The organism is Geobacillus uzenensis (assembly GCF_002217665.1).
In the GTDB taxonomy this organism is placed as follows: Bacteria; Bacillota; Bacilli; order Bacillales; family Anoxybacillaceae; genus Geobacillus; species Geobacillus subterraneus.
In genome coordinates, this window is sequence record NZ_NEWL01000002.1 from 344,490 (window position 1) to 400,714 (window position 56,225).

63 protein-coding genes and 1 other annotated feature (2 of these 64 cut by a window edge) are annotated in these 56,225 nt (G+C 54.1%); of the genes, 54 read left to right on the forward strand and 9 right to left on the reverse strand.

Going from position 1 to position 56,225, the window contains the following annotated elements; translation table 11 throughout:
- The 17 genes from B9L21_RS03175 to B9L21_RS03255 form a co-directional block, all read left to right on the forward strand.
- Positions 1–2,183: the 3' portion of an ATP-dependent RecD-like DNA helicase gene (locus B9L21_RS03175; protein WP_063165179.1), read on the forward strand. Its footprint begins 172 nt before the window's first position; 2,183 of the gene's 2,355 nt are visible here — the last part of the coding sequence; its start codon lies off the left edge, out of view; it ends in the stop codon at positions 2,181–2,183.
- Between the two features lie 25 nt (positions 2,184–2,208).
- On the forward strand, positions 2,209–2,682 hold the full coding sequence (locus tag B9L21_RS03180) for a PRC-barrel domain-containing protein (RefSeq protein WP_063165180.1): 474 nt from the start codon (positions 2,209–2,211) through the stop codon (positions 2,680–2,682).
- A gap of 15 nt (positions 2,683–2,697) precedes the next feature.
- Complete coding sequence (locus B9L21_RS03185) at positions 2,698–2,889, forward strand: hypothetical protein (RefSeq protein WP_008881018.1); 192 nt, start codon at positions 2,698–2,700, stop codon at positions 2,887–2,889.
- Positions 2,890–2,900: 11 nt separating this feature from the next.
- Positions 2,901–3,035: a YrzQ family protein gene (locus tag B9L21_RS03190; RefSeq protein WP_081208394.1), complete on the forward strand. Its 135-nt coding sequence runs from the start codon at positions 2,901–2,903 to the stop codon at positions 3,033–3,035.
- A gap of 121 nt (positions 3,036–3,156) precedes the next feature.
- Complete coding sequence (locus B9L21_RS03195; RefSeq protein ID WP_063165181.1) at positions 3,157–4,218, forward strand: AI-2E family transporter; 1,062 nt, start codon at positions 3,157–3,159, stop codon at positions 4,216–4,218.
- Positions 4,219–4,264: 46 nt separating this feature from the next.
- Positions 4,265–4,487 (forward strand) — a binding site (T-box leader).
- A gap of 47 nt (positions 4,488–4,534) precedes the next feature.
- Positions 4,535–7,171, forward strand: a complete 2,637-nt coding sequence (alaS, locus tag B9L21_RS03200; RefSeq protein ID WP_063165182.1) for an alanine--tRNA ligase — start codon at positions 4,535–4,537, stop codon at positions 7,169–7,171.
- A 68-nt stretch (positions 7,172–7,239) separates the two neighbouring features.
- Complete coding sequence (locus tag B9L21_RS03205) at positions 7,240–7,506, forward strand: IreB family regulatory phosphoprotein (protein WP_063165183.1); 267 nt, start codon at positions 7,240–7,242, stop codon at positions 7,504–7,506.
- Positions 7,507–7,509: 3 nt separating this feature from the next.
- The gene (gene ruvX / locus B9L21_RS03210; RefSeq protein WP_063165184.1) at positions 7,510–7,926 is read left to right on the forward strand and encodes a Holliday junction resolvase RuvX; all 417 of its coding nucleotides are present in this window, start codon (positions 7,510–7,512) and stop codon (positions 7,924–7,926) included.
- A gap of 16 nt (positions 7,927–7,942) precedes the next feature.
- Positions 7,943–8,239: a DUF1292 domain-containing protein gene (locus B9L21_RS03215; RefSeq protein WP_063165185.1), complete on the forward strand. Its 297-nt coding sequence runs from the start codon at positions 7,943–7,945 to the stop codon at positions 8,237–8,239.
- A 449-nt stretch (positions 8,240–8,688) separates the two neighbouring features.
- Positions 8,689–9,780, forward strand: a complete 1,092-nt coding sequence (gene mltG / locus B9L21_RS03220) for an endolytic transglycosylase MltG (protein WP_063165186.1) — start codon at positions 8,689–8,691, stop codon at positions 9,778–9,780.
- Positions 9,781–9,984: 204 nt separating this feature from the next.
- Positions 9,985–10,638, forward strand: a complete 654-nt coding sequence (locus B9L21_RS03225; protein WP_063165187.1) for an O-methyltransferase — start codon at positions 9,985–9,987, stop codon at positions 10,636–10,638.
- Positions 10,635–11,564, forward strand: a complete 930-nt coding sequence (locus B9L21_RS03230) for a peptidase U32 family protein (protein ID WP_063165188.1) — start codon at positions 10,635–10,637, stop codon at positions 11,562–11,564. Before B9L21_RS03225 ends, B9L21_RS03230 begins: the two co-directional genes overlap by 4 nt.
- A gap of 17 nt (positions 11,565–11,581) precedes the next feature.
- A complete protein-coding gene (locus tag B9L21_RS03235) occupies positions 11,582–12,850 on the forward strand; it encodes a peptidase U32 family protein (RefSeq protein ID WP_063165189.1) in 1,269 nt (422 codons plus the stop codon).
- Position 12,851: 1 nt separating this feature from the next.
- Positions 12,852–13,487: a uridine kinase gene (gene udk, locus B9L21_RS03240; protein WP_063165190.1), complete on the forward strand. Its 636-nt coding sequence runs from the start codon at positions 12,852–12,854 to the stop codon at positions 13,485–13,487.
- Between the two features lie 107 nt (positions 13,488–13,594).
- Entirely contained in the window at positions 13,595–14,071 is a 477-nt protein-coding gene (greA, locus tag B9L21_RS03245; RefSeq protein ID WP_044730751.1) for a transcription elongation factor GreA, read from the forward strand.
- Positions 14,072–14,189: 118 nt separating this feature from the next.
- Positions 14,190–15,956: a peptidoglycan D,D-transpeptidase FtsI family protein gene (locus B9L21_RS03250; protein ID WP_063165191.1), complete on the forward strand. Its 1,767-nt coding sequence runs from the start codon at positions 14,190–14,192 to the stop codon at positions 15,954–15,956.
- Between the two features lie 62 nt (positions 15,957–16,018).
- Positions 16,019–16,633 (forward strand): YrrS family protein, encoded by a 615-nt coding sequence (locus B9L21_RS03255; RefSeq protein WP_063165192.1) that lies wholly within the window; start codon positions 16,019–16,021, stop codon positions 16,631–16,633.
- Between the two features lie 101 nt (positions 16,634–16,734).
- Here B9L21_RS03255 and B9L21_RS03260 read toward each other — a convergent pair whose 3' ends face one another.
- Entirely contained in the window at positions 16,735–16,944 is a 210-nt protein-coding gene (locus B9L21_RS03260) for a YrzA family protein (RefSeq protein WP_063165193.1), read from the reverse strand.
- 192 nt (positions 16,945–17,136) lie between these two features.
- Here B9L21_RS03260 and B9L21_RS03265 point away from each other — a divergent pair, with 192 nt between their 5' ends.
- The 9 genes from B9L21_RS03265 to ytvI all read left to right on the forward strand — a co-directional run bounded on the left by B9L21_RS03265 (position 17,137) and on the right by ytvI (position 23,932).
- Positions 17,137–17,784 (forward strand): class I SAM-dependent methyltransferase, encoded by a 648-nt coding sequence (locus B9L21_RS03265; RefSeq protein ID WP_063165194.1) that lies wholly within the window; start codon positions 17,137–17,139, stop codon positions 17,782–17,784.
- Positions 17,785–17,798: 14 nt separating this feature from the next.
- Positions 17,799–18,503, forward strand: coding sequence for a 5'-methylthioadenosine/S-adenosylhomocysteine nucleosidase (gene mtnN / locus B9L21_RS03270; RefSeq protein WP_063165195.1), 705 nt, complete (start codon positions 17,799–17,801; stop codon positions 18,501–18,503).
- Between the two features lie 66 nt (positions 18,504–18,569).
- The gene (locus B9L21_RS03275; protein WP_063165196.1) at positions 18,570–19,499 is read left to right on the forward strand and encodes a PLP-dependent cysteine synthase family protein; all 930 of its coding nucleotides are present in this window, start codon (positions 18,570–18,572) and stop codon (positions 19,497–19,499) included.
- Positions 19,496–20,629 carry a bifunctional cystathionine gamma-lyase/homocysteine desulfhydrase gene (locus tag B9L21_RS03280; protein WP_063165197.1) on the forward strand — a complete coding sequence of 378 codons (1,134 nt, stop codon included), beginning with the start codon at positions 19,496–19,498 and terminating at the stop codon, positions 20,627–20,629. The genes B9L21_RS03275 and B9L21_RS03280 overlap by 4 nt, the downstream gene beginning before the upstream one ends.
- A 61-nt stretch (positions 20,630–20,690) precedes the next feature.
- Positions 20,691–20,939, forward strand: a complete 249-nt coding sequence (locus tag B9L21_RS03285; RefSeq protein WP_063165198.1) for a YrhC family protein — start codon at positions 20,691–20,693, stop codon at positions 20,937–20,939.
- Positions 20,940–21,306: 367 nt separating this feature from the next.
- Complete coding sequence (locus B9L21_RS03290) at positions 21,307–21,450, forward strand: YrzI family small protein (protein ID WP_082816520.1); 144 nt, start codon at positions 21,307–21,309, stop codon at positions 21,448–21,450.
- Between the two features lie 162 nt (positions 21,451–21,612).
- On the forward strand, positions 21,613–21,768 hold the full coding sequence (locus tag B9L21_RS17540) for a hypothetical protein (protein ID WP_156485818.1): 156 nt from the start codon (positions 21,613–21,615) through the stop codon (positions 21,766–21,768).
- Positions 21,769–21,982: 214 nt separating this feature from the next.
- Complete coding sequence (sigK, locus tag B9L21_RS03300) at positions 21,983–22,696, forward strand: RNA polymerase sporulation sigma factor SigK (protein WP_063165199.1); 714 nt, start codon at positions 21,983–21,985, stop codon at positions 22,694–22,696.
- A 210-nt stretch (positions 22,697–22,906) separates the two neighbouring features.
- On the forward strand, positions 22,907–23,932 hold the full coding sequence (gene ytvI / locus B9L21_RS03305; protein ID WP_063165201.1) for a sporulation integral membrane protein YtvI: 1,026 nt from the start codon (positions 22,907–22,909) through the stop codon (positions 23,930–23,932).
- A 190-nt stretch (positions 23,933–24,122) separates the two neighbouring features.
- Here ytvI and motB read toward each other — a convergent pair whose 3' ends face one another.
- From motB to pssA, 3 genes are all read right to left on the reverse strand, one after another.
- The gene (gene motB, locus B9L21_RS03310) at positions 24,123–24,887 is read right to left on the reverse strand and encodes a flagellar motor protein MotB (protein WP_063165202.1); all 765 of its coding nucleotides are present in this window, start codon (positions 24,885–24,887) and stop codon (positions 24,123–24,125) included.
- Positions 24,880–25,671, reverse strand: a complete 792-nt coding sequence (gene motA / locus B9L21_RS03315; RefSeq protein WP_063165203.1) for a flagellar motor stator protein MotA — start codon at positions 25,669–25,671, stop codon at positions 24,880–24,882. The genes motB and motA overlap by 8 nt, the downstream gene beginning before the upstream one ends.
- Positions 25,672–25,844: 173 nt before the next feature.
- The gene (gene pssA, locus B9L21_RS03320; RefSeq protein WP_063165204.1) at positions 25,845–26,384 is read right to left on the reverse strand and encodes a CDP-diacylglycerol--serine O-phosphatidyltransferase; all 540 of its coding nucleotides are present in this window, start codon (positions 26,382–26,384) and stop codon (positions 25,845–25,847) included.
- A 122-nt stretch (positions 26,385–26,506) separates the two neighbouring features.
- On the opposite strand from pssA, the gene B9L21_RS03325 reads away from it, so the two are divergent.
- Positions 26,507–27,286, forward strand: a complete 780-nt coding sequence (locus tag B9L21_RS03325) for a phosphatidylserine decarboxylase (protein ID WP_063165205.1) — start codon at positions 26,507–26,509, stop codon at positions 27,284–27,286.
- A gap of 44 nt (positions 27,287–27,330) precedes the next feature.
- Here the strand turns inward: B9L21_RS03325 and B9L21_RS03330 are convergent, their stop codons facing one another.
- Complete coding sequence (locus B9L21_RS03330) at positions 27,331–27,471, reverse strand: sporulation histidine kinase inhibitor Sda (RefSeq protein WP_063165206.1); 141 nt, start codon at positions 27,469–27,471, stop codon at positions 27,331–27,333.
- Between the two features lie 351 nt (positions 27,472–27,822).
- On the opposite strand from B9L21_RS03330, the gene B9L21_RS03335 reads away from it, so the two are divergent.
- Genes B9L21_RS03335 through B9L21_RS03370 form a run of 8 tightly spaced genes read left to right on the forward strand, consistent with a single transcriptional unit; the run spans position 27,823 to position 32,871 of the window.
- Positions 27,823–28,338 carry a YqeG family HAD IIIA-type phosphatase gene (locus tag B9L21_RS03335; RefSeq protein WP_063165207.1) on the forward strand — a complete coding sequence of 172 codons (516 nt, stop codon included), beginning with the start codon at positions 27,823–27,825 and terminating at the stop codon, positions 28,336–28,338.
- 2 nt (positions 28,339–28,340) lie between these two features.
- Complete coding sequence (gene yqeH, locus B9L21_RS03340) at positions 28,341–29,450, forward strand: ribosome biogenesis GTPase YqeH (protein WP_063165208.1); 1,110 nt, start codon at positions 28,341–28,343, stop codon at positions 29,448–29,450.
- 21 nt (positions 29,451–29,471) lie between these two features.
- Positions 29,472–30,302 (forward strand): shikimate dehydrogenase, encoded by an 831-nt coding sequence (gene aroE / locus B9L21_RS03345; RefSeq protein ID WP_063165209.1) that lies wholly within the window; start codon positions 29,472–29,474, stop codon positions 30,300–30,302.
- A gap of 3 nt (positions 30,303–30,305) precedes the next feature.
- The gene (gene yhbY / locus B9L21_RS03350; RefSeq protein ID WP_063165210.1) at positions 30,306–30,599 is read left to right on the forward strand and encodes a ribosome assembly RNA-binding protein YhbY; all 294 of its coding nucleotides are present in this window, start codon (positions 30,306–30,308) and stop codon (positions 30,597–30,599) included.
- 41 nt (positions 30,600–30,640) lie between these two features.
- Positions 30,641–31,291: a nicotinate-nucleotide adenylyltransferase gene (locus tag B9L21_RS03355; RefSeq protein WP_063165211.1), complete on the forward strand. Its 651-nt coding sequence runs from the start codon at positions 30,641–30,643 to the stop codon at positions 31,289–31,291.
- Positions 31,200–31,769, forward strand: a complete 570-nt coding sequence (gene yqeK, locus B9L21_RS03360; protein WP_063165212.1) for a bis(5'-nucleosyl)-tetraphosphatase (symmetrical) YqeK — start codon at positions 31,200–31,202, stop codon at positions 31,767–31,769. Before B9L21_RS03355 ends, yqeK begins: the two co-directional genes overlap by 92 nt.
- A 5-nt stretch (positions 31,770–31,774) precedes the next feature.
- Positions 31,775–32,131 (forward strand): ribosome silencing factor, encoded by a 357-nt coding sequence (gene rsfS, locus B9L21_RS03365; RefSeq protein WP_063167297.1) that lies wholly within the window; start codon positions 31,775–31,777, stop codon positions 32,129–32,131.
- Positions 32,128–32,871, forward strand: coding sequence for a class I SAM-dependent DNA methyltransferase (locus B9L21_RS03370; protein WP_063165213.1), 744 nt, complete (start codon positions 32,128–32,130; stop codon positions 32,869–32,871). The genes rsfS and B9L21_RS03370 overlap by 4 nt, the downstream gene beginning before the upstream one ends.
- A gap of 400 nt (positions 32,872–33,271) precedes the next feature.
- On the opposite strand, the gene comER is transcribed toward B9L21_RS03370, so the two are convergent.
- Positions 33,272–34,093: a late competence protein ComER gene (gene comER / locus B9L21_RS03375; protein WP_063165214.1), complete on the reverse strand. Its 822-nt coding sequence runs from the start codon at positions 34,091–34,093 to the stop codon at positions 33,272–33,274.
- Positions 34,094–34,173: 80 nt separating this feature from the next.
- On the opposite strand from comER, the gene B9L21_RS03380 reads away from it, so the two are divergent.
- The 3 genes from B9L21_RS03380 (at position 34,174) to B9L21_RS03390 (ending at position 37,638) form a co-directional block, all read left to right on the forward strand.
- Positions 34,174–34,785 carry a helix-hairpin-helix domain-containing protein gene (locus tag B9L21_RS03380; RefSeq protein WP_063165215.1) on the forward strand — a complete coding sequence of 204 codons (612 nt, stop codon included), beginning with the start codon at positions 34,174–34,176 and terminating at the stop codon, positions 34,783–34,785.
- 139 nt (positions 34,786–34,924) lie between these two features.
- Entirely contained in the window at positions 34,925–35,392 is a 468-nt protein-coding gene (locus B9L21_RS03385) for a ComE operon protein 2 (protein WP_063167298.1), read from the forward strand.
- Positions 35,389–37,638 carry a DNA internalization-related competence protein ComEC/Rec2 gene (locus B9L21_RS03390; RefSeq protein WP_063165216.1) on the forward strand — a complete coding sequence of 750 codons (2,250 nt, stop codon included), beginning with the start codon at positions 35,389–35,391 and terminating at the stop codon, positions 37,636–37,638. The genes B9L21_RS03385 and B9L21_RS03390 overlap by 4 nt, the downstream gene beginning before the upstream one ends.
- A gap of 92 nt (positions 37,639–37,730) precedes the next feature.
- Here B9L21_RS03390 and B9L21_RS03395 read toward each other — a convergent pair whose 3' ends face one another.
- Positions 37,731–37,865 carry a YqzM family protein gene (locus tag B9L21_RS03395; protein ID WP_011231993.1) on the reverse strand — a complete coding sequence of 45 codons (135 nt, stop codon included), beginning with the start codon at positions 37,863–37,865 and terminating at the stop codon, positions 37,731–37,733.
- A gap of 283 nt (positions 37,866–38,148) precedes the next feature.
- Between B9L21_RS03395 and holA the strand changes: the two genes are divergently transcribed.
- Positions 38,149–39,168, forward strand: coding sequence for a DNA polymerase III subunit delta (gene holA / locus B9L21_RS03400; RefSeq protein ID WP_063165217.1), 1,020 nt, complete (start codon positions 38,149–38,151; stop codon positions 39,166–39,168).
- 142 nt (positions 39,169–39,310) lie between these two features.
- Here holA and rpsT read toward each other — a convergent pair whose 3' ends face one another.
- Positions 39,311–39,580: a 30S ribosomal protein S20 gene (rpsT, locus tag B9L21_RS03405; RefSeq protein ID WP_008879927.1), complete on the reverse strand. Its 270-nt coding sequence runs from the start codon at positions 39,578–39,580 to the stop codon at positions 39,311–39,313.
- A gap of 182 nt (positions 39,581–39,762) precedes the next feature.
- Between rpsT and gpr the strand changes: the two genes are divergently transcribed.
- The 13 genes from gpr to deoC all read left to right on the forward strand — a co-directional run bounded on the left by gpr (position 39,763) and on the right by deoC (position 54,881).
- Positions 39,763–40,881 (forward strand): GPR endopeptidase, encoded by a 1,119-nt coding sequence (gene gpr, locus B9L21_RS03410; RefSeq protein ID WP_063165218.1) that lies wholly within the window; start codon positions 39,763–39,765, stop codon positions 40,879–40,881.
- 74 nt (positions 40,882–40,955) lie between these two features.
- On the forward strand, positions 40,956–42,155 hold the full coding sequence (gene spoIIP / locus B9L21_RS03415; protein WP_063165219.1) for a stage II sporulation protein P: 1,200 nt from the start codon (positions 40,956–40,958) through the stop codon (positions 42,153–42,155).
- 13 nt (positions 42,156–42,168) lie between these two features.
- A complete protein-coding gene (locus B9L21_RS03420; protein WP_063165220.1) occupies positions 42,169–42,507 on the forward strand; it encodes a DUF3679 domain-containing protein in 339 nt (112 codons plus the stop codon).
- A gap of 153 nt (positions 42,508–42,660) precedes the next feature.
- Positions 42,661–44,490, forward strand: a complete 1,830-nt coding sequence (lepA, locus tag B9L21_RS03425; RefSeq protein WP_063165221.1) for a translation elongation factor 4 — start codon at positions 42,661–42,663, stop codon at positions 44,488–44,490.
- A 127-nt stretch (positions 44,491–44,617) separates the two neighbouring features.
- On the forward strand, positions 44,618–45,757 hold the full coding sequence (gene hemW / locus B9L21_RS03430; protein ID WP_063165222.1) for a radical SAM family heme chaperone HemW: 1,140 nt from the start codon (positions 44,618–44,620) through the stop codon (positions 45,755–45,757).
- 83 nt (positions 45,758–45,840) lie between these two features.
- Positions 45,841–46,875, forward strand: a complete 1,035-nt coding sequence (gene hrcA, locus B9L21_RS03435; RefSeq protein WP_063165223.1) for a heat-inducible transcriptional repressor HrcA — start codon at positions 45,841–45,843, stop codon at positions 46,873–46,875.
- 95 nt (positions 46,876–46,970) lie between these two features.
- Positions 46,971–47,645, forward strand: a complete 675-nt coding sequence (gene grpE, locus B9L21_RS03440; protein ID WP_063165224.1) for a nucleotide exchange factor GrpE — start codon at positions 46,971–46,973, stop codon at positions 47,643–47,645.
- A 22-nt stretch (positions 47,646–47,667) separates the two neighbouring features.
- Positions 47,668–49,473 carry a molecular chaperone DnaK gene (gene dnaK / locus B9L21_RS03445; protein ID WP_063165225.1) on the forward strand — a complete coding sequence of 602 codons (1,806 nt, stop codon included), beginning with the start codon at positions 47,668–47,670 and terminating at the stop codon, positions 49,471–49,473.
- 129 nt (positions 49,474–49,602) lie between these two features.
- Positions 49,603–50,748: a molecular chaperone DnaJ gene (dnaJ, locus tag B9L21_RS03450; RefSeq protein ID WP_063165226.1), complete on the forward strand. Its 1,146-nt coding sequence runs from the start codon at positions 49,603–49,605 to the stop codon at positions 50,746–50,748.
- A gap of 5 nt (positions 50,749–50,753) precedes the next feature.
- Positions 50,754–51,692 (forward strand): 50S ribosomal protein L11 methyltransferase, encoded by a 939-nt coding sequence (gene prmA, locus B9L21_RS03455; RefSeq protein ID WP_063165227.1) that lies wholly within the window; start codon positions 50,754–50,756, stop codon positions 51,690–51,692.
- Between the two features lie 18 nt (positions 51,693–51,710).
- Positions 51,711–52,487 carry a 16S rRNA (uracil(1498)-N(3))-methyltransferase gene (locus B9L21_RS03460; protein WP_063165228.1) on the forward strand — a complete coding sequence of 259 codons (777 nt, stop codon included), beginning with the start codon at positions 51,711–51,713 and terminating at the stop codon, positions 52,485–52,487.
- A 72-nt stretch (positions 52,488–52,559) separates the two neighbouring features.
- On the forward strand, positions 52,560–53,909 hold the full coding sequence (gene mtaB, locus B9L21_RS03465) for a tRNA (N(6)-L-threonylcarbamoyladenosine(37)-C(2))-methylthiotransferase MtaB (RefSeq protein WP_063165229.1): 1,350 nt from the start codon (positions 52,560–52,562) through the stop codon (positions 53,907–53,909).
- 300 nt (positions 53,910–54,209) lie between these two features.
- Positions 54,210–54,881 carry a deoxyribose-phosphate aldolase gene (gene deoC, locus B9L21_RS03470; protein WP_063165230.1) on the forward strand — a complete coding sequence of 224 codons (672 nt, stop codon included), beginning with the start codon at positions 54,210–54,212 and terminating at the stop codon, positions 54,879–54,881.
- Here deoC and B9L21_RS03475 read toward each other — a convergent pair.
- Positions 54,878–55,759, reverse strand: coding sequence for a Na/Pi symporter (locus B9L21_RS03475; protein WP_413229267.1), 882 nt, complete (start codon positions 55,757–55,759; stop codon positions 54,878–54,880). The two genes, deoC and B9L21_RS03475, sit on opposite strands and share 4 nt — an antisense overlap.
- A gap of 238 nt (positions 55,760–55,997) precedes the next feature.
- On the opposite strand from B9L21_RS03475, the gene rpsU reads away from it, so the two are divergent.
- Together rpsU and B9L21_RS03485 are read left to right on the forward strand one after the other, a co-directional pair.
- A complete protein-coding gene (gene rpsU / locus B9L21_RS03480; protein ID WP_008879912.1) occupies positions 55,998–56,171 on the forward strand; it encodes a 30S ribosomal protein S21 in 174 nt (57 codons plus the stop codon).
- A 29-nt stretch (positions 56,172–56,200) separates the two neighbouring features.
- Positions 56,201–56,225: the 5' end (the start) of a GatB/YqeY domain-containing protein gene (locus tag B9L21_RS03485; protein ID WP_063165232.1), read on the forward strand. Its footprint extends 422 nt past the window's final position; 25 of the gene's 447 nt are visible here — the first part of the coding sequence; the start codon lies at positions 56,201–56,203; its stop codon lies beyond the right edge, outside the window.

A 56,225-nucleotide genomic window follows, 5' to 3' on the forward strand; every position in this document is an offset into this window, starting at 1 on the left:
GTTTAAATGAGGGGGACGTGTACGTTTTTTATGGGCAGTTCCGCCAGCATCCGCGCTTTGGCCGCCAATATGCGGCCGAGCAGTTCCGCAAACAGCTTCCAAACACGAAAGAAGGAGTTATCCATTATTTGTCAAGCGGCTTGTTTAAAGGAATCGGAAAAAAGACGGCGGCAGCGATTGTGGAGGCGCTCGGCGAAAACGCGATCGCCACGATTTTGCGCGATCCGGAGGCGCTTAGGCGCGTGCCGAAGCTGACGAAGCAAAAAGCGAAGCAATTGTATGAAACGCTTTGCGCCCACGAAGGGCTCGAGCAGACGATGATCGCCCTCGCCCAGCTCGGCTTCGGTCCGCAGCTGGCGATGAAAATTTACCAAGTATACGGCGAAGAGACGATGGACATCATTCATGAAAACCCGTACCAGCTCGTCGAAGACATTGAAGGGATCGGCTTTGGCCGCGCCGATGAGCTTGGGCGGCAGCTCGGCATTTCCGGCAGCCACCCGGCCCGGCTGCGCGCCGCCTGCCTGTTTGTCCTTGAGCAGGCATGCCTGCAAGAAGGGCACGTCTATATGAAAGAGGAAGAGCTCATCGGCCGCATGGCGGAGCTGCTTGGCGGAAGGGAAAACGGAGCGGTCGATGGACAAGCCATCGGGCAGACGCTCCTCATGTTAAGCGAAGAAGGGAAGATGATCATGGAGCAAAGCCGCTGTTATCTTCCCTCGCTTTACTTCGCCGAAAAAGGGATCGCTTCAAACATTCAGCGGCTGCTTAGGCAAACGCCGCCGTCGGCGTTTGCCGAGTCGGAGTTTTTGCTTGCGCTCGGGGCGCTTGAGGAGCGGCTCGGGATGCAATACGCGCCCCAGCAAAAAGAGGCAATCCAACAGGCCCTTTCTTCGCCGCTCTTTATTTTGACCGGCGGTCCGGGAACCGGAAAAACAACGGTCATTAAAGGCATCGTCGAACTGTTTGCCGCCTTACACGGCCTGTCGCTCGACCCTGCCGATTACAAAAACGATGAACCGTTTCCCGTGCTGCTCGCCGCTCCGACCGGACGGGCGGCAAAGCGGATGAGCGAGGCGACCGGGCTGCCGGCGGCAACGATTCACCGGCTGCTTGGCTGGAATGGAGTGGAAGGATTCAGCCGCGATGAAAATGAGCCGATTGCCGGCAAGCTGCTTGTCGTCGATGAAGTGTCGATGGTCGATACGTGGTTGGCCAATCAGCTGTTAAAAGCCGTGCCTGACGGAATGCAAGTCATCTTCGTTGGCGACGAGGATCAGCTGCCATCGGTCGGCCCCGGGCAAGTGTTGAAAGATTTGCTTGAGTCGGGCGTCGTTCCATCGGTCAAACTGACCGAGGTGTACCGCCAAGCGGAAGGATCATCGATCATCGAGCTCGCCCATGCGATGAAGCGCGGCGTCGTGCCGGCCGACTTGACCGCCCCGAAGGCGGATCGTTCGTTCATTCGTTGCCGCGCCGGACAAGTGGCTGATGTTGTGCGGCAAATTGCTGACAACGCGCGCAACAAAGGGTTTTCCGTCAAGGACATTCAAGTGCTCGCTCCGATGTACCGCGGCCCGGCCGGCATCGATCAGCTGAACAAAGTGCTGCAGGGGCTGTTTAACCCGCCGGCTGACGGGAAACGGGAGCTTTCCGTCGGCGACGTTGTGTACCGCGTCGGCGATAAAGTGCTCCAGCTCGTCAACCAGCCGGAAGACAATGTGTTTAACGGCGATATCGGCGAAGTCGTTGCCATTTTTTACGCCAAAGAAAATACGGAAAAGCAAGACTTGCTTGTTGTCTCGTTTGACGGCGTTGAAGTGACATACACAAGGCAAGATTTAGCGCAAATTACCCATGCGTATTGCTGCTCGGTCCATAAAGCGCAAGGGAGCGAGTTTCCAATCGTCATTTTGCCTGTTGTCAAAAGCTACTACCGGATGTTGAAGCGGAATTTGTTGTATACGGCGGTGACAAGAAGCAAGCAGTTTCTTATTTTATGCGGTGAAGAAGAAGCGTTCCGGTTGGGCGTTGCCCAACGCGGCGACGGAGCGCGCCGGACAGCGCTCGCCGAAAAGTTGGCGGCTGCGTCGTTTGTTGAGGGGGAACTGCCGCTTGAGGATGCGAATACCGGGATGGAAAACGTTACGCCGTATGACTTTATGGGCGATGAGCCAAGCTAAAAGTGGCTGGAAAGGTGGGAGAATGATGCGGACGTTTTCCGACGTCAAAGGGCTTCCCATTTATGAACAGACAACAGGGAAAGCGGTCGGGACGATCGCCGACATTTGGTTTACCAGCCATGGCACGGTCAAAGGGTTTGTCGCGGAACGGAGAGGTCTATTTGGCCGCCGCCGCTACTTGCCGCTTTCGGCTGTGCAATCGTTGCAAAATGACCGGGTCATCATTCGTGATGCTGGCAGCTTCCAGCCGTTCCCCTCGCTTGATGGCGGCCACTCTCTCTTCGGTGAACGCGGCATTGCCGGCAGCCTGGTTGTCGCCGCAGACGGAACGACGATCGGCTTGCTCGACGATGTATATTTTGACGGGCAATTGGGCAAAATTGACGGATACGAGATTAGTGAGGGATTTTTTTCCGATTTGACCGAAGGAAAGAAACGAATGGAGGCAGCTCCGTTCACCGCCAAAGAAGGCGTCGTCACGGTTGAAACAATGAGGTAAGGAGAGTGGCTGTCGATGCTCATTTGCCCGAATTGCAAACGAAAAAATTTGGGGAAGATCGGCGTCAACCAATATTACTGCTGGGATTGCTTTATTGAGCTGTCCGTCTCCAAAGGAATGATTCACGCCCATCAAGTGGAAGAGGATGGGACGCTAAGCTCCCTCGATGACTTGTTTGACGACCATGAGCGCACGATCCAATTTTAGGAGGGACGAGCATGAATCGGACGATGACTTCGCTGTTGGCAGTCGGGTTAGGCGTCGCTGCTTATCAGCTGGCCCAGCGCAACAATTGGACGAACGGCCGCACGATGCGGAGAATGCGCCGCCGCTTGATGCAGGCGATCCGTTAAAGCCGTTGCCGCTTCCCGCCCGCGCGGCGGGGGCGGCTTGCTTTTTTGTGAAATAGTGGAAGAGATAACGGGAGCATATTTCCAACTTCATCTCCTACACTAAACGGTAGGAGGTGTGGCGATGGGCGAGCAGCAATGGCTGTCATTTTTGCGCATTGGAAAGTGGCTGTTAGTTACCGCAATCGTGTATTTAATCGTTCGGATGAAAGACGTTTGGTGGCCGGTCGTCGATTTTGTTGCCACCGCCTTAGCCCCGTTTTTGCTGGCGGCGTTTATTACTTATTTGTTGCATCCGCTTGTTGAGTATCTTCACGGCAAGGGGATGCCGCGGGCGCTTGCCATTTTGCTCATTTATTTGTTGTTTTTCGGTTCGGTCGGCTACGGCCTTTACCGCGGCATGCCGGTTTTGATCGCCCAGCTGCGCGAACTGGATGAACGGTTGCCATCATTGATGAATACATATCGGCAGTGGGCGCGCCACATCCACGATGAAACGTCGACGTGGCCGATGGAGGTGCATACGCGCATTGAGGCGATGTTTATGCAGCTTGAGGAGGCGGCTGCGAGGGCGGTCACGATGGCGATCAACGCGGCCAAATCATTGATCGGTTCGGCGGCGACGGTTCTTCTCATCCCGTTTATCGTGTTTTATATGCTAAAAGATATCGATGTGCTGAAAAAAGCGGTTTGGTATATGACCCCAAAGCGGTGGCGAGAACCGGGGATGGCGTTTTTAAAAGACGTTGACGAGTCGCTTGGCGGCTATATTCGCGGTCAGCTGTTCGTCTGTGCGGCCATCGGTTCGGCGGCGTCGCTCGGCCTTTGGCTCGCCGGCATGGACTATCCGCTCTTGCTCGGGTTTGTGATCGGACTGACGAACATCATTCCGTATTTCGGCCCGTTGATCGGCGCTATTCCAGCCGCCATTTTGGCAGCGACCATTTCGCTTAAAATGGTGATCATCGTGCTCGCCATTATTTTTGCCTTGCAGTTTTTAGAAGGAAACGTCTTGTCACCGCTGATTGTCGGCAAAAGTGTGCATATGCATCCGCTTGTCATTATGCTTGCGCTGTTTGCCGGCGGCGAACTTGCGGGTGTGCCCGGCCTCATTCTCGCCGTCCCGACCGCGGCGGTGCTGAAAGTAGCCATTGCGCATTGGAAAGAGCATTATGCCCCGCATTGACAAACGGGCGCGGCTTGTCTATAATCTTTCAATGAAAAAGCGAATACATAACGCGATGACGGATCGAGTATGTTGCAGTCCATCTTAACGCGCTTTAGCGCACAGAGAGGAATTTCCGCGGCTGAAAGAAATTCCAGATGAAGGGCAACAGAAGGCTAATCCGGAGCGCAGGCAAAACCTGACGCAAGGCTGCGTTACAGCCAAAGAGGTGATGGGCGCTTTTTGCCCATAAACAGGGTGGTACCGCGAGCACAACTCTCGTCCCTGCCAGGGGATGGGAGTTTTTTTATATAAAAAACAAAAGGGGAGGATCATCATGAAAAAATTAACATCTGCCGAAGTGCGGCGCATGTTTTTGCAGTTTTTCCAAGAAAAAGGCCATGAAGTCGAGCCGAGCGCCTCGCTTATTCCGGTCGACGACCCATCGCTGTTATGGATCAACAGCGGCGTCGCGACGCTGAAAAAATATTTTGACGGCCGCATCATCCCGGACAACCCGCGCATTTGCAATGCGCAAAAATCGATCCGCACAAACGACATTGAAAATGTCGGGAAAACGGCGCGCCATCATACGTTTTTTGAAATGCTCGGCAACTTTTCGATCGGCGATTACTTTAAGCGCGAAGCGATCCATTGGGCGTGGGAGTTTTTAACGAGCGAAAAGTGGATCGGCTTTGATCCGGAGCGGCTGTCGGTCACCGTTCACCCGGAAGACGAAGAGGCGTACGACATTTGGCATAACGAAATCGGCTTGCCAAAAGAGCGGATCATTCGCCTCGAAGGGAACTTCTGGGATATTGGCGAAGGCCCAAGCGGCCCGAACACGGAAATTTTTTACGACCGCGGCGAGGCGTTCGGAAACGACCCGAACGATCCGGAGCTGTATCCGGGCGGGGAAAACGAGCGTTACTTGGAAGTGTGGAATCTCGTCTTTTCTCAATTCAATCATAATCCGGACGGCACGTACACGCCGCTGCCGAAGAAAAACATCGATACCGGCATGGGTTTAGAGCGGATGTGCTCGATTTTGCAAGATGTGCCGACAAACTTTGAAACCGACTTGTTCATGCCGATCATCCGCGCCACCGAACAAATTGCTGGCGAGCGGTATGGCGAGGATTCGGACAAGGACGTCGCCTTTAAAGTGATCGCCGACCATATTCGCGCCGTGACGTTTGCGATTGGCGACGGGGCGCTGCCGTCGAACGAAGGCCGCGGCTATGTATTGCGCCGCCTGCTCCGCCGCGCTGTGCGCTACGCGAAACAAATCGGCATTGAGCGTCCGTTTATGTACGAGCTCGTTCCGGTTGTCGGCGAAATTATGCACGATTACTACCCGGAAGTAAAAGAAAAAGCTGACTTTATTCAGCGGGTGATCCGCAATGAGGAAGAACGGTTCCATGAAACGCTTCACGAAGGGCTCGCCATTTTGGCGGAAGTAATCGAAAAGGCGAAAGCGCAAGGAAGCGACGTCATTCCTGGAGAAGATGTGTTCCGCTTGTACGACACGTACGGATTCCCAGTCGAGCTGACGGAAGAATATGCTGCTGAAGCCGGTATGTCGGTTGACCACGCCGGTTTTGAGCGCGAGATGGAGCGCCAGCGCGAACGGGCCCGCGCCGCCCGCCAAGACGTCGATTCGATGCAAGTGCAAGGCGGGGTGCTCGGCGACATTAAAGATGAAAGCCGTTTTGTCGGCTACGATGAACTCGTCGTTTCCTCGACGGTCATGACCATCATTAAAGACGGGAAGCTCGTCGATGAAGTCGGGGCTGGCGAAGAGGCGCAAATCATTGTCGATGTCACGCCGTTTTACGCCGAAAGCGGCGGGCAGATCGCCGACCAGGGTACGTTTGCAGGCGAAGCGGGAACAGCGGTCGTCAAAGACGTACAGAAAGCGCCAAACGGCCAGCATCTTCATTCGATTGTCGTCGAGCGCGGCACGGTGAAAAGAGGCGCCCGCTACACAGCGCGCGTCGACGAAGCGAAGCGGGCGCAAATTGTGAAAAACCATACGGCGACCCACTTGCTTCATCAAGCGTTAAAAGATGTGCTCGGCCGTCATGTCAACCAGGCCGGATCGCTCGTCGCCCCGGATCGGTTGCGCTTTGACTTCACTCATTTCGGACAAGTGAAGCCTGATGAGCTCGAGCGCATCGAGGCGATCGTCAATGAACAAATTTGGAAGAGCCTTCCGGTCGACATCTTTTACAAGCCGCTCGAAGAAGCAAAAGCGATGGGTGCGATGGCGCTGTTTGGCGAAAAATACGGCGACATCGTCCGCGTCGTTAAAGTTGGCGACTACAGCTTGGAGCTGTGCGGCGGCTGCCATGTGCCGAATACTGCCGCCATCGGGTTATTTAAAATCGTCTCCGAGTCAGGCATAGGCGCCGGCACGCGCCGGATTGAGGCGGTGACCGGGGAGGCGGCGTACCGCTTTATGAGCGAACAGCTTGCGTTGTTGCAAGAAGCGGCGCAAAAGCTGAAAACGAGCCCGAGGGAGCTGAATGCGCGCCTTGATGGGCTGTTTGCCGAACTGCGCCAACTGCAGCGTGAAAACGAGTCGCTCGCCGCTCGTCTCGCCCATATGGAAGCAGAACATCTCGCCCGTCAAGTGAAAGATGTGGGCGGCGTGCCGGTGTTGGCGGCGAAAGTGCAGGCGAACGACATGAACCAATTGCGGGCGATGGCTGATGACTTGAAGCAAAAATTAGGCACGGCGGTCATCGTGTTGGCGGCGGTGCAAGGCGGCAAAGTCCAATTGATTGCCGCGGTGACCGATGACTTAGTGAAAAAAGGATACCACGCCGGCAAGCTCGTTAAAGAAGTGGCTTCCCGCTGTGGCGGCGGAGGAGGCGGGCGCCCGGATATGGCGCAGGCCGGAGGAAAGGACGCGAACAAAGTCGGCGAAGCGCTTGATTATGTCGAAACGTGGGTCAAATCCATTTCCTAAATGGGCGCGAATCGTGTACAATGGATGTAAGATGACGGGATGCCCGAATAAAGAGCGAGGTGGAAACGGTGAGCTCGTTTGACCAAACGATGCAGTTTCATTTCCCGGAGGAGCCGGCCGAAACGAACGTTCGCGAGGTGTTGTTGACGGTATATGACGCCCTGCAAGAAAAAGGCTACAACCCGATCAACCAAATTGTCGGTTATTTGTTGTCCGGCGACCCGGCTTACATCCCGCGCCATAACGATGCGCGCACACTCATCCGCAAAATCGAGCGCGACGAATTAATCGAGGAACTGGTGAAATTCTATTTACAGGGGCAACGAAAGGATTAACCGATGCGAACGCTAGGACTAGATCTCGGAACGAAAACGCTCGGGGTGGCCGTCAGCGATGAACTCGGCTGGACGGCGCAAGGCTTGGAGACGATCGCCATCGATGAGGAGCACGGCAACTATGGTTTAGAGCGGCTGCGCGCCATCATCGAGGAGTATGGCGTCGATGCGATCGTTGTCGGATGGCCGAAAAACATGAACGGCACGCTCGGGCCGCGCGCCGAGGCGAGCGAGCGGTTTGCCGCCAGGCTGCGCGAGGAATTTTCTTTGCCGGTCGTGCTTTGGGATGAACGGCTGTCGACGATGGCTGCCGAGCGGATGTTGATCGCTGCCGATGTGAGCCGGAAAAAGCGGCGGAAAGTGATCGACAAAATGGCGGCGGCCGTCATTTTGCAATCGTACTTGGACAGTAAACGGTGAATGGGAGGAAGCGTCAATGGAACATGGAGATCGTCATATTACCGTTGTCGATGAACACGGCAACGAGCAGCTGTGTGAAATTTTGTTTACGTTTGAATCGGATGATTTCGGCAAATCGTACGTGTTTTACTATCCGGTCGGCGCCGAGGCCGAAGACGAAGACGGTGAGACGGAAGTGCACGTTTCTGCCTTTATCCCCGGCGATGAGAATGAGGAAGGGGAACTGCTTCCGATTGAGACGGAAGAAGAATGGGATATGATCGAAGAAGTGTGGAATACGTTTTGCGCCGAACAAGAGGAAGGCGAAGCGTAACGAACGAAGCGGCTGCCTAGAGGCGGCTGCTTTTTCTGTGAAAATGCGCATATTTTGAGTGACCATTTTCACGCTTAGATGGAGGAACGTTGTTTAGGAACCTTTTCGATGAAAATGCCGAACTGGCGCCGATTTTCATCCCCAGGTGGAGGGCAGATCGCGCTGCCCATAGATCTTTTCGATGAAAATGCAGACACTTTGAGCCGCCTTTTTATGTCTGGGTTCAGGGCAAAACGTTGCTCATAAACGTTTTCGATTGAATTATGCGTGCGTCTTGGGCGATCCTTTTGATTCCTAAGAGGCGAAAAAGCGTTGCCTGTAGCATCTTTTCAGTGAATGGATTGAGCGGCCGGGTTCCGCATCGCTGGGAGCAGGTGTATTTCTTATCGTTAAAGGGCGAAAAATGAAGAAATTTGTAGTATAATATGACCGATGAAAGGAGGCTGAAGATGGAACAGAGCGATTTTCAGGCGCCTAAGGCACGGCTTGTGCGAAAAATCGTCTTGATCGTTTGCGCCGTCTTGCTGGCAGCGATCGTCATCGCCGGCGCCAGCGGTTTCCTATACATCCGCTCCGCGTTCGAGCCGGTCGATCCGGACGACCGCACCCCGGTTCATGTCTCCGTTCCGGTCGGTTCATCGGTGGCGGATATTGCCGAACAACTCGAACAAAAGCGGCTTATTAAAAGCGCGGCTGTTTTCCGCTACTACGTCCGTTGGAAAAACGAGTCCGGCTTTCAAGCCGGGGAGTATGAGCTGACGCGGGCGATGCCGATGACGCGCATCATCGAGCTGTTACAAACCGGGAAGTCGCTGAAAATCGGATTAAAGTTGACGATCCCCGAAGGGTCACAGCTTGTGCAAATCGCCGACATCATCGCCGCGAAAACGGGGTACAAGCGAGAAGAGACTATGAAGCTGCTCAACGATCGCGCGTACATTGAACAGCTAAGGAAAACATATCCGGACTTATTAGCAAGCGACATTTTTCATAAAAACATCCGCTATCCGCTTGAAGGCTACTTGTTTCCGGCCACCTACGTGTTTGCCGACAAAAAGCCGCCGCTTACGGAGATCATTGAAGCGATGGTCGCCAAAACGGCGGCGGTGCTTGATATGTACAAGGACGCGATGAAGGAAAAACAACTGTCGCCGCATCGTCTATTGACGATGGCGTCATTAATAGAGGAAGAGGCGACTGAAAAAGCCGATCGCGAGAAAATTGCCAGCGTGTTTTACAACCGGCTGCGCCTTGACATGCCGCTGCAAACCGATCCGACGGTCTTATACGCGCTCGGCAAGCATAAAGAGCGTGTCTTTTACAAAGACTTGAAAGTTGATTCGCCGTACAATACGTACATTCATAAAGGGCTGCCGCCGGGACCGATTGCCAATGCCGGCGAGATGTCGATCAAAGCGGCGCTCAAGCCGGCGGCAACCGACTATTTATACTTTTTGGCCACGCCGGCCGGCGACGTCATTTTTACAAAGACGCTGGCGGAGCATAACCGGGAAAAAGCGAAGCATATTGGGAAACAATAGAGCAAAACGGAAGTTGCTGGCCGATCGGGCCAAACGGCTTCGCTTTTTCGCCTTTTTATGATAGTATAGATAAAGTTGAACAGGCTGACGATAAGAGTCCGTTTGCGGCTCTTATTTTTCATGTTGATGAAGCGTAAACCTTTGGGCCGCCCTCCGGCTCCAGGCAGGCGCTTTTCACTCTGTTGATGGCGAGGAGGAATCCCCTTGCTTGCAAAAGACGTCGTTCATTATTTGCAGCAGCTGCGCCCAGCGCCGGATCCGGATATCGCAGAAATGGAGCGGTACGCGCATGAACATCGCGTGCCGATTATGGATCCGGTGAGCATGGAAGTGCTGCTGTTCGTGTTGAAAACTGCCAAACCGCGCCGCATTTTGGAAATCGGCACAGCGATCGGCTATTCGGCGATCCGGATGGCGAAAGCGCTGCCGGAGGCGCGCATTGTGACGATTGAAAAAGACCGGGAGCGGTACGAACGCGCCCGTTTTTATATCGGAAAGACAAACACCGGGCGGCAAATCGAGACGGTCTTCGGCGATGCACTCGCAGTGGGGGCGGACGTGGCCGCCGCTGCGCCGTTCGATGCGCTGTTTATCGACGCCGCCAAAGGGCAATACGAGCGCTTTTTTACGCTTTATGAACCGTTTCTCGCTGAAGGCGGCCTCATCATCAGCGACAACGTGCTGTTTAAAGGGCTTGTCGCCGCCGAAACGCCCGCGGACAATAAGCGGCTTTGGAACATCGCGCAAAAAATTCGCCGCTATAATGAGTGGCTGATGGCCCGGAGCGATTATGACACGGTCATCATTCCGGTCGGCGATGGGCTCGCTATATCGAAAAAACGAGGTGAACGAGAATGAAAAAACCGGAATTGCTCGTCACGCCGACGAGTGTTTCCCATATTGATGAACTGGCGGAAGCCGGAGCGGACGCCATCATTGTCGGCGAACAGCGCTATGGCTTGCGGCTCGCCGGGGAGTTTTCCCGCGCCGATGTCGCCGCGGCCGTCGAAGCGGCCCACCGGCACGGCATGAACGTGTATGTGGCGATGAACGCCATTTTTCATAATGACAAAGTGGACGAGCTCGCTGATTACGTCGCTTTTGTCGCCGGCGTAGGAGCGGACGCGATCGTTTTTGGCGACCCAGCTGTTTTGCTGACGGTGCGAGAAACCGCTCCACATATGAAGCTCCATTGGAGCACGGAAACGACAGCGACAAACTGGTACACGTGCAACTACTGGGGGCGAAAAGGGGCGAAACGCGCCGTCTTGGCGCGCGAGCTGAACATGGACGCCATTTTGGAAATCAAAGCCCATGCTGAAGTGGAAATTGAAGTGCAAGTGCATGGCATGACGTGCATGTATCAGTCGAAGCGTTCGCTGATTGGCAACTATTTTGAGTATCAAGGAAAAGTGATGGAAATCGAACGGAAAAAGTACGAAAAAGGGATGTTCCTGTACGACAAGGAGCGCGACTATAAATACCCGATTTTTGAAGACGAAAACGGCACGCACATTATGAGCCCAAACGATCTTTGCATCATTGACGAGCTCGGTGACATGATCGATGCCGGCATTGACAGCTTTAAAATCGACGGCATTTTGCATGAACCGCACTACATCACGGAAGTGACGAAGCTGTACCGCCGCGCCATCGATGTATGCGCTGATGACCGTGAGCGATACGAGAGGGAGAAAGACGATTTGCTCGCTGCAGTTGAAGCGCTCCAGCCGCCGCACCGCCGGATGGACACCGGATTTTTCTTCAAAGAGACGATTTATTGAAAAAGGAGGGAAACGGCATGTTGCTGAAAAATGATCGCATTTCCGAGATCGTTGACGGCAAGCGCGTTATCGTGAAAAAGCCGGAGTTGCTGGCGCCGGCCGGCAACTTGGAAAAGCTGAAAATCGCCGTCCACTACGGGGCGGACGCCGTCTTTATCGGCGGCCAAGAATACAGCTTGCGCGCGAATGCTGACAACTTTACGATCGAGGAAATTCGTGAAGGTGTTGAATTTGCCAACCAGTATGGGGCAAAGGTGTATGTAACGGCCAACATTTACGCTCATAACGAAAACATTCCCGGCCTTGACGACTATTTGCGGGCGCTAGAGGGGGCCGGCGTTCACGGCATTATCGTCGCCGACCCGCTCATCATCGAAACGGCGCGCCGGGTGGCGCCGAAGCTTGAAGTGCATTTAAGCACGCAACAGTCGCTCGCCAACTGGAAAGCGGTCCAGTTTTGGAAAGAGGAAGGGCTCGAGCGGGTCGTGCTCGCCCGTGAAGTGAGCGCAGAAGAAATCCGGCAGATCAAAGAGAAAGTCGATATTGAAATCGAAGCGTTCATCCATGGGGCGATGTGCTCTGCCTACTCCGGCCGCTGCGTATTGAGCAATCATATGACGGCGCGTGATTCAAACCGCGGCGGGTGCTGTCAGTCATGCCGCTGGGATTACGATTTATACCAGCTGTCTGACGGCCGCGAAATTCCTCTGTTTTCAGAAGGCGACGCCCCGTTTGCCATGAGCGCGAAAGACTTGAACTTGATCCGCGCCATTCCGGCGATGATTGAACTTGGCGTCGACAGCTTGAAAATTGAAGGGCGGATGAAATCGATCCATTACGTGGCGACGGTTGTCAGCGTCTACCGGAAAGTGATCGATGCCTACTGCGCCGATCCCGACCATTTCACGATCCGTGAAGAGTGGGTGCGCGAGCTCGACAAATGCGCCAACCGTGAAACGGCTTCGTCGTTTTTTGAAGGCTTTCCTGACTACACAAACCATATGTATGGCACGCACAGCCGAAAAACGACGCATGAGTTTGCCGGCTTGGTGCTTGATTACGACCGGGAGACGGGCATCGCCACCATCCAGCAGCGCAACCATTTCCGCCCCGGCGATGAAGTGGAATTTTTCGGCCCAGAAATTGAAAACTTTACCCAAGTGATCGACAACATTTGGGATGAAGACGGCAACGAGCTCGATGCGGCGCGCCATCCGCTGCAAATCGTCAAGTTCAAAGTCAAGCGCCCCCTCTTCCCGTACAACATGATGAGAAAGGAGAATTAAGATGGCAAAGAAGCCCGTTGTCATCGGCGTTGCTGGCGGCTCCGGTTCGGGGAAGACGAGCGTCGCCCGCGCGATTTACGACCATTTCGGCGACCGCTCGATTCTTGTCTTGGAGCAAGACTTTTATTACAAAGACCAAAGCCATCTTCCGTTTGAAGAGCGGCTGAAAACGAATTACGACCATCCGCTGGCGTTTGACAACGACTTATTGATCGAGCACGTCCATCAACTGCTTCGTTATGAGCCGATCGACAAGCCGGTGTACGACTACACCTTGCATACCCGCTCGAATCAAGTCATCCGCGTTGAGCCGAAAGATGTCATTATTTTGGAAGGCATTCTCGTTTTAGAAGATGAGCGGCTCCGCAATTTAATGGATATTAAAGTGTATGTCGACACCGATCCAGACATCCGCATCATCCGCCGCCTCATCCGTGACATTAAAGAGCGCGGCCGCACGTTTGATTCGGTCATTGACCAATATTTATCGGTCGTTCGGCCGATGCACAACCAGTTTGTCGAACCGACGAAGCGCTACGCGGACGTGATCATTCCGGAAGGCGGGCAAAACGTCGTCGCCATCGATTTAATGGTGGCAAAAATTCGCACAGTTCTTGAACAAAAATCGGTTTTATAATAACATAACAGAGACAAAACAATATATTATATAACAAGTAAGCGTACGAACAGTTGTTTTTCTGTTCGTACGTTTTACATAATGAAGAACATAGAGGAGTGAGATGAATGGCGAATGAAAAGCAGTACCCGATGACGAAAGAGGGAAAAGAGAAACTGGAACAAGAACTCGAGTATTTAAAAACCGTGAAACGGAAGGAAGTTGTCGAACGTATTAAAATTGCACGGGGGTTCGGTGACTTATCGGAAAACTCGGAATATGATGCGGCCAAAGATGAGCAGGCGTTTGTCGAATCGCGCATTCAAATGCTTGAAAACATGATCCGCAACGCCGTCATCATTGAAGAAGACAAAGAAAATCCAGACGTCGTCTCGCTCGGCAAGTCGGTGACGTTCATTGAGCTTCCGGACGGCGAGGAAGAGACGTATACGATTGTCGGCAGCGCCGAGGCCGACCCGTTTGAAGGAAAAATTTCCAACGATTCGCCGATCGCCAAATCGCTGATCGGTCGCCGCGTCGGCGATGAAGTGACCGTACAAACGCCGGGCGGGGAAATGCTGGTGAAAATTGTCGCGGTCAAATAAGCGCTGTTTGGCTCGTTTATGAAATGGGAGGCCGTGCAAACAACGCGAAAAAATCGCGGCCATTGGCACGTTTCAAATGAAAACACCTCGTCGAAACTGATGATGAGGTGTTTTCTTTATGTGGAAAAAACGGACGATCGCTATGCTGGCGCTTATTCAAGCCGGCCTGCTGCTGCTCGTCGGACGGCTGGCGCAGCTTCAGCTCATTGACACAGAATCGTTTGCCAATCATAATTTAATTGCCGAAAGCGTCGCTCAGCGCACACAAGAATTGATGATCGATGATGGCCGCGGGTCGTTCGTCGACCGAAACGGCAAGCCGCTCACCAAACGGTACGTGCCTTCGCTTGTATTGTTCCCGTTTTTAAACACGATGAAATGGCCGATTGAACAAATCGCCCGCATCACAGGCGTCGCCGAAGAAGAGATCCGCCGCCAGCTCGAACGGGCGAACGGGCCGTTCGTCTTAGAGCAAGATGGTGAGCCGCTCGCTTTAAGCGCGAACCAGATGAAACAAATCAACGATTTGCGCATCCCGGGCGTTTTTGCCGTCAATAAACAATATGCGCTCGAGACGGTGTACGCCCCGCATGTGATCGGCTTTACCCGCCCGGACCGCGAGCTCTTGCGCGCGCGCTACCCGAAACGGCCGCTCCCGCCGCAGGCTGAAGCCGGCATTCAAGGGCTCGAAAAGGCGTTTGACGAATTTTTGCTCGCCGAAGGGGAGACGAAGCTGCTTTATCACGTCGACGCGGAAGGACGGCCGCTGTTTGGGCTTGATGTCAAGTATAACGACCCGGGCAACCCGTTTTATCCGGTGACTGTCCAAACGACACTTGACCGTGACATACAGCAAGAGATGGAGCGGATTGTGGATCGGTACGGGCTGAAAAAAGGCGGCCTTGTTTTGCTTGATATTGACACAAACAGCGTGCTTGCTCTAGTCAGCCGTCCGAATATGGATCCGCGCGATCCGTACAAAAACCGCGGGGCGGAAAACCAAATGGTGCTGCCGCAAATTCCCGGCTCCATCTTTAAGACCGTGATCGCGGCGGCGGCGCTCGATGAAGGGCTTGCCTCGTTTGGGACGACATTTGACTGCAGCAAAAAAATTGATGGCACAACCCGCGATGAGGAGCACGATTACGGCACGCTCGATTTAGCCGACAGTTTTGCCGTCAGCTGCAACAATGCCTTCGCCACCCTCGGCAAGGAGCTGATCAGACATGACCTTGACGCGTTCGAGACGTATGCCGAAAAGCTCGGACTGTATCCGACGGCCGGTTGGGAAGGAGCGGTGTATCATGAAGAGCATTTTCGTCAGTTTCCGGAAGAGCGAAAAGGAACGATTTGGCACGATCGGCGCGACAAGCGGGTGCCGCTCGCTGTGGCGCAAACGGCGATCGGGCAAAAAGATGTGCGCGTCTCGCCGCTTGGCGTCGCCAACATGATGGCGACGATCGCCCGCGGCGGCGAAGCGCTCAAAGTGCGGGCCGTCGATCAAGTGCTCTATAAAAACGGCACGACGCTGTTTTCCTTTCCGTCCGAACCGGTGACGGACAAGGAGCCGCTCGCGCCAGAAACGGCAGAGCAGCTGCAGCAGCTCTTGCGCGGTGTCGTCACGAAAGAAGACGGAACCGGGCGCCGCTTCCGCTCGCTGCCGTATGCGGTCGCCGGCAAATCGGGAACGGCCGAGACAGGAAAAACGGACGGCGGCGGCGAATTGATTAATAAATGGTTTGCCGGTTATTTCCCGGCTGACCGCCCGAAATACGCCCTTGCCGTCGTCGAGCTTGACCGCCCGAGCGGGCGCACGGTGACGAATGACGTATTTGCCGCTGCCGTCGAGGCGCTTTACGCTTACGACAAAAACGAGCAAACATAACGAACCCATATAGGGAACCCGCTTTTTCAGCAGGAAAATCGCATAAAAAGGGGGAGGAGACTGTGCCGCAAACAGGGACGCGCTTTGCCGCCCGCGCCAAGCAGCGGAAAATCAACCGCTGGCTGAACGGGGCGATCGCCATTGTCGTATTGCTCATTGTCATTGTAGCTTGGAATTTGCTGTTTGACGGCCAGCCAAGCCGCGAGAAAGCTGATGGTGGGGCAAAAACAGCCGCAAACAGCGCGAAGCGAGTGGAAGTGGAAACGGCGGCGCCGGCCGAAACGGAGGAGCCGCCGCAAGCGGACGAGGCAGCCTCCGCCGAGGAGGAAGGGAAGGCCGGGGTGACGGAAACGCCGGGTCCACCGGGGTCGAACATTGAAAAAGAAATCGTCAACCCGGCATGGCAGCCGATCGGCACGACGCAATCAGAGCCGCACGAAACGGTGTTTAAGAAAGACTCGGTCGACTGGAAAGAAATGCTCGATGCAGTCAGCTATGCGACCGGCATTGCTCCGGAAGAGATGATCGTTTGGTTTATCGGCAACAACGGGCCGAACAAAGCGGTCGCCACGATTTCGACGAAGGATCAAACCGCCCATTACAAAGTGTATATTGAATGGGTGACGAACGAAGGCTGGAAGCCGACAAAGGTGCAAAAACTGAAGCAAAAGCCGTAACGCGGTTGGAAAGTATGGCTTCAGTCGGCGGGGGAACGAAAAGGTGCGAAGCGCATTTGGACGTGGCGCAAAGCAGGTGCCCGAAAGTGTATGGGCACCTGTTATTTTTTCGCTTTGAAATGGACGACCGCACTGTAAAACCGCTTTCCGTTTTCCATGACGTGCATTTGGTGCGACACATGATGGACGGAAAGCAGCAGCGCTTTATTATGTTCAATTTGCTCGTTAATTTTTTTCTCGAGCGTCCGTAAATCATCCGCTTCAAAAAACTCCACTTTGTCTTCGATTAAATCAAGAGAAATGTTGACCATCGTTTTGCCTCCTTTCAACGCCAGTGTAGCAAATTTTCCCGCCCTCATCCACCGGGGCATGAGGGGAAACAATATAAATGACGACAAGCATGATCGTTGAACAAAGGAAAAACATATGCTACATTGAGAGCAGGTTATCACTCAAAGCATACTATGTTTATAGGAATTATAAACTTTACGAGGTGCAACTACATGGGCAGGGAATTTCTCGATTTGTTCGAGCAATGGGCGGAATCGTACGACCAATCGGTCGAAGGTGATGATGAACAATACCGCGACGTGTTTGCCGGCTATGACCGCATTTTAAGCACGGTCGCCGATAAAGCGGGCCAAGTGGTGCTCGAATTTGGCGTTGGCACCGGCAATTTAACGAAAAAGCTGCTCGAGCGCGGAAAAACGGTGTACGGGATTGAACCATCAGCGCCGATGCGCAAAAAAGCGGCGGAAAAGCTCGGCGGGCAGGCGGTCATTATGGACGGCGACTTTTTGCAATTTCCGCCGCCGCCCGAACCGATCGACACGATCACCAGCACGTATGCGTTCCACCATTTGACTGATGCCGAAAAAGACAAGGCGATCGCCAAATATAGTCAACTGCTCCACTCAGGTGGTAAAATAGTGTTTGCTGATACGGCGTTTCGTGACAAAGAAGCGTTCCGCCAGGCGGTCGAAGCTGCCCGGGCGCGCGGGTTCCATGATTTGGCCGATGATTTGGAACGCGAATATTACACGACGCTCGACGTATTGGCCTCACTGTTTGCCAACCATGGCTTTTCCGTCTCCTTTACGCAGCAAAACGCGTTCGTCTGGCTGATGGAGGCGGTAAAACAAACGACATAGAAAGAGGGAGAACGATGAAAGCAGCCATTATTGGAGCAATGGAAGAGGAAGTGGCCATTTTGCGCTCGCGCATGGACGGGCGTGAAGAAGTGGTGATCGCCGGGTGCGAGTTTTCCATCGGGCGCCTTGACGGCGTCGAAGCGGTGTTGCTGAAGTCCGGCATCGGCAAGGTGAACGCGGCGATGGGAACGACGCTTCTGCTTGACCGGTTCCGTCCCGATGTTGTGATTAACACCGGCTCGGCCGGCGGGTTTTTGCCATCGTTGCGTGTCGGTGACCTTGTGATTTCCGATGAAGTCGTCCATCATGATGTCGATGTGACGGCGTTTGGTTATGCGTACGGGCAAGTGCCCGGTCTGCCGGCGCGCTATCGGGCCGACGAGACGCTTGTTGAGGCAGCGAAACAAGCGGCGGCCCGGCTTGACGGCCTCCAAGCGGCAGTTGGCCTCATCGCGACCGGCGATTCGTTTATGAACGATCCGAAGCGCGTCGAATTTGTGCGCGGCCAGTTTCCGGAGCTGTGCGCCGTCGAAATGGAAGCGGCGGCGATCGCCCAAGTGTGCGTGCAGTTCGAAACGCCGTTTGTCATCATCCGGGCGCTGTCCGACATTGCCGGCGAAGAGTCGGACGTATCGTTTGAACAGTTTTTAGAGACGGCGGCAAAACACTCGGCTGAGCTTGTGTTGTCGATGCTGGCGGTCGTGCAAAAGCAAGGCTAAGCAGCGAAAGCGTAAAAGCACTGCCGTTCCGCCGCCAAATGGACGTGAAGAAACGGAGTGACACCTATGCGGGTAGCAAAGAGCATCCATGAGCTGATCGGCCATACACCGGTCGTCGAAGTTACGCGCTTTCCCTTGCCGGAAGGGGTCCGGCTGTTCGCGAAGCTCGAGTATTTCAATCCGGGCGGAAGCATTAAAGACCGGCTCGGGCAGGAACTGTTGCGCGAAGCGTTCGAATCGGGGAAACTGAAAGAAGGCGGTACGATCATCGAGCCGACGGCCGGCAACACCGGCATTGGCTTGGCGCTGGCGGCGATCGGAAAAAACATCAACGTCATTTTTTGCGTGCCGGAAAAATTCAGCATCGAAAAGCAGCAGCTGATGAAAGCGCTCGGGGCGCAAATTGTCCATACACCGACCGAAGAGGGGATGGAAGGGGCGGTCCGCAAAGCCGAAGAGCTCGCCCGCACGATCCCGGGGGCGTATTGCCCGCAGCAGTTTCAAAATCCGGCCAACCCGCGGACGTACTATAAGACGCTCGGCCCGGAGCTGTGGGACGATTTGGACGGGCAGATTGACGTCTTTGTTGCCGGCGCCGGTTCCGGCGGCACGTTTATGGGGACGGCGGCGTTTTTAAAAGAAAAAAACCCGGCCATCAAAACGGTGATCGTCGAACCGGAAGGCTCGATTTTAGGCGGCGGCGAGCCCGGCCCGCACAGGACGGAAGGGATCGGCATGGAATTTTTGCCGCCGTTTATGGATCCGGGTTACTTTGACGCCATCTACACGATCCGCGACGACGATGCGTTCCGCCGTGTGAGCGAGCTGGCGCGGCAAGAAGGGCTTTTGGTCGGCAGCTCGTCCGGTGCTGCGTTCCATGCCGCCTTGCTTGAGGCCGAGAAGGCGAAGCCGGGAACGAACATCGTCGTCATTTTCCCCGACGGCAGCGAGCGGTACTTAAGCAAAAACATTTACGAAGGTGGAGGATCCTCATGAGACGAAAAACGCTGCTCATCCATGGCGGCATTCCGGGTGACCCGCATACAGGGGCGGTATCGGTTCCGATTTATCAAGTGAGCACATACAAGCAAGAAAAAGTTGGAAAACATAAAGGATTTGAATACTCGCGCACCGGCAACCCGACGCGCGCCGCGCTTGAAAAACTGATTGCTGACCTTGAAGGCGGCGAGGCCGGGTTTGCGTTCGCTTCCGGAATGGCGGCGATTACCGCCGTCATGATGCTGTTTGACAGCGGCGACCATATTGTGCTCACCGATGACGTTTACGGCGGCACGTATCGAGTGATGGCGAACGTATTCAACCGGTTCGGACTCGAAGCAACGTTCGTCGATACGAGCGACATTGCCAACATCGAGGCGCACATTCGCCCGAATACGAAAGCCATTTACATTGAAACGCCGACCAATCCGCTTTTGAAAATTACTGACCTGCAAGCAGCGGCCGCCATCGCCCGTGCGCACGGGCTGCGATTGATCGTCGATAACACGTTTTCGACACCGTACTTTCAAACGCCGCTTGAGCTTGGCGCTGATATCGTGATCCATAGCGCGACGAAATATTTAGGCGGCCACAGCGACGTTGTCGCCGGCTTGGCGGTCGTCCGCACCGCCGAACTCGCTGAGCGGCTTCATTACGTGCAAAATGCAACGGGCGGCATCCTTGGGCCGCAAGACTCGTGGCTGCTCATGCGCGGGATCAAAACGCTTGGCGTGCGGATGGAAGAGCATGAACAAAACGCGCGGGCGATTGCTGCCTTTTTGGCCGAGCATCAGGCGGTGACGCGCGTGTATTACCCCGGGCTTCCGGAGCATCCGAACCATGAGCTGGCGAAAAAACAAATGCGCGGATTCGGCGGCATGATTTCGTTTGATGTCGGCAGCCTTGAACGCGCCGAAACGGTGCTGTCGCGCGTTCGCTTCTTTACGCTCGCCGAAAGTTTAGGAGCGGTCGAAAGCTTAATTTCGCTGCCGGGGAAAATGACACATGCGTCGATCCCGAAAGAGCGGCGCGAACAGCTTGGCATTACCGATGGGCTCATCCGTTTATCGATCGGCCTTGAAGACGTCAACGATTTGCTTGACGATTTGGCGCAAGCGCTTGGCTGAAATTGCCGCTCCTCCTTTTCCGCCCTTTATGGTACAGTGGGGGCGAGAGGAGGGACCGGCAGTGACTGAACGACAACGGAACGAGCTGCGCGCGAAGGCGGGCGACTTCAAGACATACAGCCTTGTTTTGTTCGCGCTCGGTGCGTTTTTCTATTTAGGTACGATCATCCCGGGAGCGCTTGAGACAGCGAAAAAACCGTTCGCTTTGCTGGCCGTTTCCGGCTGTTTGGCGGCGGCGTTGTACTGCTCGCGCCGCGCCGCCCGTTATGCTTGTCAGCTTGAAGAAGAAGAGAACCCGTTCGAACCGTAAACCGCCTTTTTGCCGAAAGGCGGTTTTTTATTGCCGATGTCGGCGTTTAGAGGGAATCAGGCTTTTTGCTTATTTTGTAAAAAATTGTTTACAATAGAATGAATTTTGGATATAATTACCTTTGCAACGTTATTTCCGAAGGGAGGTCGAAGACAATGACAATGATGATGTGGGCAACATCGCTGCATGTTTTCAATCAAAAGGCTATTCGACCTTCCGCCGACCGGGAATGAACGTACACCGATCACGAACAGCAGCAATCGGGCCGCAGAAGGGGGTAGTCTCGCTTTCTGCGGCCTTTTTGTACGCTTAGCCGCAGAAGCGCCTGTCTTCTGCGGCTTTTTGCATAGAAAGGAGGTGAGCGGGCATGACGATTCATTTGTTTTTTATCACAATCACGATTGAACGGAGAAAGCCGCGGAAGCGGAACATCGAAGAGGAGCGGTTCGCACGTGCGGCCGAGGAGGAGCTGCTTGACCGCAAATGTTCTGTCCATCAACGGGTGTTTTAAAAAAATAAGGATGAAAGGGGAGAAAATTCATGTCGATTGTACCGGTATGGCTTATGATGTGGATGGAACGGACGGGCGATTCGACTTGACTCGGGATAAAGGAGTGTAGCGCATGCTGCGCGTGCTGTTGTTGACGGTCGAATTTCACCAATTGTTCAAAATGTGGCGGAAGCGTTCCCCATCTTCTTTGGTAAAATAAAAATAAACGAGAAGGCCAAGGAGGGAACGGGGATGTTCGCCATCGTCATGGCAGTTGTGATTACGGCGTCGATCGCGCTTGTCGTCGCCGCGGAAGTGAGCGCCGAAGCAGGAGTGTAACAAGGGCGGCCTCCTGTCTGCGATGGGAGGGGAACAGCAGACGGGCTGCGCAAAAGAGCTGATCGTTTTGTTCATCGATGCGGGTGATACGGTTGCCACAGCCGGCTTCGTTAAGGGCCGGCTGAATTTTTTTGTCCAGACACGGACAACGGCCCCCCTGCATATACATAACGGTAGGCGGTTTCCGCCGATGACAGCAGGCGGGGGTGAGAGCATGTCCGGCATTTTTTCGGCGTTTGCGTTTTTGTTGAAAGAGATGACGTTTCTCGTCTCGTACATTAAAAACAATGCGTTTCCCCAGCCGTTAAGCCCGAAAGAAGAGGAAAAATATTTGGAACTGATGGCCAAAGGCGATGAGCAGGCCCGCAACCGGCTCATCGAACATAATTTGCGCCTCGTCGCTCATATTGTGAAAAAGTTTGAAAATACAGGGGAAGAAGTCGAAGATTTGATTTCGATTGGGACGATCGGTTTGATTAAGGCGATTGAAAGCTATTCATCTGGCAAGGGGACGAAACTCGCGACATACGCAGCCCGCTGTATTGAAAATGAGATCCTGATGCACTTGCGCTCATTGAAAAAAACGCGCAAAGACGTTTCCCTTCATGAACCGATCGGTCAAGACAAAGAAGGAAATGAAATTAGCCTGCTTGATATTTTAAAATCAGAAGGGCAAGATATCGTCGATGAAATCCAGCTGAACATGGAGCTCGAGCAAGTAAAAAAATATATTAGCGTGCTTGATGAGCGGGAAAAAGAAGTGATCGTCAACCGGTTTGGTCTCGGCCGCCAGCGAGAGAAAACGCAGCGCGAAATCGCCAAAGAGCTCGGCATTTCAAGAAGCTACGTCTCGCGCATCGAAAAACGGGCATTAATGAAAATGTTTCATGAGTTTTACCGGCAGGAAAAAGAAAAACGACGGTCATAAAACTCGGGAATGAGGCAGGCGCCTGATCGGCGGCCTGTTTTCTTTTGTTTATATGGCGGAGTTGCGGCAAAGCGCCTAATTGGAAAAAGCGGCCGGATCAAAAGCCGCTTTTTCCGGTTTCTTTATAAAATAGTTGCCGGCCCGCGTACTGTCAGCTATATTTATAATGGAACATCATTTCGCCAAATTTCGATTAAATGAGGGACGAATGTGAAACGTTGGATCATCATCGCGCTTTTACTCGCTTTAGGGTTGTGGCTTTTGCCGTACAGCGTGCCGCTTCTATTGGCGCTTGCCACCGCCCTTTTGTTAGAGCCGTCTATTCGCCGCTTGCAAGAGAGTTATCAGTTGAAGCGTGCGCATGCCGTGACGGTCATTTTTTCGTTATTTTTAGTGATCGTCGGGTTTTCGCTTTACTTTTTAATCGTCATTCTCGTTCAGCAAGTAATGGCGCTCTCGCAAAAGCTCCCTTACGTGCTAAGCGAAACAACAAAAGTGCTCGACCACCTCATCCAAACGTGGCAGTCATATTCCAGCTCAATTCCGCAAGAAATCATTGATTCATTGGAGCGCGGCGTCAATACGGTGCAACAAATGTTGCTGTCGTTTGCGACGAATTTGACGCAGTCGCTCGTCCATTATATTGCTGCGATCCCGGCGTTTTTTATTCACTTTTTAGTTTATTTAGTCGCCCTTTTTCTTATTTGTCTCGATTTGCCACAGTTGAAACAAGGAATCAAACGTTATTTGTCAGAGCGTACTCATCAACGGCTTTCAATGGTCGTCACACAGTTGAGCAAGGCGGGAGTTGGCTTTATTAAAGCTCAGTTTTTATTCAGTTTAGTTACGTTTTTCCTTGCGCTGGCCGGCCTGTTAATATTGGGCGTTGACTATGCTGCTTTAATGGCATTCATCATCGTCGTCGTCGACATTTTGCCGATTTTAGGGACCGGTTCGGTGCTCGTTCCGTGGGGCATCATCAGCATTGCTAGCGGTGATAACACACTCGGCATCGGGCTGATCGTTCTGTTTGTCGTCATTACTGTCGTGCGCCGGATCATCGAGCCGAAAGTGTTTTCGACCAATCTAGGCATTTCCCCGCTTGCGGCGCTCGTCAGCGTCTACCTCGGCTTTCAGCTGCTCGGCTTCATCGGGCTGTTCGTCGGCCCGGTTGTTGTTATTTTAGTTGAGACGCTCGTCAAAGCAGGGGTCATGAAATGGACGATCAAGCTATAACCAAGCCGGCTTCCGCCGGCTTGGTTTATTCGGAAGGATGAGGGCAAGGGAGGCTGGTTTTGCCGTTTCTATATCCATTTTTGTGAATAAAAGGGAACACAAGGATACAATGGACGGCAACGGATAAGGTGCGGCCGGCGGAAGGTGAAAAGACCGCCTTGATGGATGGCGGTCTTTTCCTGGCGGGCAGTTATGGATGGTTGAGCTCGGTGCGCGGCAAAATTAAAATTTCGACACGCCGGTTTTTCATCCGCCCGGCAGCGGTGGCGTTGGAGGCGATCGGCTTGTATTCGCCATACCCTTTGGCGCTGAAATAGCGCGGATCGAGTTGCTTGTTTTCAAGCAGCACTTTCATGAAATTGACGGCGCGCATGACGCTCAGCTCCCAGTTGGAAGCAAATTTCTCATTATGGATCGGCACGTTGTCCGTATGGCCGCTGATGATGATATTGCGCGGCGGGTTCATGACGAGCAAAGTGGAGATTTCCGCCGCAAGACGCCGGTCTTTCATGTGCACTTCGGCGCTGCCGGAGTCGAATAAAATGTCGTCTAAAATGGTGATGGCGAGCCCTTCGTCAGTCAACGATGTTTGCAGTTTTCCACCGAGCTTGTTTTCTCGAATGTAGACGTCGATCTTTTCTTTTACTTGCGCCAGCCCTTCTTTTTCCTGCTCACTCACGGCTGGGGAAGGCTGCTTTTCTTGTTGCCGCCCTTCTTCATCTTGGGCTGGCGGGGTGATTGGCTCCACCGGGCTTTGAAATTCGAGAACACCCGTTCCGCCGGCAAAAGCGTTACTGAAGGCGCGCGCGATTTCCTGAAACTTTTTTTGGTCAATTTGGCTGCTTGCAAACAAGACGATGAACAAAGCAAGCAAGAGCGTCAGTAAATCCGCGTACGGAATAAGCCATGATTCATTTATATGCTCGTCGTGTTCGTTCTTTTTTTTCTTACCCATTGACCGTTTCCCCTTGTGTCAGCACGTGGCGCCGCTCGCTTTCCGGCAAATACGAAGCAAGTTTCTGCTCGATCATGCGCGGGGCTTGTCCTTCCAAAATGGACAGCACCCCTTCAATCATGATGTAGCGCACTTTCGCTTCTTCTTTCGATTTCCGCCGCAACTTGTTGGCGAACGGATGCCAAAGCACGTAGCCGGTGAAAATCCCGAGCATTGTAGCGACGAATGCGGCGCTGATCGCCTGGCCGAGCTCAGCGATATTTTCCATGTTTCCAAGCGCGGCGATCAAGCCGATGACAGCGCCGAGCACCCCGAGTGTCGGCGCATATGTGCCGGCTTGCGTAAAAATGGCGGCGTTCGCTTCGTGCCGCTCTTCCATGGCCGCGATCTCTTCTGTCATCACATCGCGAATGAACTCTTGCGTCTGCCCGTCGATCGCCATGCTGAGCCCGTTGCGCAAAAACGGATCGTTGATGTCGTCCAGCTTCGCTTCAAGCGCCAGCAGTCCTTCGCGGCGGGCGACGTTCGCCCAGTCGACGAACAGCGGAATGAGCTGCTCGACCGTCGGGGTCGCCGGTTTGGTAAAAATGATTTTTAACAGCTTCGGCACTTTTTTAATTTCTTGCGTCGGAAAGGCGATCGTGACCGCTGCGGCTGTCCCGACGAGAATAATTAAAAGGGCGGCCGGATTGATTAGCACAGACGGCGATACGCCTTTAAAGTACATGCCGAGTCCAACAGCGATCACGCCCAAGATGACGCCGACGACTGATGTTTTATCCAAATTGATCCCCCCGCTCTTTCAGTGAAAACGATCTATGTTGCTTTTGTTTTATGAAGAAACCATATTTATCATATACTGAATAGAGAAGGTTGAAAAGGGAAAAAGGTGTGACTTCGGACATAAAAAAGCCGCCCGATCCATATGCCATTGGAAAGGGACAGCCCCAGCGATGGTCATATTTTTTTCAGTTTAAACGTTCCGACCATTAAAAACGATAAGATCAGCGCTAAAAACATAAACGATTGCGGCGGAAGGTACGGAATGGCCAAATAGCCTAACGTCATCAGCACCCCGGCTGCTGTAATCGGCAGCCCGGCAAAATAGCCGTTGTTCTCCGTGATGTTAAAGCGGGCGAGGCGAAAGGCGCCGCAGGCGATATACAAAATGGTGAACACCGCTCCTGGCGCACCGAATTCACGGAACAAGGCTTCGTACAGTAACAGGGCGGGCGCGACGCCAAAGGAAACAATGTCGCTCATCGAGTCAAGCTGTTTGCCGAGCTCGGATTCGATGTTCAGCTTCCGGGCGACGGCGCCGTCAAAGCGATCGACAAACGCTGCTAAAAAAATGAGAAGCACGCTCATGTGAAGCTGCCCGTTCAGCGTAGTCAAGACGGAAAAGCCGCCGAGCGATAAGTTCGTCATCGTTAAAATGTTGGCCATGTTGGCTTTTAACTTTTTTAACGTATAATCTAAATAATCCGATAAGAACACTCTCCCCACTCCTTTTCCAACAGAAAACGCCAAAAGAAAATTCTACTACCATTATACTCATTTTGGCGGTAATATGGAAGGTAGTAACAACCGGCGATGCTACATAACTGGAGGGAACATGCTTGCGAAAATGGCTGTACCGTTTGTTTATTGAGTTGACCAATCACTCGCTTTCCTCGAAGCTGCTCGCTTCGTTTGCCAGATCGCGCCTCAGCGCGCCGTTGATACCATCGTATGCGAAAATTTATCATATTAACCAAGAAGAAATGGAAAAAAGCCTAAAAAATTATAAAACGTTGCAGCAGTTGTTCGTTCGCCGGCTCAAAGCCGGGACTAGACCGGTCGATGCTGATGAGCATGCGGTCGTCAGTCCGGTCGATGCGGTCATTGAGGAAATGGGAACGATCCAAGAAACGAGTGAAATAATGGTCAAAGGGAAACCGTATTCGATTGCGGAAATGCTTGGCAGTGCCGAGGCTGCGCAACCGTATGTGAACGGGTTCTTTTTTATTCTGTATTTGAGCCCGAGCCATTATCACCGCATCCATAGCCCAATATCTGGCGTGATCGAAAAACAGTGGACGCTCGGCCGCAAATCATACCCTGTCAACCGCCTCGGCTTAAAATACGGGCGGCGGCCGCTTGAAAAAAACTATCGCCTCATCACAGAGGTCACGGCTGGCGGCAAGCGCATGGCCATCGTCAAGGTCGGCGCCATGTTTGTCAACAGCATTGAACTGACCCATAAGGGGGATCGGTTGGTGAAGGGGGAGGAAATGGCGTATTTTTCATTCGGCTCGACTGTCGTGCTCCTGTTTGAACGGGGAAGCTTTACGCCCGACCCGCGCATTGCCGCGCCGATGCCGATTAAAGTTGGCGAGCGGCTCGGCTATTGGCGCTAGGCGCGGACGTTTTGGCGAAACAAAAAAAGCCCGAAGGCCTTCGTTTATGATGACAATTTGATTTTATGGGCCAATGACCGACGCAGGATTTCCTTTTCGATCAGTTCGATGAATTCCGGGCTTAAATTGAGTTCTTTCGCCTTAAAGTACGATTCGATCAACAGCTCATCAGACAAATGTTTCATCGGCGAACGCCCTCCTTTTCCGATGGGAGATGGAATATAGCGAATATTCCATACATATAATGGTAGGTTACTTTCACTGTACCATGATTTGCAAAATAGAACAACCGCTCTATTATCCACAGAAAGCAGTGGATAACATGTGGAAAACGTGTTTATAAAATAGTGGAAGCATCGTCATTCGTTTGTGTACGATGTGGGTAACAGTTATCCACAAACCGGGGGGGTTGCGAAATTTGTCGAAAACTTTTTGTCATGCCGTTTTAGAGAAGGACGGCTGCCAAACTTTGTTTTGAAACGAACAGCCAAATCCGCTATGATGGGAAAAGCAGATGACAAAGGCAGGTGATTGACATGCTTCATTATTTTTTACCAAGCCAGTTTGCAAAGCGCGTCATTGACATTACACCGGATGAGCTGAAGGAAAAAGGGGTGAGAGGGATCATCACCGATCTTGACAATACGCTCGTCGAGTGGGACAGGCCAGGCGCGACCCCGGAACTGGCAGCCTGGTTTGAGGCGATCAAGCAGGCGGGCATTAAGGTCGTCATCGTATCGAATAATAATAAACGACGCGTGCAGTCGTTTGCCGAACCGCTCGGCATCCCGTTCATTTTTGAAGCGCGCAAACCGCTGACGCGCGCGTTTTTGCAGGCGTTGGCGATGATGGGGCTGAAAAAGGAGGAGGTCGTCGTCATCGGCGACCAGTTGCTGACTGATGTGCTCGGCGGCAACCGCCTCGGATTAAATACGATTTTAGTCGTCCCAATCGCTCAGACGGACGGGTTATGGACACGCTTTAACCGGAAAATAGAGCGGAAAATTTTACATGCCATGCGGAAAAAAGGGATGATTTACTGGGAGGAATGAATGTGGAGCCACAACTGCGTTGCATCGGCTGCGGGGCGGCCATCCAAGTTGAAGACCCAAAAAAGGCGGGGTATGCGCCGAAAAGCGTGCTTGAAAAAGAGGCGGAAGAAATCATTTGCCAACGTTGCTTTCGCCTAAAACATTATAACGAAGTGCAAGATGTGCCGCTTGATGATCACGATTTTTTGCAGATGCTGCACCGCATCGGGGAATCGAAGGCGCTTGTTGTTTACATCGTCGATATTTTCGATTTCAACGGCAGCTGGATTCCCGGTTTGCCGCGGTTTGCGGCGGACAATCCGATTTTGCTTGTCGGCAATAAGGCTGATTTGCTGCCGAGGTCGGTGAACTATCCGAAGCTGTTGCAATGGATGCGCCGCATGGCGGAGGAGCTCGGGCTGCGGCCGATTGATGTTCGTCTCGCCAGTGCGGCGAAAGGGATTGGCATGGCGGGCGTCATCGAGGCGATCGACCGCTATCGCGAAGACGGGGACGTCTATGTCGTCGGCTGCACGAACGTTGGCAAGTCGACGTTCATTAATCGGATCATTGAAGAGGCGACCGGCAAAGGGAATGTCATTACAACATCGTATTTCCCGGGGACGACACTTGATATGATCGAAATTCCGCTTGAGGGCGGAGCGTCGCTGTATGACACGCCGGGTATTATCAACCATCACCAAATGGCGCATTTCGTCGATGCGCGCGATTTAAAAATCATTACGCCGAAGCGGGAAATCCATCCGCGCGTGTATCAGCTCAATGAAGGGCAAACGCTCTTTTTCGGCGGCTTGGCCCGCCTTGATTACGTCAAAGGCGGGCGCCGCCCGTTTGTCTGTTACGTCGCCAACGACTTAACGATTCACCGGACAAAGCGGGAAAAAGCGGATTCGCTTTATGCCAACCAACTCGGCAACTTGCTCGCCCCGCCAAGCAAACGCTACGCGGATGAGTTTCCGCCGCTTGTGCCGCGCACGTTGTCGGTCAAGGAGCGAAAAACGGATATCGTCTTTTCCGGGCTCGGCTGGGTGACGTGCAACGACCCGGGCGCTCAGCTCGTTGTTCACGCCCCGAAAGGGGTCGATGTGTTTATTCGCCAGTCGTTGATTTAACGAGTACGGGAGGGGAGAAAGATGGAAAACGTATACGGTTTGCTTGGCTTTCCGGTCGAGCACTCGCTGTCGCCGCTCATGCATAACGACGCGTTCGCCTATTTCGGCATTTCGGCGCGCTACCATTTGTTTTCCGTCAAACCGGAGCAAGTCGGCGAAGCGATCGCCGGCGTGCGGGCGCTCGGCATCGCCGGGGTGAATGTGACGATTCCGCATAAAATGGCGGTCATTCCATTTTTGGATGAAGTGGATGAACACGCGCGCCGCATCGGAGCGGTCAACACGATCGTCAATGACAACGGACGGCTCGTCGGCTACAATACGGACGGACCTGGCTACGTTAAGGCGCTCGAGGAGGAAATGGATGTCCATCTTGACGGCAAGCGGATTTTGCTGATCGGCGCCGGCGGCGGGGCGCGCGGCATTTATTTTTCGCTGCTTTCGACCGCGGCCGCGCGCATTGATATCACCAACCGGACGACCGAAAAAGCGGCGCGGCTCGTCCGTGAAGGGGAGGATGGCCGCTCGGCCTTTTTCCCGCTTGCCGAGGCCGAGAAACGGCTGGCCGAATATGATATTATTATCAACACGACTTCGGCCGGCATGCATCCGCGTGTCAACGAACAGCCGCTTTCCCTTGAACGGCTGCGGCCGGGAACGGTCGTGTCCGATATTATTTACAATCCGTTCGAAACAAAATGGCTGAAGGAAGCGAAAGCACGCGGCGCCCGCGGGCAAAACGGCGTCGGCATGCTCGTGTACCAAGGGGCGCTCGCCTTTGAAAAATGGACCGGTCAATGGCCGGATGTCAACCGGATGAAACAGCTTGTCATCGATCAGTTGAGGAGGTAACATATGTTAACGGGAAAACAAAAACGGTTTTTGCGGGCGCAAGCCCACCATTTAAAGCCGATTTTTCAAGTCGGCAAAGGCGGCGTGACGGAGGCGATGACCGAACAAATCGCGGCGGCGCTCGAAGCGCGTGAACTGCTGAAGGTGAGCGTCTTGCAAAACTGTGAAGAGGACCGCCACATTGTCGCCGAACAGCTTGCCGAAGGGACGGGGGCCGAGCTCGTGCAAGTGATCGGCAATACGATCGTCTTATATAAGGAGTCGAAAGAACATAAACAAATCGTTTTGCCTGACTGAGAAGCAGTGCGGCCAAGGCAGACGGCGGGGGGGGAAGGAAGATGGGAAAAATCGGGATTTTCGGCGGCACGTTTGATCCGCCGCATTACGGCCATTTAATAATGGCCAATGAAGTGCTTGACGCCCTTCGGTTGTCACAAATTTGGTTTCTGCCAAACCGCATTCCTCCCCATAAGCAGCACGAGCAGGTGACAAGAAGCGAGGACCGGCTGCGCATGCTCGAGCTGGCGGTGGCCGGCCATCCACGCTTTCATATTGAGACGATCGAACTCGAACGGGAAGGGCCTTCCTACACGTACGACACGATCCGACAGCTTACGGCGGTGCATCCGGACGACGAATTTTACTTTATCATCGGCGCTGATATGGTCGAATACTTGCCAAATTGGCATCGCATTGAAGAGCTGATCGAGCTCGTGACGTTTGTCGGGGTCAAGCGTCCAGGGTTTTCGATGAAAACGCCATATCCGGTCATCGAGGTGGAAGCGCCGCAGTTTGCCGTATCGTCGTCGCTCATTCGCGAGCGGGTGAAAAGCGGACAAACGATCCGCTATTTAGTGCCGGAAGACGTCAGACTTTATATTGAGGAGAAGGGGTTATATGGAGCGAGAACAAGCGTTGCAGATTGTGAAAGAGCAGCTGACGGAGCATCGCTACGAGCATACGCTTGGCGTTGTCGAGACGGCCGTTAAGCTGGCGAAACGGTACGGGGCTGACGTGAAAAAAGCGGAATTGGCGGCCATTTTTCATGACTATGCGAAATTCCGCCCGGTCGAAGAAATGAAACAACTCATTTTAGCACAAAATATGCCCAACGATTTGCTCGCGTACAACAGCGAATTGTGGCATGCGCCCGTCGGCGCCTACCTAGTGCAAACGGAAGCCGGCATTGACGATCCGGACGTGCTCGATGCCATCCGTTACCATACGTCTGGCCGCGCTGGCATGACGCTGCTGGAGAAAATCATTTATTTGGCCGATTACATCGAGCCAGGGCGGCGCTTCCCCGGCGTTGATGACGTGCGGCGCCTGGCGGAAGAAGATCTCAACCGGGCGCTTTTGCAGGCGGTGAAAAACACGATCGCCTTTTTGCTAGAGAAGCGCCAGCTCATTTATCCGGATACGATTCATGCGTACAATTCACTCGTGCGCGAAGTGAAGGGGGAATGAAGTCGGTGACTGAACAAGAAGCATTGCAGCTTGTCGTCCGCGCGGCGGATGAAAAAAAAGCGGAAAATATCGTCGTCTTGAACATGAAAGGCATTTCACTCGTCGCCGATTATTTTGTCATTTGCCATGGCAACTCAGACAAGCAAGTGCAGGCGATCGCCCGCGAAATCCAAGACCAAGCGGCAGAACACGGCTTACCAGTGAAACGGATCGAAGGATTCCAAGAGGCGAAATGGGTGCTTGTCGATTTGGGTGACATCGTCGCTCACGTGTTTGCCAAAGAGGAGCGTGAGTATTACAACCTCGAGCGGCTTTGGGGGGACGCCCCGGCGGAAGACGTCGCGGCCGTGTTGCAGCCATGACCTATGCCCGCTTTGCCGATTGGTATGACGCGCTGATGGCCGAGGCGCCGTATGACAAGTGGCGGTCGTTTGTGGAACGAGCCTTTAACCGATATGCCCAACGGCCTGGCCGACAGGTAATCGACATCGGCTGCGGGACAGGGGAGCTTGCCATCCGCCTCGCCAAGGCCGGATGGCAAGTATCCGGCGTTGACTTGTCCGAGCATATGCTTGCCATCGCTCAGGAGAAAGCGGAGGAAGCCGGCGTTCATGTGCCGTTTTTTGAACAAAACATGGCCGAACTCGACGGGTTTTTCGATCTTGACGGCGCCTTTATTTTTTGCGATGCCCTCAATTATTTGACGGATGAGGAGGACGTCCAAAACACCTTCGCCGCCGTTTCCCGCGCTCTTGGCGCCGGCGGGCTGCTTTTGTTTGACGTCCATTCCGTTTATAAAATGGACGTTTTGTTCCGCGATGCCGTGTTTGCGGACCAAGGGGAGGACATCAGCTACATATGGACGTGCCATCTGCTCGATTGGCCGCACAGCGTCGGGCATGAACTGACATTTTTCGTCCGTCGCGGCAATCGGTACGAACGTTTCGACGAATGGCACGAACAGCGCACGTTCGAGCGCGCCGTTTACGAGCAGTGGCTGGCTGATGCCGGCTTTGAGGTGCTTGAAGTGACCGCCGATTTCACCGATGCCCCGCCGACCGAGACGGCGGAGCGGTTGTTTTTTGCTGCGCGGAAGCGGTGAGCGGAGAGAGGGCCATTGGTCTGCCCGCAGAGAGCAGCCGGGAAAACGTGCAGCTGCTTGCGCTGTTGCCAGCTTATTCGAAGAACAAAGGAAGAGGGAGTGTTCGTTTACCCACTCTCAAAGGATGATGAAGATATTGGTCGTTTCAAGGGAAAAGAGTGGCTTATTTATGTGGCCTTTTGCATGACCTAGGGAGGTTCTATCCTCTTTTTCAAGGCTATTTACAAAAGCAAGCCGATGGAGTTGCCCCAGCCAAAAGGCTGGGGCAACGCGAAAAACAGTAAACGGTCACGTCGCGAACAAACTAAGTGACAAATGTCCGCTAGTCCCAAGCGGGAAAGCCAAGGGTGATTTTTCGCCGGACAAAGAAGGAAGTTGCCGTTTGCTGTCGAATAAGTTTTTATGACGAAAACTGTTGCCTCACCTTCTCCACATCTTCTCGAAACTTCTCATGTGTTTTCCTTAGCACTTCCTCAAATACGCCGTCCATTTTTTGCTCGAGAACGGCAATGCCTTCGCCCGTAATGCCGCCTTTGACGCATACTTTTTCCTGCAAAGTTTGAAGCGTATACAAATCCCGTTTCAGCAATTCCCCGAGGCCGATGATCATGTCGGCTGCCAGCATGGTCGCCTGGTCTTTCGTGATGGCGGTCTTCGCTGCCGCCGCATCGATAAAGCGCTGCAGCAAATAGCTGAAAAACGCTGGGCCGCAGCTTGCGATGTCGGAAGCGACGCGGGTGATGGCGTCGTCAATCAAGACCGGTGTGGCGATGCGTCGGAGAAGGTCGTCGATCGTTTGCCGGCGGGCAGCTGAGCAGCGCGAGCCGAAGGTGACGAGGATGCTGCCGGAAAGCGCCCGGTTCGTGATGCTCGGAATGGCGCGCACCACTTGGCAAGGGACGGCCGCTTCCAGCTGTCCGACGCTGATCGGACTTGTGATTGACACAAGGCAATGCTCCCTTGTCCAGTGTGGGGCCAGCTGTTGCAGCAGTGGGTGGATGTCAAGCGGTTTGACGCATAAAAAGACGATGTCCGCCTGCTTGACCGTCTCAGGCGGATCGGCGGCAACCGTGATGCCGGGATAGGTGTTTTGTATATTGAACGCTTTTGCGAGCGTGCGGTTTGTAATGATGAGCTGTTCGGCTTTGACGGCGCCGGAGTCTACCAACGCTTCGATTAAAATCGTTCCCATATTCCCCGTGCCGATAACGCCGATGTTCATGTGCAGTCCCCTCCTCCCTCTTTTCGATATGTATGAAGATGTTCTCCGTTTTATGACTTCGTTTAGAAAGGATGAGTGCGATGTGGGAAACGGTTAAGACACGATGGAAAACAGGACTGATTGTCCTTTTTGTCGCCGCGGCAGGGCTGTGGGTGTTCGGCCGCCCGCCGGCCGAACGGGCACCCGTCGCCTTGCCGACGGCGGTTGGAACGGATGCGGCGGAGACGGAGGAACACGAAGGGAAGGAGCCGAAAGTCGTTGTCATTGATGTCAAAGGAGCGGTCGCCAAACCGGGAGTATACGAGATGCCGGCCGATGCCCGCGTCCGCGATGTCATCGCTAGGGCGGGCGGGCTGACGAACGAGGCGGACGCGGCAAGAGTCAACTTGGCGGCCAAGGTGCACGATGAAATGATGATTTACGTGCCGGCAAAAGGTGAGGCGGCGCTGGCGCCAGAAACGGCCGGGGCGGCGCCGGAAGCCGGGACGGAAAGCGGCCTGCAAGTGGCGGTCAATACGGCGACGGAAGAGGAGCTGATGCAAATTCCCGGCATCGGGCCGACGAAAGCCAAAGCGATCATCGCCTACCGCGATGAGCACGGACCGTTTCAGCGGGTTGAAGATTTGCTTAAGGTCAGCGGCATCGGGGAAAAAACATTGGAAAAATTAAAGCCGTATTTGCTTGTGCCATAAAGTGGGCAAGGAAAATGGATGCGTGTTTGCCCGCTGATGGGCGGGGATGCTGCAGGAGTTATGGCAACTTTTTTCAGCATTGACGGCGCTCAAGCCGGCCGATAGACTAAAATTATCGAAACAAGCGGAGGGACATGATATGGAACGAATGACATGGGACCAATATTTTATGGCGCAAAGCCATTTGCTGGCGCTGCGCAGCACGTGCACGAGGCTCGCGGTCGGGGCGACGATCGTGCGCGACAAACGCATTATCGCCGGTGGGTATAACGGCTCGATCGCCGGCGGCGCCCATTGCATTGATGAAGGGTGCTACGTCATTGACGGCCATTGCGTGCGGACGATCCACGCGGAAATGAACGCGATTTTGCAATGCGCCAAGTTTGGCGTCCCGACAGAAGGGGCGGAGATGTATGTCACCCATTTTCCGTGTTTGCATTGCTGCAAGGCGATCATTCAAAGCGGCATTCGCGCCGTGTATTATGCGCAAGATTACAAAAACCATCCGTATGCCCTTGAGCTGTTTGCCCAAGCCGGTGTCCGCCTCGTGCAAGTGCCGTTGAAGATGGACGTGTTTGCCCAGCTTTCCGGCGGAGGGGAACAATGAAAGGACAAGCCGTTTATATCGCCGCGGCGGCGCTTTTAGCCGCAGCGGCTGCCTTTTTGGTCAAACCCGCCTTTTTCCTCCTTTCCGGCTATCTTCTTCTGCTTCACGTTCACCGGAAGCGTCTGTTGATTCCCGCCTTGGCCGCGGCCTCGTTCTGTTTCATCTATGTTCTCGTCGTCGACCATTATAACAAAACGGCCCTTTCCGGCGGCCGCCATACCGTTTTGCTTCGCTTTCCCGCCCCGCCTTCGATCGACGGCGACCGGCTGCAGGCGCCGGTCAACGTAGGCCGGGAACGGGTGCAGCTTCGCTATACCATTCGGACGCCGGCGGAAAAAGCGGCGCTGCACGCCCACCTTATGCCCGGAACGGTTTGCCGCGTCACGGGGACGCTTGAGCGCCCGCAGCCGGCAAGCAATCCGTACGCGTTTGACTACCGCCGCTATTTGCGTTTCCACCGCATCCACTGGCTGTTTCTCCCCGAGGCGATCGATCTTTCTGCCTGCTTTCGCGCCCGTCCGACCGTGATCGAGCGGCTCGTTTCGCTTCGCGAAGCGGGCGTTCGCCGCATCGAAGCCCATCTTCCGCCGGAAGCGGCCGGCATTGCGGCCGCCCTGATTTATGGCGAGCGCCGTCAGCTTGATGACGAGGTGCTTGATGGTTATCAACAACTTGGTCTCATTCATTTGCTGGCGATTTCCGGCGGTCATGTCACCTTGCTTGTCAGCGCGGTGTTTGCCATAGCGATCCGTTTCGTGACGCGTGAGGCAGCCGCCGTCGCTTTAATGGCCGCGCTGCCCGTTTACGCGGTGCTCGCCGGCGCCTCGCCGTCAGTTTTGCGCGCTTGTGTGACAGGTATGATCGTGCTTGCTGTCGCGTGGAAAAAAGGGGCGATTCACCCGCTCGATGCGTTAAGTTGGACGGCGATTGCGCTTTTCGTCTTAGATCCGTACATGATGTTTGATATTGGCTTTCAATTGTCGTTTGTAGTGACGTTTGTCCTCCTCGTTCATTTTCCGGCGCTCGCCGCTGTTCGTTCCATGATCGGGCGGCTCTTCCAAACAGCGCTTGCCGCCCAGCTCGCCGCCCTGCCGATTTTGCTTTACCACTTTTATGAAGTTTCCGTATGGAGTGTCGTCCTCAATGTCGTGTTTGTCCCTTTGTATTCGTTTCTTATTTTGCCGTTGGCCGTTTTTGTTGCCGCTGTTCCGTTTCCTCCGCTCGTTTGGTTGTTCAGCCGCTTCATCGGGCTCACGAACACCGTTGTCCGTTTTTTCTCTGTCGATCACCCGTTTTCGCTTGTGCCCGGGCGTCCGGAGCCTTGGTGCTTAGCCGTTTATGCCGTTGCGGTCGCGGCCGCATGGCTGTTTTGGGAGCGCGGCCGGCTGCTTCACGGCTTGGCGGCGGTGGCGGCCGCCATGGTGCTTCAGCTTGCGAGTCCATACGTTAATCCAAAAGGGGAAGTGACGGTGTTGGATGTCGGCCAAGGCGACTGCCTTTACATCGAGCTTCCTTATCGAAAAGCCGTCTACCTTATCGACACCGGCGGGACGCCGGAACTAAAGGAGGAACGGTGGCGCCGGCGAATGCGGCCGTTTTCCGTCGGCCGCGATGTCGTCGTGCCGTTTTTAAAAGCGCAAGGGGTAAGGGCAATCGACAAGCTCATTCTTACGCATGATGACGCCGACCATATCGGAGCGGCTCCCGAGGTGCTAAAAGCGGTGCGCGTCAAGCGAATCGTCACAAGCCCAAAAGCGCTGCCGGCCATCCAAGCGATGGCGCGCCCGTTTTCTGTGCCGGTTGCCGCTGCATCGCGGGGGGAACGGTGGGAGGAAGGCGGCATAACGTTTGCTGTGATTCACCCGGAGGCGGGCAGTCAAGACGACAATAACGGCTCGCTCGTCTTGTTCGCCCGGCTTGGCGGTTTAGATTGGCTGTTTGCCGGAGACATTGAGAAGGAGGCGGAACGGGCGATCATCGGCATATATCCGCAGTTGCGCGCCGATGTGCTCAAAGTTGCCCACCATGGCAGCAGAACATCGACAACAGAGCCGTTTTTGCAAGCGGTGAAACCGCGGGCGGCCATCATTTCCGTCGGCCGCTTCAACCGTTACGGCCATCCGTCTCCGGATGTGTTGGAACGGCTGAAACAACAAGGTGTTCTCATTTGGCGGACAGATGAAAACGGGGCCATTCGTTATTTTTATGATGGAAAAAGCGGAACCTTTCAAGCGATGAAACCATAGAATGTAGTGCATAAAAAACGGAACCTTTCTCGTCGATCCAACGAGCGCATATTAGCCAAAAAGAAAAAAGGATTGCTTATGTAAGCAATCCTTTACCGGCCGAAAAATTCGATCAGCGTCGCGATGATGAACATCGTCGCGAAAAAGCCGAACGATACGATAAATCCGACGGCGGAATCGACGGCGTCATTCCGTTGGCTTTGCACTTCCTTTTCAAATACGTTCATCGTTTTCCCCCTCCTCGTGCAATCATTTTTAGTATAGACGAAAACGCTAAAAAAATCTACCGCCGCCTGTCCATTTTCCTTCCTTGACAACAGTTGACACAAATACTTTCAAACAGCCGGGAAAACATAAAAATAACCCGCTGGCAAATAAGGTCCTAGGACTTATTGGCCGGCGTTTATATAAAGGGGAACCGGTTTTTTCGACAGCCGGTTCCCTTGTAAAATGGCGAAAAACGGTGTATCTTTCTAGCAGGGAATCTTGCTAGAGAATGGAGAAGGGAACATGCTGGAACGCGTATGGGGAAACATTGAAAAACGGCGGTTTTCTCCCCTTTATTTATTATATGGCAGCGAGCCGTTTTTATTAACAGAAACGTACGAACGGTTGGTGAAGGCGGCGCTTGGCGAGGAAGAGCGCGAGTGGAACTCAGCGGTGTACGACTGTGAGGAAACGCCGGTGCAGGCGGCGCTTGAAGAGGCGGAAACGGTGCCGTTCTTCGGAGAACGGCGCGTCATTCTCATCAAACATCCATATTTTTTTACGGCTGAAAAAGAGAAGGAGATCGAGCACGACTTGGGAAAGCTGGAGGCATACATAAAAGCGCCGGCGCCGTTTTCGATCGTCGTCTTTTTTGCGCCGTATGACAAGCTTGATGAGCGGAAAAAAATCACGAAACTGGCCAAAGAGCACTGCGAAGTCGCCGTTGCCGCCCCGCTCGCTGAGGGGGAGTTGCGCGCCTGGGTGCGGCAGCGGATCGAGAGCCAAGGGGCGCGGGTTGATGACGAAGCGATCGATGTGCTCTTGCGGCGGGCCGGAACGCAGCTGGCCGCATTGGCGAACGAGATCGATAAACTCGCTTTGTTTGCCGGGCCGGGCGGGACGGTGGAGGCTGCGGCTGTCGAGCAACTTGTCGCCCGCACGCCGGAAGAAAATGTGTTCGTTCTTGTCGAGCAAGTCGCGAAGCGCGACATTCCGGCAGCGTTGCAGACGTTTTATGATTTGCTGGAAAACAATGAGGAGCCGATCAAAATTTTGGCGCTGCTCGCCGGCCATTTTCGTCTGCTGGCGCAAGTGAAATGGCTCGCCCAAGCGGGATATGGGCAGCCGCAAATCGCTTCTGCGCTGAAAGTGCACCCGTTTCGCGTCAAGCTCGCCCTTGGCCAGGCCGCCCGCTTTTCCGAGCAGGAACTGGCCGAGGCGATTGACGAACTGGCCGCCGCCGATTACGAGGTGAAAAGCGGAGCCATGGACCGCCGGTTGGCCGTTGAGCTGCTGCTGATGCGCTGGGGCGGCCGGCGGTGAAGCCAAACCGATGTTGTTCACTGTGCGCCCATAGGCAAAACCCGTTTTTTTCGCAATGAGGACATTGACTAGCCGGCGGGGCTTCGTCCTTTTATCTTTCATTAGGGAAACAAAAAACGACCTGGCGCCAGGTCGTTTTTCATTAGGAAGCTTGGATGCTGTTTAATTTTTTCGCTAAGCGCGATTTTTGCCGGCTGGCGGCATTTTTATGGATAAGGCCTTTGCTTGCGGCTTTGTCTAACTTCTTCGAAGCGATAATGAACGCTTCTTGCGCTTTTTCTACGTCTTTTAACTCAACGAGCGCTTCAAATTTTTTGATCGCCGTGCGCATGGCCGATTTCATCGAGGCGTTGTGAGCCCGACGTTTTTCGCTCGTTTTCGCGCGTTTGATCGCCGATTTAATGTTAGCCACGTCCGTTCACCTCCATTACCGTTCCTATTCTCGCTGTGAACAACAGGAAGAACAAATGTTATTCTATCAAACGTGTTTTGATTATGCAAGAGGATTCAAGCGAAAATCCTTTACGAAACATGAATGACCAAGCCCCATTGCGGCGACAATAAAAGAAAACGGCATAAACGAGGAGGAACGATATGGAACAGCCGCTCGATTTACGCATGTACTCGGTGCGCACCGACTTAGCGATCGAAGCCCATGAGATCGCGGTCGAGGAGCGCTTGCAGCAAAAAAAAGAAAGCGCCTCGCCGATTGAAGGGGTCATCATTCACGATCAAGAGATCGACGGTGTCAAGCTGTCGCACGTGCACGTGACAGAGCAAGGATCGGCATCGATCGGCAAAAAACCGGGCCATTATTTGACGATCGAAGCGCAAGGCATCCGCGAACAAAATACGGAATTGCAGCAAAAAGTGCAGCGCATTTTTTCCGAGCAGCTCAGCGCCTTTCTTAAGCGGCTTCGCATCCCGGATGGGGCAAGCTGCCTGATCGTCGGACTCGGCAACCAAAATGTTACCCCTGACGCGCTTGGTCCGCTGACGGTTGAAAACGTGCTCGTCACCCGCCATTTGTTTCAATTGCAGCCGGAAAGCGTTGAAGAAGGGTTCCGGCCGGTCAGCGCCCTCGCCCCGGGGGTGATGGGAACGACCGGCATTGAGACGAGCGACATCATCGACGGCGTCGTCCGAAAAACGAAGCCGGATTTTGTCATCGTCATTGACGCGTTGGCTGCCCGCTCGATCGAACGAGTCAATGCAACAATCCAAATTTCCGATACCGGCATCCATCCTGGTTCCGGGGTTGGCAACAAGCGGAAAGAGCTGAGCTACGAGACGCTCGGCATCCCGGTCATTTCGATCGGTGTCCCGACAGTCGTTGATGCCGTCTCGATCACAAGCGACACGATCGACTTCATTTTAAAACATTTCGGCCGCGAGATGCGCGAAGGACAGCGGCCATCAAGCGCTCTCGCCCCGTCCGGCTGGACGTTCGGGCGCAAAAAGAAGTTGACGGAACAAGATATGCCGTCGCCGCAAGAACGGTCGACGTTTCTCGGCATGGTCGGCACGCTCGGCGATGAAGAAAAGCGCCGCCTCATTTATGAAGTGCTCGCCCCGCTCGGCCATAACTTAATGGTGACGCCGAAGGAGGTCGATTCGTTTATCGGCGATATGGCGAACTTATTGGCCGGCGGCTTGAACGCGGCGCTGCATCGGCAAGTCGATCAAGGCAATACAGGCTCGTACACCCATTAGGCAAAAAACGGTTCTATCTTTTCCCGCTTGGCCATACGTTAAAGTGAGGAGACAAGCCGGGAAAGGGTGGGAATATGAAACGAGGGCGCTCCCCAAACGTTGTGATCACCGTTCCAGGAGCCAGCTTAAAAAAACTGTTTATGCTCGTCATTGTTGGATGCATGATGATGTTTATGCTCGTCGGAGCGCTGACGTCGCTGCGTCCGGAATACCGCCCGTCGTCATCGTCGCTCAACGATATGGCGGCCCATTTTCCGGAAGAAACGTTCATTCGCCTGTTCGGGCTTGAAAACCGTTATTTTGCCCAGCTGCTGCCGAAGGAGCGGCAACAGACGAATTACTCGTCGCTGTTGTTCCGCCTGGCGACAAGCATCAATCCCGATGACCCGCGCAGCCTGCTCGGCAGCGAGCTGCCGGGCTTTGCCTTATATGACAGCAAAATTTTGATCGCCGGCGAAGGGACGGATTACACGAACATTCCGTATGAATCGGCGCCGCCGCTTGAGGTGATGCTCGCTGAGCGGCAAGCGTCAGTGGAGGAGCTGGAACAAGCGGAGCAAAACCAAGACGAAAAGCCGCTCCCGCCGCCGGCGCAGACAACGGGAGGAAGAGAAGTCGTCTACATTTACCATACACATACGCGCGAGTCGTATTTGCCGGCCTTAAAAGGCGTGACCGATCCGGATTTGGCGTTTCACCAAAGCGTAAACGTGACGAAAGTCGGCGAAAAACTAATGGAAGAATTAGAGAAGCGGGGAATTGGCGCGCAAATTAACAAAACCGATATTGAAGCCGAGCTGTTGAAAAAAGGGATGAAATACGGCCAGGCGTACGATATGTCGCGGCAAACGGTCGTCGCGGCAATGAAGCAAAACCGTGACTTGCAATATTTCATCGATATTCACCGCGATGCGCATCGGCGGAAGCATACGACGACGACGATCAATGGCGTCGATTATGCACGTGTGGCGTTTATTGTCGGCGGCGAGAACGCGGAATACGAGAAAAACTTGCAGCTGGCGACGGAGCTTCATCATTTGCTGCAAAAAAAATACCCGGGGCTAAGCCGCGGAGTCATTAAGAAGCAAGGGGCGGGAACGGACGGAAAGTTTAATCAAGATTTATCCGGGAACGCGATTTTAGTGGAATTTGGCGGCGTCGATAATACGTTTGCCGAGCTGTTCCGTTCGGCGGCGGCGTTTGCCGATGTGTTCAGCGAATATTATTGGCAGGCGGAAAAAGTCGAGGCGCCGGCTCCGGCAGAGAAAAAGTAAAGGGGCGTCGTATATGGCAAGATGGTTCATTCGGTTTAGTGCAGCGCTCTTTCTCCTTTTTTTCGGTGTGCTGTTTGGCATGCAGCAGGCGCATCACGGCATGGAACGGATGCGCGGCTATGCCGACCCGTCGTTTCCGTCCGTTATTCAGATCGAGAAAAATGGGAACGGAGAGCTTGAAGCGGCGGTGTTCGGACAGACGGTGACAGCGAGTGATTTGCAGGAAAAACAGGAAACGATTCAAGAGTTAAAAACGTTCAATCTCTTTTCTGAACTCGGCCGGCAGTTTGCTGACGCGGCGACGGCGTTCATGGAAACGTTGCTTTCGCTCGTCGGCCGCGTGTTTAGTTAGCCGGTTCGCCGATTTCCGGACGGATCAAAAAAAGCTCGTTGCCCCGCCACGTATGGCGGCTTTTTTGTTTTTGTCTTGGTCATTGAATCTTCTTCGCACTGTTGCTATAATCAAAGCTAGTGTAGTTTTGCGAAGAAGCAGGAGTGAGAGACAATGAACCGGGAAGAACGGTTGAAACGACAAGAACGGATTCGCAATTTTTCGATTATCGCCCACATTGACCACGGAAAATCGACGCTTGCGGACCGCATTTTAGAAAAAACGGGCGCGCTGTCAGAGCGCGAGCTGCGCGAACAGACGCTGGATATGATGGATCTTGAGCGCGAGCGCGGCATCACGATTAAATTGAATGCGGTCCAGTTGACATATAAAGCGAAAAATGGGGAAGAGTATATTTTCCATTTGATCGATACGCCGGGCCACGTCGATTTTACGTATGAGGTGTCGCGCAGCCTCGCTGCCTGCGAAGGAGCGATTTTAGTCGTCGATGCCGCCCAAGGCATTGAAGCGCAGACGCTCGCGAACGTATATTTGGCCATTGACAACAACTTGGAGATTTTGCCGGTTATTAATAAAATCGATTTGCCAAGCGCCGAGCCGGAGCGCGTCCGCCAAGAAATTGAGGATGTCATCGGCCTCGACGCCTCCGAGGCGGTGCTCGCCTCCGCGAAAGTCGGCATCGGCATCGAGGACATTTTAGAGCAAATCGTGGAAAAGATTCCGGCCCCGTCAGGCGATCCGGACGCGCCGCTAAAGGCGCTTATTTTCGATTCGCTTTATGATCCGTACCGCGGCGTCGTCGCTTATGTCCGCATCGTTGATGGAACGGTCAAGCCGGGCCAGCGCATTAAAATGATGTCGACCGGCAAAGAGTTTGAAGTGACCGAAGTCGGCGTGTTCACGCCAAAACAAAAAATTGTCGACGAACTGACGGTCGGCGATGTCGGCTATTTGACCGCGTCGATCAAAAACGTAAAAGATACGCGCGTCGGCGATACGATCACCGATGCCGAACGGCCGGCCGCCGAGCCGCTCCCCGGCTACCGGAAGCTCAACCCGATGGTGTTTTGCGGCATGTACCCGATCGATACGGCGCGCTACAACGACTTGCGCGAAGCGCTAGAAAAGCTGCAGCTGAACGATGCGGCGCTCCACTTTGAGCCGGAAACGTCGCAGGCGCTCGGGTTCGGTTTTCGTTGCGGGTTTCTCGGTTTGCTCCATATGGAGATTATCCAAGAGCGGATCGAGCGCGAGTTTCATATCGATTTAATTACAACGGCGCCGAGCGTCGTCTACAAAGTATATTTGACGGACGGAACGGAAGTCGCCGTCGACAACCCGACGAACATGCCCGATCCGCAAAAAATCGACCGCATCGAAGAGCCGTATGTGAAAGCGACGATCATGGTGCCGAACGACTACGTTGGGCCGGTGATGGAGCTGTGCCAAGGGAAGCGCGGCACGTTTGTCGATATGCAATATTTAGACGAAAAACGGGTGATGTTGATTTACGATATTCCGCTGTCGGAAATCGTGTATGACTTTTTCGACGCCTTAAAATCGAACACGAAAGGGTACGCGTCGTTTGACTATGAATTGATCGGCTATCGGCCGTCCAATCTCGTCAAGATGGATATTTTGTTGAATGGCGAAAAAATCGATGCTTTATCGTTTATCGTTCATCGCGATTCCGCCTACGAGCGCGGCAAAGTGATCGTCGAGAAGCTGAAAGATTTAATCCCGCGCCAGCAGTTTGAAGTGCCGGTGCAGGCGGCGATCGGCAATAAAATCATCGCCCGCTCGACGATCAAGGCGCTGCGTAAAAACGTGCTCGCCAAATGTTACGGCGGCGACGTGTCGCGGAAACGAAAGCTGCTTGAGAAGCAAAAAGAAGGAAAGAAACGGATGAAGCAAATCGGTTCGGTCGAAGTGCCGCAAGAAGCGTTTATGGCTGTCTTGAAAATCGACGACCAGAAAAAATGATGGGCAGGGCTGTCTCCTCCGGGGATGGCCTTGTTTGTTTGCCGCGATGGGGTGCCGGCGGCAGGACGTAAGGCGCCGTGCGCCGCTTTGCGCCGGCAGTCGGGCTGCGGCCGAAAGGAGGAGAGTCATGGCAATATCAGCGTATTTTCACATTCCGTTTTGCGCCCAGATTTGCCATTATTGCGATTTTAATAAAGTGTTTGCGGCCGGCCAGCCGATCGACGCCTATTTGCGGGCGATGGACAAGGAAATGGCGCGGACAGCGGCCGAGTTCGGCCGCCAACTGAAGACGCTGTTTATCGGCGGGGGCACACCGACAGTGCTCGAGCCGGCGCAGCTCGGCCGTCTGTTAGCGAGCATCCACAACCATTTTCAGTTTGACCCGCAAGCGGCCGAATTTACAGTCGAGGCCAATCCGGACGGGCTGACGAAAGAGAAGCTCGCCATTTTGCGCGATGGTGGGGTAAACCGGCTGAGCATCGGCGTCCAGACGTTCGATGATGGGCTTCTTCAAGCGATCGGCCGCACCCATCGGCGCAATGATGCTGAGCGGGCGGTGGCGATGGCAAGGGAGGCCGGCTTTAAAAACATCAGCCTCGATCTTATGTACGGCTTGCCGGGGCAGACGGTTGAGCAGTTTCTTGCCGATTTGGAAACCGCGTTTTCGCTCCATGTGCCGCATCTTTCCGCCTACTCTTTGATCCTTGAGCCGAGAACGATTTTTTACAACGAATGGCGGAAAGGCCGGCTTCGCCTCCCGGGAGAGGAAGCGGAGACGGTGATGTATGAAGCGGTGATGGAACGAACGGCCGCCTATGGCTATCGGCAATACGAGATTAGCAACTATGCGTTCCCTGGATTTGAAAGCCGGCATAATTTCGCCTATTGGAACAACGAAGAGTATTACGGCATCGGCGCCGGGGCGCACAGTTATGTTGCTGGCGTGCGGCGCGCTAACATCGGGCCGGTTCGCCATTACATCGAGAAGGTGGAACGCGGCGAATGGCCGCATCGCGACGTGCACCGGCTGACTGTGCGCGAACAGATGGAGGAGGAAATGTTTTTAGGGCTGCGCAAGACGGAAGGAGTATCCAAAGTCCGCTTCCGGCAAAAGTTCGGCCGCGAGATGGACGACGTGTTTGGCGAGGCCATCCGCCGCGAAGTCGAGCGCGGGCGCCTCGAGGAGACGGCGACCCACGTCCGCTTGACAAAACGCGGCAAGCTGCTCGGCAATGAAGTGTTCGCCGCCTTCCTCGGCGAAATGTAAACATTGACATTTGCCGGGCGATTTGCTACCCTAATAGTAGATTTAGCACTCAAATTGTTTGAGTGCTAACAGAGGTGAGAAACGTGTTAACGGACCGCCAACTGTTGATTTTGCAGGTGATTATTGACGACTTCATTCGTTCCGGGCAGCCTGTCGGTTCGCGGACGTTATCAAAAAAGCACCAAATCACGTTCAGTTCAGCGACGATTCGCAACGAAATGGCGGATTTGGAAGAGCTAGGTTATATTGAAAAAACGCACATTTCTTCGGGTCGCGTGCCATCGGAAAAAGGGTATCGCTATTACGTCGACCATTTACTGCCGCCGCAGCGGCTGACAAGGGCGGATATCCAAAAAATCCGCTCCGTGTTCGCCGAGCGCATCTACGAACTTGAGAAACTGGTGCAAAAGTCGGCGCAAATTGTATCCGATTTAACGAACTACACGTCGATCGCCCTCGGTCCGGCGTTTAAGGAAAGCAAGCTGAAGCGGATGCAGATCGTTCCGCTCAACGAACAGACGGCCGTCGCCATCGTCGTGACGGACACCGGCCACGTTGAAAACCGCGTCGTTACAGTCCCGGCAACGATCAATGCCGGTGATCTTGAAAAGATGGTCAATATTTTAAACGACCGGCTGAACGGCGTTCCGCTCATCGATTTAAAAGAAAAAATCGAGACGGAAGTAGCCGACGTGCTGCGCCGGCATATTCACAACTACGACAGCATACTCAATACACTGATCGACACGCTTGACATCCCTGAAGAGGAAAGGATGTTTTTTGCCGGCAAGGCGAATATGCTCAACCAGCCGGAATTTAGCGACATTCAAAAAGTGCGCCCGCTTTTGAATATCATCGAGCAAGAAAAGGACATTTATCGCCTGCTCCGCAAGCAAAATCAAAAAGGAGTGCAAGTGTCGATCGGGCGGGAAAACGAGCTGAGCGGCATGGAAAACTGCAGTTTGATTACGGCCACGTATTCGGTCGGCGATGAACCGCTCGGGACGATCGCTATTCTCGGTCCGACGCGCATGGAGTATTCGCGCGTCATCACCGTGTTAAACCGCGTCGCCTCTGATTTGTCGGCTGCGTTGGCAAAATGGTATCAAAATCAGTAAGAATGGCCATATTGGTTAACGGATGGATGTTCGTCCATCCTTTCCTTGTGGCCATTGATACATAAATCGCGACCCCTGATCGGGAGGTGAAGGCAATGGAACAAGGAGAAAAACAAGCGGCTGAACAAGCTACATACAATGAGCTGGAAACAGAACAGCCGGTTTCGGCGGAAGAGGCGGGTTCGCAGCCGGAAGATGAAACAGTTGGCGCCGTTTCAGAGCATGCGGATGCACAAGCCGGCGAGAATCCGGAGGCAGCTTCTACGACAGCTGATTCTAGCGGCGAAACATCGGCTGAGGCCGAAGAGCTGGCCAAAGCCAAGGCGAAAGTCGCCGAACTGGAAGCGAAACTGGCCGAGACGGAACACCGCTATCTCCGCTTGTACGCCGATTTTGAGAACTTCCGCCGCCGGGCGCGCCAAGAGATGGAAGCGGCTGAAAAATACCGCGCCCAAAGTTTGGCGAGCGATCTGCTTCCGGTGCTTGACAACTTTGAGCGCGCGTTGAAAATAGAGACGGAAAACGAACAAGCAAAATCGATTTTGCAAGGGATGGAAATGGTGTACCGAGCGCTTCTTGACGCGTTGAGAAAGGAAGGCGTCGAGGTGATTGACGCGGTCGGCAAGCCGTTTGACCCCCATTTGCACCAAGCGGTGATGCAGACGGATGAAGGCGGCTATGAGCCGAATACGGTCGTAGAGGAGCTGCAAAAAGGCTATAAACTAAAAGACCGCGTTCTCCGTCCCGCCATGGTCAAAGTAAGCCAATAATGGAAACGGAGGGTGATGAGCGATGAGCAAAATTATCGGCATTGACTTAGGAACGACGAACTCTTGCGTCGCCGTGTTGGAAGGCGGCGAAGCGAAAGTCATTCCCAACCCGGAAGGAAACCGCACGACCCCGTCGGTTGTGGCGTTTAAAAACGGTGAGCGCTTAGTCGGCGAGGTCGCCAAACGGCAAGCGATCACGAATCCGAATACGATCATCTCGATCAAGCGCCATATGGGGACGGATTACAAAGTCGAGATTGAAGGGAAGCAATATACCCCGCAAGAAATTTCAGCGATCATTTTGCAATACTTGAAATCGTACGCCGAAGACTATTTGGGCGAGCCGGTGACGCGCGCCGTCATCACCGTGCCGGCGTATTTCAACGATGCACAGCGCCAGGCGACGAAAGACGCCGGACGGATCGCCGGCCTGGAAGTGGAGCGCATCATCAACGAACCGACGGCGGCAGCGCTCGCTTACGGCCTTGACAAAGAAGAGGACCAAACGATTCTCGTCTATGACCTGGGGGGCGGAACGTTTGACGTTTCGATTTTGGAGCTTGGCGACGGCGTCTTTGAAGTGAAGGCGACCGCCGGTGACAACCATTTAGGCGGCGACGACTTCGACCAAGTCATTATCGACTATTTAGTCAGCCAGTTTAAGCAAGAGCACGGCATCGACTTGTCCAAAGACAAAATGGCGCTCCAGCGCTTAAAAGATGCAGCCGAAAAAGCGAAAAAAGAACTGTCCGGCGTCACGCAGACGCAAATTTCGCTGCCGTTTATCAGCGCGAACGAAAACGGCCCGCTCCACCTTGAGACGACGCTCACGCGGGCGAAGTTTGAAGAGCTGTCCGCCCACCTTGTTGAGCGCACGATGGGACCGGTCCGCCAGGCGCTGCAAGATGCCGGCTTGACGCCTGCGGATATCGATAAAGTCATTTTGGTCGGCGGCTCGACGCGCATTCCGGCCGTGCAAGAAGCGATTAAGCGCGAGCTTGGCAAAGAGCCGCACAAAGGCGTCAACCCGGATGAAGTTGTGGCCATCGGTGCGGCGATCCAAGGCGGGGTCATCGCCGGCGAGGTCAAAGATGTCGTTCTGCTTGACGTCACCCCGCTGTCGCTCGGCATTGAAACGATGGGCGGCGTGTTTACGAAATTGATCGAGCGGAATACGACGATTCCGACGAGCAAATCGCAAGTGTTCACAACGGCAGCCGACAACCAAACAACGGTTGACATCCACGTCTTGCAAGGGGAGCGTCCGATGGCGGCCGACAACAAAACGCTTGGCCGCTTCCAGCTGACCGGCATCCCGCCGGCGCCGCGCGGCGTGCCGCAAATTGAGGTGACGTTCGATATCGACGCTAACGGCATCGTTCATGTGCGCGCCAAAGATTTAGGAACGAACAAAGAGCAATCGATTACGATCAAGTCGTCATCCGGCTTGTCGGAAGAGGAAATTCAGCGCATGATCAAAGAGGCGGAAGAAAACGCTGAAGCCGACCGGAAGCGGAAAGAAGCGGCCGAGTTGCGCAATGAAGCCGACCAGCTCATCTTTACAACGGAAAAAATGGTGAAAGAGCTCGAAGGAAAAGTGAGCGCCGATGAAATCAAAAAAGCGCAAGAAGCAAAAGACGCCTTGAAAGCAGCGCTTGAGAAAAACGATCTCGATGACATCCGCAAGAAAAAAGAGGCGCTGCAAGAGGCGGTGCAGCAGCTGTCGATCAAGCTGTATGAACAAGCGGCGCAACAGGCGCAAGCCGGCGCGGCCGATAAAGACAACGTAGTCGATGCGGAATTTGAAGAAGTCAATGACGATAAATAATGGAGGGAAAAGTCAAAGTCAGGCCTGCCTTGGCTTTGACTTTTTTTCTAGCATTCACATATTGTCATAAAACAAAGGGAAATGATAAAATAACCTTTATGTGAGTGAATCGGGAGTGGATGATCAACGATGGCGAAGCGCGATTACTATGAAGTTCTCGGCGTCAGTAAAAACGCGACGAAAGACGAGATTAAAAAAGCGTATCGAAAGCTTTCGAAGCAGTATCATCCAGACATTAACAAAGCGCCGGACGCCGCCGAGAAGTTTAAAGAGATTAAAGAAGCGTATGAAGTGTTAAGTGATGACGAAAAACGGGCCCGCTACGACCGGTTTGGCCACGCCGACCCGAACGAGGCGTTCGGCGGCGGATTCCAAGGGGGCGGGTTTGACTTTGGTGGATTCAGCGGCTTTGGCGGCTTTGAAGATATTTTTGAGACGTTTTTCGGCGGCGGTCCGCGCCGGCGGGCAAGCGGGCCGCGCAAAGGGGCCGACGTGGAATATATGATGACGCTCACGTTTGAGGAAGCGGCGTTCGGAAAAGAAACGGAAATTGAAGTTCCGCATGAAGAAACGTGCGCTACGTGCCAAGGCAGCGGGGCGAAGCCAGGCACAAGCCCGCAATCGTGCCCGCATTGCCACGGCAGCGGACAAGTGACGAGCGAACAGACGACGCCGTTTGGCCGCATCGTCAACCGCCGGACGTGCCCGGTTTGCGGCGGCACGGGCCGCTACATCCCGGAAAAATGCCCGACGTGCGGCGGCACCGGGCGCGTCAAACAGCGAAAAAAAATTCATGTCAAAATTCCGGCTGGCGTCGATGATGGCCAGCAGCTGCGCGTCGCCGGCAAAGGGGAACCGGGCGTAAACGGCGGGCCGCCGGGGGATTTGTATATCATTTTCCGCGTCGAACCGCATGAGTTTTTCAAGCGCGACGGCGATGATATTTATTGTGAAGTGCCGCTTTCATTCGCCCAGGCGGCGCTCGGTGATGAAATTGAAGTGCCGACGCTCCACGGCGATGTAAAGCTGAAAATCCCGGCCGGCACGCAAACGGGCACGCGCTTTCGCTTAAAAGGAAAAGGAGTGCCGAACGTGCGCGGCTATGGCCGAGGCGACCAGCACGTCATCGTCCGCGTCGTGACGCCGACGAAGCTGACGGAAAAACAAAAGCAGCTGCTGCGCGAGTTTGACCGGCTCGGTGGAGACACGATGCACGACGGGCCGCACGGTCGTTTTTTTGAAAAAGTAAAAAAGGCGTTTAAAGGAGAAGCGTGAGCGCGATGAAATGGTCAGAAATCAGCATTCATACGACGCACGAGGCGGTCGAGGCGATTTCGAACATTTTGCATGAGGCGGGCGCCGGAGGCGTTGTCATCGAAGACCCGTACGACCTTGTCAAAGACCGCGACGACTGGTATGGCGAAATCGTCGAGCTCAATCCGGACGATTACCCGGAAGAAGGGGTCATCATTAAGGCGTATTTGCCGGTCAATAGTTTTCTTGGCGAAACGGTGGAACAAATTAAGCAGGCAATTAACAATTTATGGCTGTACGATATTGACCTTGGCAAAAATAAAATTACGTTGAGCGAAGTGAATGAGGAAGAATGGGCGACGGCGTGGAAAAAGCATTACCATCCGGTGAAAGTATCGGAAAAATTTACAATTGTGCCGACATGGGAAACGTATGAACCGGCCTCCGACGATGAGCTGATCATCGAAATGGATCCGGGCATGGCGTTTGGCACCGGCACCCATCCGACGACGGTCATGTGCCTGCAGGCGCTTGAAAAATACGTGCGCCCTGGCGACGAGGTCATTGATGTTGGCACCGGCTCCGGCATTTTAAGCATCGCCGCCGCCATGCTCGGCGCCCGTTCGGTGCGAGCGCTTGACTTGGATCCGGTGGCGGTCGACAGCGCGCGGCTGAACATCAAGCTCAATAAAGTGCAGCACGTGGTCACGGTCGCGCAAAACAATTTGCTTGACCATCTTGACGAACAAGCTGATGTGATCGTCGCCAACATTTTGGCCGAAATCATTTTGCGCTTTACGGCTGACGCCTACCGACTGTTGAAGCCGGGCGGCCGCTTTATCACGTCCGGCATCATTCAGGCGAAAAAGCAAGACGTCAAAGACGGTCTGCTCGCCGCTGGATTTGTCATTGAAGAAATCGATGTGATGGAAGATTGGGTGGCGTTTGTCGCCATCAAACCGTAGGCAAAGAAGGGATGTTTCGTGCAGCGTTACTTCGTTTCCGACCGGGAGCGTCAAGGCGAAAACGTCGTCATCAGCGGCGGCGACGCCCATCATATCGCCCGCGTCATGCGCATGAAGCCGAAAGACGCCATTGTTTGCGTGTTCCCGGACGGGCGCATGGCGGTGTGTGAAATTGAACAAATTGCCAATGAGCAAGTATGCGCCCGTATTGTACAATGGAAGGAAGAGGGGCGCGAATTGCCGGTGCGCATTTATATCGCCCAGGGGCTGCCAAAAGGCGAAAAATGGGAGCTCGTCATCCAAAAAGGAACCGAGCTTGGCGCCGCCGGCTTTCTTCCGTTTACGGCTGCCCGTTCGGTCGTTAAATGGGATGCCAAAAAAGCAGAGAAAAAAGTAGAACGTTGGAAAAAAATTGCGAAAGAGGCGGCCGAACAGGCGGAACGCACGTCGCTGCCGGACGTGCGGGCGCCGCTTTCCTTTGATGAGCTCGTCGCCTTTGGCGCAACGGTCGATTGCCGGCTGTTTGCCTATGAAGAAGAAGCGCGAGGGAAGCGGCATAAGGCGCTCCCGTCGCTTCTCGCCCGCCTTCAGCCCGGCGGCTCGCTTTTAGCCGTCTTTGGGCCGGAAGGCGGGTTCAGCCGTGAAGAGGCACAACAGCTCAAGCAAAGCGGCTTTTTGCCGTGCAGCCTCGGCCCGCGCATTTTGCGGACGGAAACGGCGCCGCTTTATTTGCTTGCCGCCGCTTCGTACGAATGGGAGCTTTGTGCGTCAGGCCGCGAAGCGAAACGAGAGTAACAATCGGTTGCTGATTATAAAACATCGATCCCCCGCTGATGGGAAGCGGGGGTGCAGAGTGAGGTGAAGAACATGCCAACAGTGGCTTTCCATACATTAGGCTGCAAAGTCAATCATTATGAGACGGAAGCGATCTGGCAGCTGTTTAAAAAGGCCGGCTACGAACGGAAAGAGTTTGAGAGCCGCGCCGACGTGTATGTGATCAACACGTGCACGGTGACGAACACCGGCGACAAAAAAAGCCGTCAAGTCATCCGCCGCGCGGTGCGCCGCAATCCGGACGCCGTCGTCTGCGTGACGGGCTGTTATGCGCAAACATCGCCGGCCGAAGTGATGGCGATTCCTGGTGTAGATATTGTTATCGGCACGCAAGACCGGCATAAAATTTTAGACTATGTCGAGCAGTTTCAGCGCGAACGGCAGCCGATCAACGCTGTCCATAACATTATGAAAACGCGCGTGTTCGAGGAGATGGACGTGCCGGCGTTCACCGATCGGACGCGGGCATCGCTCAAAATCCAAGAAGGGTGCAACAACTTTTGCACGTTTTGCATCATTCCGTGGGCGCGCGGCTTGATGCGTTCGCGTGATCCGCAAGAAATTATCCGCCAAGCGCGCCAGCTTGTCGCCGCCGGCTATAAGGAAATCGTGTTGACCGGCATTCATACGGGCGGCTATGGCACCGATCTGAAAGATTATAATTTTGCTGCGCTTTTGCGCGATTTGGACGAGCAAGTGCCAGGGCTGAAACGGATCCGCATCTCGTCGATCGAAGCGAGCCAAATTACTGATGAAGTGATCGACGTCCTCAAGCGGTCGGATAAAATCGTCCGCCATTTGCACATTCCGCTCCAGTCGGGGTCGAACACGGTGCTCAAGCGGATGCGCCGCAAATATACGGTTGAATTTTTTGCGGAGCGGCTCGCCCGGCTGCGCGAAGTGTTCCCGGAGCTGGCGGTGACGTCCGATGTCATCGTCGGCTTCCCGGGCGAAACGGAGGACGAATTTATGGAGACGTATCACTTTATCCGCGAACAGCGGTTCTCTGAGCTGCACGTCTTTCCGTATTCGAAACGGACCGGCACGCCGGCGGCCCGCATGCCGGACCAAATCGATGAAGAAACGAAACATGACCGCGTCCGCCGCTTAATCGCCCTTTCCGACCAGCTGGCGAAAGAATACGCCTCCCGGTTCGAAGGACAAGTGCTCGAAGTCATTCCGGAAGAGCGCGACAAAGAAGAGCCGGGAATGTATATTGGCTATACGGATAACTATTTGAAAGTGCGCTTTCCGGCGGCGGAAGAGATGATCGGCGAGCTTGTCAAAGTGAAAATCACAAAGCCCGGCTATCCGTATAACGAAGGCGAGTTTGTCCGCGTCGTGCCGGATGAGGCCGTTCGATCGGTGAAATTAAGTTCATAATCCCAATGGCCGATTTAGGCTAAGCGCGTCCGCCTCATACCTCCCAGCCTTTAGGCTGGGTTTTTGTTTTTCGTAAAAATCCCGTGCCCGCAGGCGGTGATGTTCATCCATGGGCGGAGGGCAGACCGCCGCCCATGGATCTTTTTCCGTCCATTTCTCTCGGGCAGGTTGACAAGCTCGCCGGAAGATGAAATGGGAGACTATAGGGATGGCGGCTAGTTTTTCTGGCAACGACATGGTATGATGGTAGACGTCAGACCTTTCATTTTTTGCAGTAGCAGGAGAAAGGAGCGATGTTCCATGACGGAGAATATGGCGAAAATGATCGATCATACGCTGCTTAAACCAGAAGCGACGGAAGAACAAATCATTCAACTGTGCCGCGAAGCGAAACAACACGGCTTCGCCTCGGTGTGCGTCAACCCGGCGTGGGTGAAAACGGCGGCGCGCGAACTTTCCGGCACCGACGTTCTCGTCTGCACGGTCATCGGCTTTCCGCTTGGGGCGACAACGCCGGAAACAAAGGCGTTTGAAACGAATAACGCCATTGAAAACGGCGCCCGCGAAGTCGATATGGTGATCAACATCGGCGCGTTAAAAAGCGGTGATGATGAGCTCGTTGAGCGCGACATTCGCGCCGTCGTCGAGGCGGCGGCCGGAAAAGCACTTGTGAAAGTGATTATCGAAACGGCCTTGCTGAACGATGAAGAAAAAGTGCGCGCCTGCCAATTGGCGGTGAAAGCGGGCGCCGATTACGTGAAAACGTCGACCGGATTCTCAGGCGGCGGCGCAACGGTCGAGGATGTGGCGCTGATGCGCCGGACGGTCGGCGATAAAGCGGGCGTCAAAGCCTCAGGCGGCGTCCGCGACCGGGAAACGGCCGAAGCGATGATTGAAGCCGGGGCGACGCGCATCGGGACGAGCTCCGGGGTGGCGATCGTCAGCGGTCGAATTGGCGGCGCTGACTATTAAGTCCGCCTGCGGGCGTGCAAAAATAACATGGCCGTCTCAATGGCGCCGACAAACGGCAAGGCAGCGATCGAACAAATGGCGTTAAACAAGACGCTGACATGGGCGAGCTGCACGTCAGGCGCCGGACTGAGCATAACAGCGAGGCGGGCGAGCGCTTCAGTCCAAAAAAGAAACAAGGCCACGCCGGCGACGTTTAGCCATAAATGGGTGTAGGCCGTTAATTGCGCTTCCTTGCTCGAGCCGATGGACGCCAACAGCCCGGTAATGCACGTGCCGATGTTGGCGCCAAGCAAAATGGCGATGGCAGCTGGCAGCGTCAGCAATTGTTCGTTTAAAAACCCCATGGCGATGCCGATCGTCGCCGCGCTCGAATGGACAAGAGCGGTCAAGACGATGCCGACAAGAAGGCCGACCGCTGTGGAATGGTTTGTCTGGTGCAACCAAGCGTCAACGAGCGGATAGGCGGCGAGCGGCTTAGCGAGGCTGCTGAAGCCGTCCATGGCAAACAACAAAGCGGCCAGGCCGACGGCGATCATCCCGATGCTGTAAATGAGGCGGCGGCGCCCGATAAAGACAAGGAGCGCGCCGCCAACAAGAAGGGGAATGGCGCCGTCGCCGATATCGAGCGTCATGAGTTCGGTTGTGATCGTTGAGCCGATATTGCTACCTAAAATGATGCCGATCGATTGACGGAACGATAAATAGCCGGTGGCGACGAGGCCGACGGTCATCACCATTACCGCGGAGCTGCTTTGCACAAGCGCGGTCGTCGCGAATCCGGCGAGAAACGCTTGCCCTGGCGTGGCGGTAAAGCGCATGAGCCATCGCTTCAGCCGATGGCCGGATAAGGTGTAAAACCCGGCTTTCATCATGAACATACCGATAAGGAAAACGGCAGTGTAAATGGCAAACAGCACCAAAAGAGGCCCCACGGGCGATCTCCCCTTTCATCCTATATGTATGGGCCTTGTCCGCGGAGAATGACCGTTTTTTTAGGAAGTGGGGCTGAACGGCGCGAGCGCCGCTATGCTTTTTTTATTGACCTTTTCCATCGGCATGTATTATAATTGACAAGTACAATATGCAATGGTTGTTGTTCGGAGGGAGGGAAGCAGGATGTCCAAAACGATCGTTCGCAAAAATGAGTCGATCGACGACGCTCTTCGTCGCTTTAAACGTGCCGTTTCGAAAACCGGTACTTTGCAAGAAGTGAGAAAGCGCGAATTTTATGAAAAGCCAAGCGTCAGACGGAAGAAAAAATCTGAAGCGGCTAGAAAGCGCAAGCACTAAGAGCACGCATTAAAGAGGGTGTATAATCGGTGAGTCTTCTTGATCGTTTGAATG

Coding starts and splice junctions, on each gene's coding strand:
- B9L21_RS03180 (WP_063165180.1), top strand. CDS start 2,209: ATGCGGACGTTTTCCGACGTCAAAGGGCTTCCCATTTATGAACAGACA.
- B9L21_RS03185 (WP_008881018.1), top strand. CDS start 2,698: ATGCTCATTTGCCCGAATTGCAAACGAAAAAATTTGGGGAAGATCGGC.
- B9L21_RS03190 (WP_081208394.1), top strand. CDS start 2,901: ATGAATCGGACGATGACTTCGCTGTTGGCAGTCGGGTTAGGCGTCGCT.
- B9L21_RS03195 (WP_063165181.1), top strand. CDS start 3,157: ATGGGCGAGCAGCAATGGCTGTCATTTTTGCGCATTGGAAAGTGGCTG.
- alaS (WP_063165182.1), top strand. CDS start 4,535: ATGAAAAAATTAACATCTGCCGAAGTGCGGCGCATGTTTTTGCAGTTT.
- ruvX (WP_063165184.1), top strand. CDS start 7,510: ATGCGAACGCTAGGACTAGATCTCGGAACGAAAACGCTCGGGGTGGCC.
- B9L21_RS03215 (WP_063165185.1), top strand. CDS start 7,943: ATGGAACATGGAGATCGTCATATTACCGTTGTCGATGAACACGGCAAC.
- mltG (WP_063165186.1), top strand. CDS start 8,689: ATGGAACAGAGCGATTTTCAGGCGCCTAAGGCACGGCTTGTGCGAAAA.
- B9L21_RS03230 (WP_063165188.1), top strand. CDS start 10,635: ATGAAAAAACCGGAATTGCTCGTCACGCCGACGAGTGTTTCCCATATT.
- B9L21_RS03235 (WP_063165189.1), top strand. CDS start 11,582: ATGTTGCTGAAAAATGATCGCATTTCCGAGATCGTTGACGGCAAGCGC.
- udk (WP_063165190.1), top strand. CDS start 12,852: ATGGCAAAGAAGCCCGTTGTCATCGGCGTTGCTGGCGGCTCCGGTTCG.
- greA (WP_044730751.1), top strand. CDS start 13,595: ATGGCGAATGAAAAGCAGTACCCGATGACGAAAGAGGGAAAAGAGAAA.
- B9L21_RS03250 (WP_063165191.1), top strand. CDS start 14,190: ATGTGGAAAAAACGGACGATCGCTATGCTGGCGCTTATTCAAGCCGGC.
- B9L21_RS03260 (WP_063165193.1), bottom strand. CDS start 16,944: ATGGTCAACATTTCTCTTGATTTAATCGAAGACAAAGTGGAGTTTTTT.
- B9L21_RS03265 (WP_063165194.1), top strand. CDS start 17,137: ATGGGCAGGGAATTTCTCGATTTGTTCGAGCAATGGGCGGAATCGTAC.
- mtnN (WP_063165195.1), top strand. CDS start 17,799: ATGAAAGCAGCCATTATTGGAGCAATGGAAGAGGAAGTGGCCATTTTG.
- B9L21_RS03275 (WP_063165196.1), top strand. CDS start 18,570: ATGCGGGTAGCAAAGAGCATCCATGAGCTGATCGGCCATACACCGGTC.
- B9L21_RS03280 (WP_063165197.1), top strand. CDS start 19,496: ATGAGACGAAAAACGCTGCTCATCCATGGCGGCATTCCGGGTGACCCG.
- B9L21_RS03290 (WP_082816520.1), top strand. CDS start 21,307: ATGACGATTCATTTGTTTTTTATCACAATCACGATTGAACGGAGAAAG.
- sigK (WP_063165199.1), top strand. CDS start 21,983: ATGTCCGGCATTTTTTCGGCGTTTGCGTTTTTGTTGAAAGAGATGACG.
- motB (WP_063165202.1), bottom strand. CDS start 24,887: ATGGGTAAGAAAAAAAAGAACGAACACGACGAGCATATAAATGAATCA.
- B9L21_RS03330 (WP_063165206.1), bottom strand. CDS start 27,471: ATGAAACATTTGTCTGATGAGCTGTTGATCGAATCGTACTTTAAGGCG.
- B9L21_RS03335 (WP_063165207.1), top strand. CDS start 27,823: ATGCTTCATTATTTTTTACCAAGCCAGTTTGCAAAGCGCGTCATTGAC.
- aroE (WP_063165209.1), top strand. CDS start 29,472: ATGGAAAACGTATACGGTTTGCTTGGCTTTCCGGTCGAGCACTCGCTG.
- yhbY (WP_063165210.1), top strand. CDS start 30,306: ATGTTAACGGGAAAACAAAAACGGTTTTTGCGGGCGCAAGCCCACCAT.
- B9L21_RS03355 (WP_063165211.1), top strand. CDS start 30,641: ATGGGAAAAATCGGGATTTTCGGCGGCACGTTTGATCCGCCGCATTAC.
- yqeK (WP_063165212.1), top strand. CDS start 31,200: ATGGAGCGAGAACAAGCGTTGCAGATTGTGAAAGAGCAGCTGACGGAG.
- B9L21_RS03370 (WP_063165213.1), top strand. CDS start 32,128: ATGACCTATGCCCGCTTTGCCGATTGGTATGACGCGCTGATGGCCGAG.
- comER (WP_063165214.1), bottom strand. CDS start 34,093: ATGAACATCGGCGTTATCGGCACGGGGAATATGGGAACGATTTTAATC.
- B9L21_RS03380 (WP_063165215.1), top strand. CDS start 34,174: ATGTGGGAAACGGTTAAGACACGATGGAAAACAGGACTGATTGTCCTT.
- B9L21_RS03385 (WP_063167298.1), top strand. CDS start 34,925: ATGGAACGAATGACATGGGACCAATATTTTATGGCGCAAAGCCATTTG.
- B9L21_RS03390 (WP_063165216.1), top strand. CDS start 35,389: ATGAAAGGACAAGCCGTTTATATCGCCGCGGCGGCGCTTTTAGCCGCA.
- B9L21_RS03395 (WP_011231993.1), bottom strand. CDS start 37,865: ATGAACGTATTTGAAAAGGAAGTGCAAAGCCAACGGAATGACGCCGTC.
- holA (WP_063165217.1), top strand. CDS start 38,149: ATGCTGGAACGCGTATGGGGAAACATTGAAAAACGGCGGTTTTCTCCC.
- gpr (WP_063165218.1), top strand. CDS start 39,763: ATGGAACAGCCGCTCGATTTACGCATGTACTCGGTGCGCACCGACTTA.
- spoIIP (WP_063165219.1), top strand. CDS start 40,956: ATGAAACGAGGGCGCTCCCCAAACGTTGTGATCACCGTTCCAGGAGCC.
- B9L21_RS03420 (WP_063165220.1), top strand. CDS start 42,169: ATGGCAAGATGGTTCATTCGGTTTAGTGCAGCGCTCTTTCTCCTTTTT.
- lepA (WP_063165221.1), top strand. CDS start 42,661: ATGAACCGGGAAGAACGGTTGAAACGACAAGAACGGATTCGCAATTTT.
- hemW (WP_063165222.1), top strand. CDS start 44,618: ATGGCAATATCAGCGTATTTTCACATTCCGTTTTGCGCCCAGATTTGC.
- grpE (WP_063165224.1), top strand. CDS start 46,971: ATGGAACAAGGAGAAAAACAAGCGGCTGAACAAGCTACATACAATGAG.
- dnaK (WP_063165225.1), top strand. CDS start 47,668: ATGAGCAAAATTATCGGCATTGACTTAGGAACGACGAACTCTTGCGTC.
- dnaJ (WP_063165226.1), top strand. CDS start 49,603: ATGGCGAAGCGCGATTACTATGAAGTTCTCGGCGTCAGTAAAAACGCG.
- prmA (WP_063165227.1), top strand. CDS start 50,754: ATGAAATGGTCAGAAATCAGCATTCATACGACGCACGAGGCGGTCGAG.
- mtaB (WP_063165229.1), top strand. CDS start 52,560: ATGCCAACAGTGGCTTTCCATACATTAGGCTGCAAAGTCAATCATTAT.
- deoC (WP_063165230.1), top strand. CDS start 54,210: ATGACGGAGAATATGGCGAAAATGATCGATCATACGCTGCTTAAACCA.
- B9L21_RS03475 (WP_413229267.1), bottom strand. CDS start 55,759: ATGTTCATGATGAAAGCCGGGTTTTACACCTTATCCGGCCATCGGCTG.
- rpsU (WP_008879912.1), top strand. CDS start 55,998: ATGTCCAAAACGATCGTTCGCAAAAATGAGTCGATCGACGACGCTCTT.